The following is a 57,671-nucleotide window of genomic DNA, read 5'->3' as shown; positions in this document are numbered from 1 at the left end:
CTTCGGTAATCTATCGGTAGTCCTGCCCCAACTCGGCATCCGGCGTTAGGTCTTGGTTTTCACGTGCAAGTAGTCAGCATCAGCAGCCTCAAGGGCGGAGTCGGTAAAACCTCCGTCACCACTGGATTGGCGTCAGCGGCGCTGGCCGCGAACATACCCACCCTGGTGGTGGACCTTGATCCACACGCCGACGCGACCACTGCTCTCGGCGTCCAAAGCAACGGCCACCTGGACATCGGTCGAATGCTCAAAAACCCCCGCCGGGCCCGCCTCGCGGACAACGTCGCTGCCAGCGGCTGGGTGGCTGGCGCTGCGGCAAAGGGAACTGCCGGCCCGGTCCTCGATGTCGCAGTCGGTTCCGCGTTCACCGGTATCTACGACCGACCCGACCTGGGCAAGCGTGACCTCCGCCGGCTGTCCACGATTCTGTCGGGGGCCCAGCACTACGAGCTGATCCTGATCGACTGCCCGCCCTCGCTTAATGGACTGACCCGGATGGCATGGTCTGCCAGCGACAAAGTGGCGCTGGTGGCCGAGCCCGGCCTCTTCTCAGTCGCCGGCACCGAACGCACCATGCGTGCCATCCAGCTCTTCCGGCAGGAATTTGCGCCGGGCCTTTCACCCGCCGGCATCGTGGCCAACCGGGTCCGTACCGGGTCATCGGAGCACGCCTTCAGGCTCTCGGAAATGGAAACGATGTTCGGCGGCATGCTGCTGGAGCCACGCATTCCGGAGCAGGCCAACTGGCAGCAGATCCAGGGCGCTGCCCATCCGGTCCACAGCTGGCCCGGAGACTCGGCCAAGAATGCTGCCGCCTTGTTTGACACTCTCCTGGCAAACATCATGGGCGCCGGCCGGGCATCCCGCCGGGCGCAGCGCTAGTACTACTACTGCCGGACGCAAAAGGTGGGACGTCCTGACCGGACTCCCACCTTTTCGGCTTTCCCCGCAGGGCGGAGCTACCGGCGTCGTCAGCTGATCTTGCGTGCAGCGCGCCGTTTGCTTAACTCGTCGTCGGGAAAGGACTGCTCCGCTGCATGTTCGCTGGGCAGCGAGGCGAGGCTCCCTTCCACTTCCCGCCAGACCCGGCCGACTGCAATACCAAAAACGCCCTGGCCGCCTTGGACGAGGTCGATGACTTCGTCCGCCGACGTGCATTCGTACACGCTGGCACCGTCGCTCATCAAGGTGATCTGGGCCAGGTCTTCCACGCCACGCTCGCGCAGGTGTTCGACGGCGGAACGGATCTGCTGAAGCGAAACGCCGGTGTCGAGAAGGCGCTTGACCACCTTCAGGACCAGGATGTCCCGGAAACCATAAAGCCGTTGGGAGCCGGAACCGGCTGCACCGCGGACGGCAGGTTCCACCAGGCCCGTCCGCGCCCAGTAGTCCAGCTGACGGTAAGTAATTCCCGCCGCCTTGCAGGCAGTGGGACCCCGGTAACCGGCGTCTTCGTCCAGAACCGGAAGGTCTTCGGTAAACAGCAGCCCCTGGGCCCCGCTCACGGGCACAGCCTTGCCAGCCTTCGTAGGCTGCTTGAGCTGGCCTGAATCGCCTTTGGGACTCACCTGGATCCTCCTTGTCCTAAGCTCCCCGGGGATTCCATACAGCCACCGGCCCGCGATAAAGGCCATGCATGTAATTCCGCAGAGAACGCACTTTCCAGTGTGACTTGCGGGACCGCTGTAAGCAATGGGAACTTGATACTTCGACGTTAGGCCTGCTGCGCCCCAAGGTCAAAGATCTAGGGACCATCTACAGGGCGTGTCGAAACTTTCAGGCTCAACTTTAACCTTAACGTTATCTAACCGTCGAAGTCTTCCGGCTCAACATCGTCCAGGAATTCGCGGAAGCGCCGCAGTTCGCCTTCTTCATCCACGCTGGGTGAGGGCTCAGCGTCTTCACCCTCGTCATGCTCGGTGATCCGTACCCCCGCCTCGTCCATCACGGCGTCAGCACACCAGATTCGGCATTTCGCACGCAGTGCCACAGCGAGTGCGTCTGATGCGCGGGAACTGACAGTAGTGCCATTCTCAAACTGCAGTTGGCCATAGAAGATGTTGTCTTCCACAGCCACAATGTTGACGCTGACGACCGAATGTCCCAAGGACTCCACGACGTCCACAAGGAGGTCGTGCGTCATGGGACGCGGCGGGGTGATGCCCTGCTGCGCCAAGGCGATGGCGCTGGCTTCAGGAGTACCGATCCAAATGGGTACGTGGCGTTCTCCGTGGAGTTCACGAAGAAGCACCAATGGCTGGTTCGACGGCAGTTCGATCCGGACTCCGACTATCTCGACTTCGATCATCACAGTTCCATGCGTGAGATGTGGTCCTGCACCAGGGCACGGTGCAGGGTGAGGCACAAGTCGCTGATCTCGCGGGCCGCCTCTGCTGCCCGCGCCTGTGAGGCCGCGTCTTTACGGGAGGCCAACGGTGCCACAACGCGTTCCACCAGGCCGAACTCCCGTTCCGCGGCAGCCTGGAACGGCCGCAAGTGCCGCGGTTCCAAGCCATGGCTTTCCAGCTGGACGCATGCTTTGGCGACCTGGAGCGAATGTTCATCAAACAAGCCGCCGGTGTGGCCGATCAGACCGAAGCTCAACAGCGACTGCAGGAGCGGAACGCTGGCGCCGGATTCGGCACGCAGCTGTTCCTCGCTGAGCTTGCGGCCGCGGTTTTTGAGCTCTGCCGCAAGCTCATCCGAGACGATCCGCGGAGACACCACCACGCCTGGCGGAAGGTTTTCCGGCCGTTCGCCGCGGTCGATGGCATCCAGGTAATCCTTGATGACCTTGAGCGGGAGATACTGGTCCCGTTGCAGCGCAAGGACAAAGCGCAGGCGTTCGACATCGCCGTCAGAGTATTGCCGGTAACCCGCCGGCGTGCGCCGCGGGTTGATCAGGCCCTTTTCTTCAAGGAACCTGATCTTTGAGGCCGACATACCGGGAAAGTCATCGCTGAGCTGGGCGAGGACTTCCCCGATGTTCAGGACCTGGGGACCGCGCCGGTCCGGCTGCGCCATTGCCACGGGCAGCCCCTTGATCAGGAACGGCCTGCTGCGCGGGCAGGACTCCGGTAGAAGGTGAGACGGAATTTGCCAATCTGGACTTCGCTGCCTGAGCGCAGTTCCACCTTGTCCACGCGATCGTGGTTGACGTAGGTGCCGTTCAGGCTGCCGGTGTCCACCACTTCGAAGCTGTTCGCCGTCCGGCGGAACTCGACGTGCCTACGCGACACGGTGACGTCGTCGAGAAAGATGTCGGCATCGGGGTGCCTGCCGGCCGTGGTGACCTCGGAATCCAGCAGGAACCGGGCCCCGTTGTTCGGGCCGCTGTGGGCTACCAGCAGTGCCGAACCCGCGGGCAGCGCCTCAACAGCGGCACGTTCTTCACGGGAAAGCTGCCGCGCAATTGCCGGCTCATCCGTTACGGGCGGGAGGTGGATCGAAGTGGTCTCCGAAGCTGTTTCCGCGCCAATGCCCTCACGACCATTGGCAGGGTTCAAGTCGTGGCCAACCATGGGTTCCTCCTCTTCCGCTGCAGCACTTGCTCCTGCAATCAACACTTACTTCCGAAACCCGCAATCACGCCGCTGACGTGCGGCGATGTAAAACAAAGCCGTTCGCCGTCATTGCGTCGGGACGCGAAAAACCGGTTAGCTTCAGCCTACCTGCTGTTCGTACTCTGATGCACTGAGGAGGGAGTTTACGGCGTCCGCTTCTGCCAAACGGACTTCCAGGAGCCAGCCATCGCCGTACGAATCACTGTTGATCAGGGCCGAGTCCGTGTCCAGGGACTCGTTGCGGGCCACCACTTCCCCACTGACAGGGGCGTAAATGTCGCTGACGCTTTTGGTCGACTCGACCTCGCCGATGACCTCCCCGGCCTTGACGGCAGTGCCCGGCTCAGGCATCTGGGCGTAGACGACGTCGCCCAGGGCATCCTGTGCGAAATCGGTGATGCCGATGCGGACCACGCCCTCTGCCGTGGGCTCCGAAACCCATTCATGCTCGGCGGTGTAGTACAGGTCTTCGGGAATGTTGCTCATCAGGGGCCTTCCATAGGATCAATCAGCAATGTCACCGGGGCCATAACAACAAGCCGCCGGTGAAAGTATAGGCACATCCGCTTCCGCCTCAAGGGGTTCTGTCATGATGGTGCAATGACAGAACCTACACAGGCACAGCCGGTGAAAAAGACCAACTGGGCGGCCCGGATCATCTTTGGTGTGGTGACACTGGTAATCCTCGTCCTGGCGTACTTCATACTCGCCGCTGTCCTACCGGTCTGGTGGGCCACGACGATCGGCAACCAGGTGCAGGGTGATCTTGGGGCCGGGGTGTGGATGGGCATGTTCTATGGCTTCGTTTTCACACTCCTGCCGCTCATGATTGCCTGGCAGGCGACGCACAGGAAGGTCTCCTGGGCATGGAAGCTCGTGCTGGTCCTGCTGGCAGTCGTTATGGCGACGCCCAACCTCCTCACCGCTGCGATCCTCATCAGCAATTCCGAATCGGCCCACAACGGCCAGCGGATCCTGGGCACCGAGGCCACCTGGTTCCCGCTCTGGACCCAGATCTCAGCTGCAGCCGCGGCAGTCGCCTTTGTTGCCGGCGTCGTGCTGTGGAGGATCTGGCGGCAGCGCGGCCGTAAGGTCAAGGCGTTCAAGAAAGCCGAGGCGGAGCGTACCCTCGCCGCGAAGAACACCGAACGGGACGCGCAGCATACGACGGCGACAACGTCACCAGACAAGGCACGCGAAACTGCCGACGACCATGCCGGCGGCTCCGGTCCGCGCCACTGATCGGTAAAGAGTGTGATCCATGCCTGAACTGCCCGAAGTCGCCGCGCTGGCTTCTTACCTGAACGACCGGCTCAAGGGAGTTGGCATCAGCAAGGTTCAGGTCGCCTCCATCGCTGCCCTTAAAACAGCCGATCCGCCGTATTACGCGTTGGAAGGCCGGACGGCCACCGGGGTGAGCCGTTTTGGAAAGTTCGTCTGTATTGAGGCGGACGGACTGAACTTCGTATTCCACCTGGCCCGCGCCGGCTGGGCCAGGGTTCTCGAATCGCCGTCTCCTGCGCCGCTCAAGCTGGGCAAAGGGCCGATTGCCGCGCGGCTGCGCTTCCGCCCGGCCGACGGCGGGACCGACTGGGGCTTGGACCTCACCGAAGCCGGGACGCACAAGGGGCTCGCACTTTACGTGGTGAATGATCCCCAGGATGTTCCCGGAATTGCCGCGCTGGGGCCGGATCCGTTCGCAGACGGATTCGATCTGGACACCTTCGCCGGCATTCTGGCAGCAGGCGGCCATCAGATCAAAGGTGTGCTCCGCAACCAAAGCCTCATCGCCGGAATAGGCAATGCCTACAGCGACGAGATATTGCACGCCGCCCGGCTCTCCCCGTTCGCCGTCGCCAACAAGCTTGACGCCGTGGCAGTACGCACCTTGTACGAGGCCATCCACGATGTCCTGGGAGCAGCCATCCTCGAGGCCAGCGGCAAACCTCCCAGCCAGCTCAAGGACTCCAAACGCGGCCACATGCGCGTCCACGGCCGCGCGGGCCAGCCCTGCCCGGTATGTGGAGACACTGTGCGGGAGGTGTCCTTTGCGGACTCGGCACTGCAGTACTGCCCCACCTGCCAGACCAACGGCAAGATCCTGGCGGACCGGCGGACTTCAAAGTTCCTGAAGTAAGCCAGTGTGCGCCGGCGTCACCATCCGTCGGAGACCCCGGCCCGCATTTCTGAACCGGTGACCTTCCGGAGGAAAGCGACCTGTTCCACCATGGCCTGCCGGGCCTGTGGCGTGTCCAGGGCAAGCTGGTACTCGTGGCCCACTGATTCGGGCGTGCTTGCGGCGTCGAAGAAAAGGGTGGTCACGTCGACGCCCGCAGTGCTCAGCGCAGTCACCCATTCCTGGTTCTGCTTAAGGAGCGGATCGGCCGGCCCGGTTGAGATGAACGACGGCGGGTAGTCACCGTCCACGTGCTCTGGCAACGCGGCGTACAGGAATTGGTCGTCTTCGAGGAATGACTTTGTCCCGGAGTAGGACCACATCACCGTGCGCATGAAGAATCCAAACGACTCGTTGTCGTATTTCACCGAAGTTGGATCATAGGGGCCACTGAACAGGACCGTGCCGACCACCTGGTCGGGGGCAGCGGCGGCCGGCAGACCGGCCGCGGACGCATAGTCCGGCTGGGCGATCGCCATCGCCGTCTGGGCCGCGATGTGGGCGCCTGCAGAGTCGCCTGCGAGCACAATGCGGTCCGGGTCAACGCGGAACTCTTCGGCGTGTTCCAGGACGTGTGCAATGGCTTGATCCACCTGTTGCACCGGCCGCGGGTAGGTGGCCTCAGGTGCGTGGGTGTATTCGACGTTCACCACGGTGAACCCGTGCGAGGCCAGCACGGGGAGGTAAGTGCGCAACGGTTCCTTTTGCCCGGCGATGAACGCTCCGCCATGCACCCAGAACACCACGGGCAGTGCGGCGCCAGCATCGTCCGGGCGGAAGACGTCCAGCCGACCCTCGGTGGAGGTTTCGTCGTACACCACGTCCAGGTCTGAGTGGATGCCGTCCGGCACGTACTTCGCTGCGGCTTCGGCGTTCTCGAGGCCAGCCGGATCAGGCGCCGAACGCAGCAGCCAAACGCTGGGCCAGGGGCTCACGTTCCAGAAAATCACACCAGCAACAATGACGACGGCGAGGACGCCGGCAATCCAGGCGAGAACACGCCCCACTCTCTTCACGTCATGTGCCCTTCTGTCACGGAGATTACGGCCCGGCCGACGGATCACTGATACGGCACCAAGACTAAAGCCTGGGCCCGCTCTCCGGGAGTCAATTGCTGATGTTTGGGGCAGACTGGTGGCGTGAGCGAAAACAGGTGGGTGCTGCACGTCGACCTCGACCAGTTCATTGCGGCGGTCGAAGTGCTCCGCCGGCCGGAGCTTGCGGGCAAGCCGATCATTGTCGGCGGCCGGGGCGACCCCACGGAACGCGCTGTGGTGTCAACGGCGTCCTACGAAGCCAGGGCTTTCGGCGTCGGGTCCGGAATGCCTTTACGCATTGCCGCCCGGAAAGTGCCTGACGCTGTGATCCTTCCTGTGGACCAGGAGGCGTACCTCGCCGTGTCTGAGACGGTGATGGCTACCTTGCGCGAGCAGCCCGGCGCCACGGTTCAGGTGCTGGGTTGGGATGAAGCCTTTGTCGGAATTGCTGCGAAGGACCCGGAGGCTTACGCACGGCAACTGCAGGCCGCTGTTTTGGAGCGAACGCAGCTGCATTGCAGCGTGGGGATCGGGGACACCCTGGTGCGGGCCAAGGTAGCCACCGGTTTCGGTAAGCCGGCCGGAGTCTTCCGGCTCAATGCCGGGAACTGGCTCGAGGTCATGGGCAGCCGGCCCACCAAGGAGCTGTGGGGCGTCGGAAACAAGGTGTCCGGCCGGCTGGCCAAGCTCGGCATAACCACAGTCGCCGAGCTTGCCGCGTCCAACCCCCAGGACCTGGTCCCGGAATTCGGACCAAAAATGGGCCCCTGGTACGCGGAGCTCGGACGCGGGGACGGCGCCAGCATCGTGGACGACACCCCCTGGGTTACCCGCGGGCACAGCCGGGAGACCACCTTCCAGCAGGACCTGACCGAGCCGGCCCAGGTGGAGGACGCCGTAAAGGATCTGGCAGCGCGTGTCCTGGAGGACGTTGTGGCCGAAGGCCGGCCTGTGATCGGGCTGACCCTCAAGGTCCGGTACGCGCCGTTTGTCACCAAAACCCACGCGCGGAAGATTGCCAGGACCTTCGAGCGGAGCGAAATCCTCGCCCAGGCCCTGGACCTCACGGCCGCGATCGAAGCGGACCGTCCCATCCGGCTCCTGGGGCTGCGTGCCGAAATGGCCATGCCCGAGGACGCCCGAAAGGGACACACTCCAACGCGCGGCGGCTGGTGACGCGACAGTGCCGTTACGGCCGCTTGGCCACGGCAGGAGCGTGGGAGGCGACGTCACACAACGCCATGGCATCCGGATCCGGACAGGCAACGCCCTACCCTAGTCAGGTGACTTTGACTAAACTCCGTACCGCCGCCGCGAGCTCACTCGCCGCCGCAGGTCTGCTCATTACCCTGGCCGCCTGTTCCGCGCCGGCCACCAGCCAGCCATACGATTCTGCCGCCCCGACCACCGCGTCCTCCGCCTCCTCCGCCTCCGCCTCTGCCTCCGAGCCTTGCGCCGGCGTGCTGGTCTCTGTTGATTCCAGTGCCCTGAAGCAGGGCGGCACCGACTCCGCGCCCGTCTGCGTGCCGGTGGATGCCACCACCCCCGCGTCCAAGGTGCTGGCCGATGCCAAGGTGGAAACTGAAGGCACCACCGCCTACCCCACAGAGCTGGTATGCCGGGTCAACGGCGTCCCCGCTGCCGACGTCGACATCGCCCACAAGGGCGGCACCTACCGCGAGGAATGCAAGGACATGCCCGCGGCCTTCGCCTACTGGTCGCTCTGGGTAAAGCCCGCCGCCGGTGAATGGGGTTATGCCCAGGAAGGCCTTGCCACCTTGCAGGTTTCCCCGGGCGACAGCCTGGAACTGCTCTACACGGTTGACGGCGCGCCGGCCGCACCGACGGCGTGACCTTTCGGCCCGCGCCGTTACGCGCAGCGGCGGCTCTCGCCGTCGTCTTCATCGCGGCGCGGGTCATCTACCGCATCCTTTTCAACGGGGCGGGCGTCGGTGACACGCTCCTGTTCAACCTGCCGCCGGTACGGCTGCCCGGGCCCTTTGCCCATGTGGCGGTCCTTGGCCCGGTAACGGCAGAAGGACTGGGGCAGGCCGCACTGTCCGCCCTGCCGATTGCCGGCATGATCCTGGGCTTTGGCCTGCTCAACTCCGTGGTGGACGTGGCCCGCGGTTTTGTGGTCCTGGCCCGCGGCGGTCCCCTGCAGGGCATCGCCCGGATGCTCGTGGTGGCCTGGGCGGCGTTGCCCGCACTGTATGACGCTGTGCGTGCCGTGCGCCTGGCCTTTCGATTGCGCGGTGAACGGTTCGGACCCCGGGCGCTTGTTCCCGTGCTGGAGCGCACCCTGGAACACGCCGCCCGGGTGGCCGCGGCCTTGGAATTGCGCGGCTTTGGAAGCCGGACATCACAACAATCCGACGGCGGCCTGCGCCTCACGCACGGCAACTCAGCGCCGCTTCTGGTCCGGAATGCGCAATTCCGGATCGCCGATGCGCAAGTGCGCGTAGCAGAGTTTGCGCCGCCGCCCGGGTCAGTTTCGGTCATCACAGGCGCCACGGGGTCCGGCAAATCCACAATCCTGAGAGGACTCGCCGGGCTGCTCTCCCACGTGGACGGTGGAGAAATCGCTGGCACGGTGCGCGTTGCAGGGATGGACCGGGCCATCACGCCACCGCGCGATACCGCCCGCTTCGTCGGCGTCGTCTTACAGAATCCCCGGGCCGCGTTTGCCACCACCCGGGTCCGCGACGAAATCGGCCTCGCGCTCGAACTGCGCGGCGTGACGCCTGCGGCCAGAATGGCCCGGGTATCGGAGGTCGCAGAACGTATCGGCGTCACGGCGCTGCTGGACCGCGATGTCAGTACCCTCTCGGCTGGTGAGGCAACACTCGTGGCGATCGCTGCTGCCGTAGTGCAACATCCGGTGCTGCTCCTTGCTGACGAGCCGCTGGCCGACCTTGACACCGCAGCGCGCGAACGCGTCATCTCCGTGCTCAGCGCCCTCGCCCGGGTAGCCGGTGTTTGCGTCATCGTGGCGGAGCACCGGGCCGAAGCCCTGGTGACCGTTGCTGACGCCTGGTGGAGCATCGACGACGGCGCCCTGGTACCAAGCGCCGCGCCATCCGTTTCGGTTCCGGTGGCTGCCCATCCGGCTCCCGGACGGCCAACCGAACAGGCACCCGTGCTGACCGCAGCGAACCTCTCCGTGCACCGCAAGGGGAAGCCACTGGTGCACGACGCATCCGTGACACTGCACAGGGGTGAAGTGGTGGCACTGGTGGGGCCTAATGGCGCCGGAAAGTCATCCCTTCTGGTGGAGCTGGCCCTCGACGGCGGCCGCGTAGCCCTCGTCCCGGACGCTTCCGATGACCTCTTCACCAGGGACACCGTCGCGGCAGAGCTCCGCGCCGCAGACCGGCGGCAGGCACGCGCGTCCCGGCGCCTGGATCCACGGGCTACAGAATCGGAGCCCGCTGAAGCACGCCTCGCCCGCCTGCGCGGAGGCGTCGGGATGCCCCTTGGAGAACATCCCCGGGACCTTTCTGCCGGCGAGCGCAGGATCCTTGCCATCGCGCTGCAGACCATCGACGATCCGGAAGTGCTCCTGATCGATGAACCCACCCGCGGACTGGATCCTGCGGCGCGCACGGCAGTCTCGGCTGCGCTGCTGGCCGCAGCTGACGCGGGCACGGCCGTCCTGATCGCCACCCATGACCTCGATTTTGCGCACAGCCTGGGGGCCCGGATCCTTCCCATGCGTGACGGCATTGCACCCGCGGCTGTGCCCGAGGCTTTGGATGCAGCACCTGTCCACCAGTCACTGCCCCTGAATACTTCACGCTGGCAGGCCGCAGACGCTGTTGCACCACAACATACAGTCGGTCACGAAGACGTTTCAGTTACTAAGCCGCGCAGGATCCGACTACCCCGAACTGCGGAACTGATCGTCCTGGCGGCAGCGAACCTCCTGGCTTTGGGTGCCTTCTGCTGGCCACTGCTGGCGGCGGCGTTCCCGCAGGACGCCGCCGCAGCAGTCCCCTACGTGGCATTGGCTATCGCTCCCCTGGCCGCCGTCGCCATCGCCGTATCGCTGGACGGCTCTGTCCGCTCCGCGCACACCGTGGCGTTGCTCGGCGTCCTGGCCGCAGTCGGTTCGGCGGTGCGGGTGGCGAGTACCGGCGTCGGGGGCGTTGAAGCGGTGTTCATTCTGCTGATCCTGGCCGGCCGGGCCTATGGTGCCCAATTTGGTTTGCTGCTGGGGGCAGCCACCATCGCACTGTCCAGCGCATTGTGGGGTGGAATCGGCCCGTGGACGCCGTTCCAGATCTTCGCGTGCGCGTGGGTGGGCGCCGGGGCAGGGCTGCTCCCCCACCGGGTGCGGGGGAAGGCCGAGCTGTGGATGCTGTGCGGTTATGGCGTGGTGGCGTCCTACCTGTTCGGCCTGCTCACCAACCTGTGGTTCTGGCCGTTCGCCGTGGGTGCGGGTACGGGCATCTCCTATGTTGCGGGCGCGCCGCTGGGCACCAATCTCAGCAGCTTCCTGCTCTACTCACTATTGACCTCGACGGCGGGATGGGACACCTTGCGTGCCATCACCACGATCGTGGGCATCTGCCTGGTGGGTCGGGCCATCCTGGCCGCGTTCCGCCGGGTGAAGCCGGTATACAGCAACGGCGGGCAGGGCACTGTGGCCCTACCCGCCGTCGTCCCTGAAATGGAACGGATCAGGCGTTAGTTTTGCGTTTGAGCCAACCCCACACGGCGGTGGCTACAAACAGGATCAGGCCGAGGAAAGCCAGCCAGAGCAGGCCCTTCACAACGAACCCGAGGATCGAAAGGGCAAGCCAGATAACAAGTAGCGCAATGATGATCTTCATAGTGGAACCCTAGGCCCTGTTCCTGCCTGAACAGGCACCAGGGCCCACCACCATGGTGCAGATCACAGGCTGGCTCACACCTTGAAGTACTTCGCCTCCGGGTGGTGGAACACGAACGCGTCGGTGGATTGTTCGGGGTGCAGCATGAGTTCATCGCTGAGGACCACGCCCATCCGCTCCGGCTTCAGCAGTTCGGTCACCTTGCGGCGGTCCTCCATGTCCGGGCACGCAGGGTACCCGAGTGAGAACCGGGCGCCACGGTAGTCAAGCTTGAAGTACCCTGCCGTGTCTTCGGGCTCCTCGGCAGCGAAGCCCAGCTCCTTTCGGATGCGCGCGTGCCAGAACTCCGCGAGCGCTTCGGTGAGCTGCATGACCAGGCCGTTGAGCTCGTAGTAGTCGCGGTACTGGTTGGCGTCGAACATTTTGGAGGTGAACTCTTCGATCTTCGAACCGGCGGTGACCAGCTGTACCGGCAGGACGTCAATCTGCCCCGATTCGCGGGACTTCACAAAGTCGGCCAGGCACAGGTGCCGGTCGCGGCGCTGGCGTGGAAAATCGAAACGCAGGCGGTCGGTGCCGATCGGGCCGCCTGACCCACCGTCCGGGGCGAGCAGCCCCGGCGTGCCCAGTACGCCGTCGGGGTCTTCACCGTGGTGCAGAACCACCACCTGTTCCCCCTCGGAGACCACCGGGAAGTAGCCGAAAGCGACGGACGCATCAAGCATTCCCTCAGCGAGGATCCGGTCCAGCCAGTACCGCAGGCGCGGGCGGCCCTCGCGTTCCACCAGTTCCTCATAGGAGGCGCCGTCCTCACCGCGGCCGGGCTTGAGGCCCCACTGGCCCATGAACGTCGCCCGCTCGTCCAGGAAGGCGGCGAAGTCGTGGAGTGCAACGCCGCGCACAATGCGGGTGCCCCAGAACGGCGGCGTAGGTACAGCGTTGTCGGCGACGACGTCGGAGCGTCCGGGCATTGCCTCGGGCTCGGTCACCGTGAACTTCGCGCCTCCCTTGTGGATGCGCTTCTTCAGAGGCGGCAGGCCGACGTCGTCCGGGGATTCACCGCGGGCAACCCGCACCAGCGGTTCCATGAGCGCCAGGCCCTCGAAGGCGTCCTTGGCGTAGCGGACGACGCCGTCGAACTGCTCTGCCAGGTCCTGCTCCACGTAGGCGCGGGTCAGGGCAGCGCCGCCGAGGATGATGGGCCATTTCTTCGCCAGGCCGCGGGACTGCAGCTCCGCGAGGTTCTCCTTCATCACCACCGTGGACTTCACCAGCAGGCCGGACATGCCGATCACGTCGGCGTCGTGCTCCTCGGCTGCGGCCATGATCTCGGCGATGCCCTGCTTGATGCCGATGTTGATGACTTTGTAGCCGTTGTTGGTGAGGATGATGTCCACCAGGTTCTTGCCGATGTCATGCACGTCGCCGCGCACGGTGGCAATCACCATGGTGCCCTTGCCGGAGGAATCCGACTTCTCCATGTGCGGCTCGAGCAGGGCCACGGCGTTCTTCATCACCTCGGCGGACTGCAGCACGAACGGCAGCTGCATCTCGCCGGCGCCGAAGCGTTCGCCCACCACCTTCATGCCCTCGAGCAGGTAGTCGTTAATGATGCCGAGCGGGGTCATGCCTTCGGAGCGCGCCAGGTCCAGGTCCGCTTCGAGGCCCTTGCCCTCGCCGTCGATGATGCGCCGTTCCAGGCGCGCGCCGGTGGGCAGCGCGGCGAGTTCGGCGGCGCGCTGGTCCTTGAGGGCCGCGGTGTCGACGCCGGCGAACATGTCCAGCATGATGGCCAGGGGGTCGTACGTGGTGTTGCCGTCGGCGTCGTATTCGCGGCGGTCATAGACGAGGTCCAGTGCCACCTTGCGCTGATCCTCCGGCAGCGAAGCGAGCGGGACGATCTTGGCGGCGTCGATGATGCCGCTGGTGAGGCCCGCCTGGACGGCTTCGTGCAGGAACACCGAGTTCAGGACCATGCGTGCTGCCGGATTCAGGCCGAAGGAGACGTTGGAGACGCCGAGGGTGGTGTTGATGCCGGGGTACTTCGCGCTGATCTGGCGGATGGCCTCGATGGTTTCGATGCCGTCCCGGCGGGTTTCCTCCTGACCCGTGGCGACCGGGAAGGTCAGGCAGTCGACGATGATGTCCTCAACCCGCATGCCCCATTCGTCTATCAGGGCGTCAACGAGGCGGGAGGCGATGGCCACCTTGCCCTCCGTGGTGCGTGCCTGGCCGTGCTCATCGATGGTCAGGGCGATCACGGCGGTACCGTGTTCCTTCACCAGCGGCATGATGCGCGCGAAGCGACTGTCCGGGCCGTCGCCGTCCTCATAGTTGACGGAGTTGACCACCGGGCGGCCGCCGATGAGTTCCAGCCCGGCCTGGAGCACTGCCGGTTCGGTGGAGTCCATGACCAGCGGGAGCGTGGAGGCCGACGCGAAACGGGAGACGATCTCCTTCATGTCGGCCACGCCGTCGCGCCCCACATAGTCGATGCACACGTCCAGCAGGTTCGCGCCAACCCGGACCTGGCTACGGGCAATATCGACGCAATCGTCCCAGCGCTCTTCGAGCATCGCCTGGCGGAACGCCTTCGAACCGTTCGCGTTGGTGCGCTCACCAATGGCGAGGTAGGAGAGCTCCTGGTCGAAATTCACGTGATGGTAAAGGGACGCGACGCCGGGCTCCCGCTCGGTGGGGACGCGCTTGGTGGTTCCCCCCGTCTTTTTGGTGCGGAAGGGCGCAAGGCGTTCGACGACGGCGGCCAGGTGTTCCGGCGTCGTACCGCAACAGCCGCCCACCAGGCCCAGGCCGAATTCGCGGACGAACTGTTCGTGGGCGATGGCGAGCTCGGAGGGCGAGAGCGGATAGTGCGCGCCGTTCGGGCCAAGGACGGGCAGGCCGGCGTTGGGCATGCAGGCGATGGCCACGGAGGACTGCTTGGAGAGGTGGCGGAGGTGCTCGCTCATCTCGTCCGGGCCGGTGGCGCAGTTCAGGCCGATGGCGTCGACGCCGAGCGGCTCGAGCGCGGTGAGTGCTGCGCCGATCTCGGAACCCATCAGCATGGTGCCGGTGGTCTCCACCGTCACCTCGACGAAGATGGGGAGCCGGATGCCGCGGGTAACGATGGCCTGCTTGCAGCCGTTGACGGCGGCTTTGGTCTGCAGGAGGTCCTGGCTGGTTTCGATGAGGAAGGCGTCTGCTCCCCCGTCGATGAGGCCCTCGGCCTGCAGGGCGAAGGTCTGCTTGAGGTAGTCGTAGCTGGTGTGGCCGAGGCTGGGGAGCTTGGTGCCGGGGCCCATGGAGCCGAGGACCCAGCGCATCCGGCCGTCCGTTGCCTCTGCGGCTTCCGCGCGTTCCCGGGCAATTTTGGCGCCCTTCAGTGCCAATTCTGTGATCCGGTCATCGATGCCGTAATCGGACAGGTTGGACCAGTTGGCTCCGAAGGTATTGGTCTCGACGGCATCGATGCCCACCGCGAAGTACGCGTCATGGATCTGCGCGATGACGTCCGGGCGAGTGTCATTGAGGATCTCGTTGCAGCCCTCCAGGCCCTGGAAATCATCCTCGAGCGACAGCTCGTGTCCCTGCAGCATGGTGCCCATGGCACCGTCGGCAATGACGACTCGCTGGTTCACCGCATCCAGCAGCTCCTGGGCGCGGGCGGGGCGAGGGACAGAGTCAATATCGAGCGCAAAACGAGGCATCTAAACAGGTTACGTGTGGGGGCCATTACGTTGCGCTGTGTGTCTGAGTGCTACGGGGGCGCGCACAGACCAGCGGCAGGTGCCCGAGGTGTCATCTCCTAAGTTGTGCCGTCGTCGCTGAGGAGGAAATTTTTGGAGCCGCGTGGCGGGCGTGGGGTTACCGGCGTGCATCAACGGGACGAGGCATTCGATCGCCAACTGAGATCCGCAGTTTGTAACGAAGTTGGTGGTGGGCGCAGGCCAACGCGATGAAGCGCACGCCCTGGGTTCGTAAATCGCGACAGGGAAGAATTACCCGGCAGAACTGGCTGGTGAATATATCGGAGAGGCAAAGCTAGACAGAAGGCAGCGGCTATATCTAAGGATGGTAGGCCGCACGCACCTTGAGTACCGGCTAGTGGCCTTTCCCCCGGGCTCATGATTCTGTTGGTTGTACTTCTGGTTGCTCTGAATCACGAGTCTGCACCACTGGAGCCCGCCTGGGGGAACGTTGCAGAGTGGGCAGGTGTCGTCGTGACGTTCTTTGGTTTGTCGGAGCAATTGCAGCGCTTCGCATACAACGGACGTCAGTCGAGATCCAGGATGAACAGCGGCGAGACTCAGTGCAGAAAAAATCTACTGCTGATTTTGCAAGGCAGGTCCGAGGGAAAGCGATCGTATCGCGATAGTTGGAGCACGAGGCCAGGGTCGGAGAGAGGAACGCGAGAAGTTTGCTCGGTCAGTTGGACTTCAAGTGAGAGCCGAACATCAACGCGCTTTGCCTGGGCTTCAAAGGCCAAGTGACGGTCAACTGGCTCTGAGCGTGAGAGCATTTTTCCATGAGCAGATGGACGAATCAATCTCGAGGATAGGAGAGAACAAGTTCGGAGCACCCGGCTTGCGGCAAGAGCTCGCATGGAGAGTGACGGGAGACGGCCAGTTTCGGGCGATGACAACGAGGCACTGAAGTGGTTGATCCCAAGAGTTGGTGGTGTTGAGTTCTCCGATCCGAAAGGTATCCGCTAGCGAATTAGTGGCGATAAGGAACTGGAAGAGTTGCCTGCCGAAGACTCGTCCAAAAATATTGGCAACTAGTTGTTCCTCAGGACGGCCAACCCTTGCGTCGCGGTAAAACGGTGCCCGTTGCTCACCGGGTAAGTACCCACAACGTCGGAAGCATGCACGTCGTCAAACACAAAGACCGGCTTCCCGGCACACAATCCAATGGCCATGCAACCAAGCTCGTCTCCCTGTATTAGTTAGAAGAGGACAAGACACCGCCGTGATTGGCGAACCGTTCAGCGTGTCCCGGAGCACCGTGGGCCACTCGTCCAGTAGATGTCGGGAATGATGATCACTGCTCGAAGATGAACGTCTGTCTTGGCAGTGACAGTTCCGCCACACATCGAACAAACCCCGATACTCTAAGGTACTTATATGGCTGGCAAGCAGTTGAAGACGATGTTCCGCGCTTTCCACACTCGCGATGAGCTTGCCTTTAGGCGTGCCGCGATGGAGATCATTGAGGAAGAAAAAAGCAAACATCATCATGCGCTCGCTCGAGACCTTCAGTCCTTGCTTGCGGTGGGGGGTGCCACTGCGGATGTCGCCGCAACCGTCATCCTCCCTGAACCTCCAATGGATAGAGAGGGTGAGTGGCCACTCGCCGATCTACGGCATCCGCAAAAGCTCATTGAAGAGCTTGTACTGTCGCCCCAACTCGCTAATTCTCTGTATGGAGCCGCGGCCGAGGTGAAGCAGTGGACACTGCTCGGCTCTGCAGGGATTCCAAAGCGACAACGGTTTTTATTCACGGGCCCCCCAGGTTGCGGAAAAACCACCGCCGCTGAGGGTATCGCCGCCGAGCTCGGTTGGCCCTTCCTGCTTGTACGACTAGACGCCGTTGTATCTTCCTACCTTGGCGAAACCGCAAGCAACCTGCGCCGAATCTTTGAATACGCCGACAGAGCTCCCTTGGTGGTTTTGTTCGATGAGTTCGATGCCTTGGGCAGATCCCGCAATGATGGTTCAGAACATGGAGAGATGAAGCGAGTTGTTACTTCGTTTCTGCAGATGACCGACAGGTATTCTGGTCCAAGCCTTATTCTCGCGGCAACGAATCATGCTGACCTACTGGATTCAGCTCTATGGCGCAGGTTTGATGAAGTACTGACATTCAACTTGCCTACCGTTCACGAAATAAGGCGACTTCTGCGACTTAGACTACGCCCGGTAAAGCATCCAGGACTTGATATCGACCCTCTAGCAAGATCTCTGCGCGGGCTACCGCATGCCGCTGTGGAAAAATTTGTGTGGGATGCTCGCCGAAATGCGCTTTTATCTGGGCGTGAACATTTGAATGACGAGGACGTCAGCACTGCGCTGGAAGCAGTGAAGAATCGACCCTGGTAAGGACCGCATTGCCCGAGCATCTTAAACTTCCCAACCCACTGGAATCCAACTCACGCCGATCCAGTCCACCCGATCGGTCCCCAAGAGAAGCCCGGCACCCCAATATTCACGGCCCTTCACTCTCGGCCAGCCTCAAAGCGGCGACTCAAGGAAGAAAGCTACCGCGTAACGTCGATCCTGACTTAGTCTTCAAGGTCCGAGCCACTGGGCGACCGGTCGACAGCTCAACAGCTGCACGGGGACTGCAATTTCTAGGTGAGACCGTCGACTTTACGTACTTCTACCTTGTTAGCGACGACGGCGTTGCGCTTCAGAAAGCGATTGACCAATATTCCCGGACGGGCGACCTCCGGAGCTTGCTGGATATGTTCAACGACATTGAGCGGTACGGGCGCGAAGATCGTATGGGTCCAGGGCTCCTTGATTTGAGCTCTAGTGGGCCATTCACGGTAGACATCAAGATTTGGCCATCGGCTAGTCGGGAGGAGGCCCTCCGGAGATTTGAGGTTGTCAAGGCCGTCATCTTGAAGGGAGGCGGCCATATCCTCCTTCAGGACGTCACCCCCGCGCGTACAGTAATCCGAGTAAGCATGACTCAGACGTTGCTTAGTGAGATCCTGGAAGTAAGCGTGGTCGAGCGCGTGCGCACGCCACCGGTTCCGTTCTTAGACTTCAGCGATTGGTACCACGCGTCAGCTGATGATCTGACGCGGGAACTAATTCCAAGTGCAGCGGTCGGTGTGTTAGACGATCACCCAGCGACAGGGCATCCTCTACTCAAGGATCTCGTCACAGTTACGAACATCGCGGAAGACGGTTTTGTCTGGAGCGACCCTACTCACCACGGCACAGAGGTGGTGGGTCGCGTCCTATTTCCCCATTTGGAGGAACAACTCCGAGACGGCGTCCCGATTTCGGCACATGGTTTAGTGCATGTCGCGAGGATCATGCACACCGATCCTACGGCGCACACTCCTGGACACCCAGTTTTCGCTGGGAGCTATACGGAGGCTGACCTTGTCGAGCGTGCGATAAAGACTCTGCACACAAAGCACGGGGTACGAATTTTTAATCTAAGTATCGGCTATTCGGAACCCTTCAATGCAGTCCACGTCGAGGAACTGACTGAGACGCTGGATCGCCTTTCCCGAGATCTAGACGTAGTCATTGTCGTACCTACGGGAAATATACCTGTCTCAATTGATGGGACGCTCTCATCCGGTCACCACATCAGGGATCATTATCCTGAGTATCTGGCCCACGAAGATCATAGGTTAAGTGAGCCTGGACCTGCCGCCCTGGCAGTTACAGTTGGCTCGATTGCTCACAGTGATGCAGCGGCCGAGCTAAATCCGGCCCGCTTTAGTTGGGAGGCAATCGCCGGAGTCGGAGCAGTTTCACCGTTTAGTCGGAGCGGCCCCGGCCTTGGATCTGGGGCGTCGCGGCGCAACAAACCCGATTTCGTACATGCCGGCGGAAATTCTGTCATAAACGACACTGGGCGTGTGGTCCCCGACGAACCTGGGGCGAGTGTAATTAGCACCGCCATGGATACGAGTGGACGCCTCTTCAGGGCATGCAACGGTACTAGCTTCGCTGCCCCCGCCGTGGCGCGGGCAGCTGCGGACATTCTCCATGCATATCCCAACGCTTCCGCTAACCTCGTGCGGGCTCTGCTTGCGCTCGGGTCGCGTTTGCCGGCTGCCGCCAAGGACACCCAAAGTGATACAACTCGGACGGTTCGATACGGGATGGGGGTACCGAACTCCGAAGAGTCCATCCTGAGTACGACATCCAAAGTCACGATGCTATATGACGGATCAATGCCTACTGAGGCTGTGCGATTGCACCCCATCCCGATTCCTACGGAGTTCAGATCTGGGAAACGAGAACGTTCCATCACTGTCACACTGGCGTTCGATCCTCCTGTTAGGAGTAAGCGCCGAGAGTATCTAGCGGGTGCGATGTCATTCGGCCTGTATCGCAACTTGGACCCGGCAGAGCTTCTCGAAACTCTCCAATCCCAAGTTGACGCAAGTACGGACCTCATTCGGGACAGTCGTCACCTCAAACTGGAGCCATCTCAGCAGATTTTTACCAGCAGCACCCTAATGAAGAGATCATGGTGGCGTAAAGCTTCATTTACCGACGATGCCGATACGTTTTACGTTGCCGTGACTCATAAGGCTGCTTCCTGGGCTCGGAACACCGACGACTACCGGCAACAACGCTACGCCCTCACGGTGACCCTCACGGACAAAGAGCTGGGCTCGATCGATCTCTACACGCTTGTATCTAACCGACTCCAACTAACCGATCGCGTGCGGGTTTAGCGGTGACCGCGCCGTACATCAGCAAAAGCCTATGGCGACGATAAGAGCGCACCCGTACCAGCGCAATACCGGACGGATTATCCTGTCGAACCCTGGGTATTCTGCCCCGTATGAAACGGATTAGCGGCGCCGAAGACATCCGCCGCAGGAGCCGCTAACTGCGCCTCGTACAGCCGCGCGTAAACCCCGCCGGCAAGCAATGAGGCGTTCGTGCCCTGCTCCACGACCTGGCCGGCTTCCATCACCAGGATGAGGTCGGCGTCGCGGATGGTGGACTGGCGGTGGGTGATCACGAAGCCCGTCCGGTCCGATCGCAGTGCACTCATCGCCTTCTGCACCAGCACCTCGGTCCGGGTATCCACCGCGGACGTCGCGTCAGAGTCAGCAGAAGGCCGGGCTGGGAACGCCCTGGCGACGGTCAGCAGCTGCTTCTCCCCCGCAGACATGTTCGCGCCCTCGTCGTCCAGCACCGTGTCGTACCCATCAGGCAGTGAACGCACAACCGGTCCACGTAGGTCGCCCGAGCCGCTTCCCAGCACCTCCTCGGAGGTAGCCGAGGGCCGGCCGTACGCAATTGTCCCGGATGGTCCCGCCGAACAGCCACGCAGCCTGCAGCACCATCCCCAGCCGTAAGCGCAGCTCCCGCCGCGGCACCGAGATGACGTCGACGCAGTCGAACGTTATTCGCCCGGCGTCCGGCTCACAGAACCGCATCATCAGGTTCACCAGCATGGTCTTGCACGCCCCGGTGCGCCCCACGATTGCCTCCGTCTGCCCGGCTCCGCCACCACGAAAGCACGGAAATCAATGGCTTCTCCGCAAGTATGGGAACGAGAACTCCAGCCACCCCCGCCCGAACACCGGACCGGTAGAAGGCGCAGGCTTCTCAGGTTCCTTGTCTTCGTCCAGCAGCGAGAATACCCGCTCGACGGACGCCACCCCGGACTGCAGCACGTTCGCCACGGACCCGAGCTGCGCCAGCGGCATAGTGAACTGCCGCGAGTACTGGATGAACGCCTGGACGTCGCCCAACTGCATCGCCCCGGATGCCACCTGGAGCCCGCCCACCACGGCGATTCCCACGTACACCAGGTTTCCGATGAACGTCATGGCCGGCATGATCAGCCCGGAAATGAAACTGCGCGCCGAAGCTCGCCTGGTACAGCTCCGCGTTCTGCCGGAACCGCTCCTCCACCTCGCGCTCCCGGCCGAACACCTTCACCAGCGCATGCCCGGTGTACGTCTCCTCGATCTGCCCGTTCAGCTCCCAGTGTGCTTCGACTCCGCAGGTACAGAAACGCCAGGGATTGACCCAGGTGAAAACCCAGGACGGTGGCCCGCAAAAGAGGGCTCTCCCCCGGGCACCGTCTCATGTTCAAATAGGAGGGTTGAAGCGGCTGCCCGAGTCCGACCACGGCCTCGGCCACATGGAAGGAAGCACATGACCGACCCCCAAGAACACCCCCCGGTGCCCACCCCAGGAAGTGCCCAAGGCCTCGACAGCAAGGTTGAAGGCGGGTGTCCGGTGGCGCATGGCAGCGTTACCTCGCACGGCAGCGAGAGTGAAAACCCAGCGATCGACTCGCCGCAGCCTAAGGGGCACCGGCCGCGGACCGTCGCGGATTGGTGGCCCAACCAGCTGGACCTCTCGGTGCTTCACGCCCACCACCCGGCGGGCAACCCGCTCGGCCCCGGCTTTAGCTACCGGGAGGAATTCCAGAAGCTCGACGTCGAAGCGCTCAAGCAGGATATTACCCAGGTCCTCACCACGTCCCAGGACTGGTGGCCTGCTGACTTCGGCCACTATGGCGGCCTGATGATTCGGCTGAGCTGGCACGCCGCCGGCACCTACCGCGTCCAGGACGGCCGCGGCGGTGCAGGGGACGGCAGCCAGCGGTTCGCGCCGCTCAACAGCTGGCCGGACAACGCCAACCTCGACAAGGCCCGCCGTCTGCTGTGGCCCGTCAAGCAGAAGTACGGCCAGAAGCTCTCCTGGGCCGACCTGCTCGTCCTCGCGGGAAACGTCTCCCTCGAGTCGATGGGCTTCAAGACCTTTGGCTTCGCCTTCGGCCGCGAGGACGTGTGGGAACCCGAGGAGATTTTCTGGGGCCCGGAAGACGCCTGGCTCGGCGACGAACGCTACATCGGTGAAGGCCAGATGTCGGAGGACGTCGGCTCCACTGAGATGGGCCTGATCTACGTCAACCCCGAAGGTCCAATGGGCAACCCGGATCCCAAGCTCGCGGCAGCGTTCATCCGCGAGACGTTCAAGCGTATGGCGATGAACGACGAAGAGACCTTCGCGCTGATCGCAGGAGGCCACACGTTCGGCAAAACCCATGGCGCCGGTGACGCCGACGCGCACGTCGGCCCCGAACCGGAGGGCGCCAATCTCGAGAACCAGGGGCTGGGCTGGCTCAGCACCTACGGCAGCGGCAAGGGTGCGGACACCATCACCTCCGGCCTCGAGGTCACCTGGACGGACCGGCCCACCCAGTGGAGCAACCGCTTCCTGGAAATACTGTTCGAGTACGAGTGGGAGCAGGTCAAGAGCCCCGCCGGCGCGCACCAGTGGGTGGCTAAGGACGCCCCGGAGATCATTCCGGACGCGCATGACCCGCAGAAGAAGCACCGGCCCACCATGCTGACCACCGACCTGTCGCTGCGTTTCGACCCTGTCTATGAGGAAATCGGGCGGCGCTTCCTGAAGAACCCGGATGAATTCCAGCTCGCCTTCGCCAAGGCCTGGTACAAGCTGCTGCACCGCGACATGGGACCTGTGGGCCCACACATGCTCGGGCCTTGGGTTCCCGAAGCTCAGCTCTGGCAGGATCCGGTTCCCGCGGTGGACCACGAGTTGATTGGCGAGGAGGACATCGCTTCGCTGAAGGCATCACTTTTGGACTCGGGCCTGTCCGTCTCACAGCTGGCAACCACCGCTTGGGCTTCCGCGTCCACCTTCCGCAAGACCGACCGCCGCGGCGGGGCCAACGGCGCACGGATCCGGCTGGAGCCGCAGACCGGCTGGGAGGTCAATGAACCCGAGCAACTTTCGACGGCGTTGCAGGCGCTTGAGAGCGTGCAGCAGCAATTCAACGCTGCCCAGGCCGGAGGCAAGAAGGTCTCGCTGGCTGACCTGATCGTTCTTGGCGGCTGCGCCGCGGTGGAGAAGGCGGCGCGGGACGCCGGGTTCTCCGTCACCGTGCCGTTCCGCCCGGGCCGCACCGATGCCGCCCAGGACCAGACCGACGTCGAACAGTTCCAGTACCTGAAGCCGCGGGCTGACGGGTTCCGTAACTACGTGCGCCCCGGCGAGAAGCTACAGCCGGAGACTCTCATGCTGGACAAGGCGTACATGCTGGACCTGTCGGCGCCGGAGATGACAGCACTGGTCGGCGGCATGCGCGCCCTCGGCACCAATGTCGGGGGCTCCAATTACGGCGTCCTCACCGACAGGCCCCAGGTGCTGACCAACGACTTCTTCGTCAACCTTCTCTCCCCTGGCACCCAGTGGAAAGCGTCGGAGGCGGACGAGAACGTCTATGAGATCAGGGACGTTTCCACCGGCGAACTGAAGTGGACCGCCACCCCGGTGGACCTGGTCTTCGGCTCCAACTCCCAGCTCCGTGCGTTGGCCGAGGTCTATGCCAGCGAGGACGGCAGGGAGAAGTTCGTCAACGACTTCGTGGCTGCTTGGGTGAAGGTCATGGAGCTGGACCGCTTCGACCTGCGCTGACGGATGCTCCGGGCCGGCTGCAGGCTGGCCGGCCCGGAGTGATTCGCCGCGCGAGTCCCCCCGTTGACAGCCTCTGAGCACAAGATTGGTCGGGCTTACCGTAAAGCACCCCGCTCGTTCCTGCGTGAGCCGATAACATCCTTCGCAGCTGGTATGGCCGAGGCTGGGGAGCTTGATGCCCGGCCCCATCGGGCCGAGGACCCACCGCATACGGCCGTCGTTTTCCTCCGCCGCTTCAGCGCGTTCGGGCAATCTGGGCGCCCTTCAGTGCCAGTTCTGCGATCGGGTCATCAATGCTGTAATCGGAGAGGTTGGACCAGTTGGCGCCAGACGTATTGGTCTCGACGGCGTCGATGCCCACCGCAAAGTACGCGTCATGGATGTCCTGATGACATTGGGACGCGTGTCTTTATGGATCTCGTTGCAGCCCATCAGCCCTCCAGCCCCTGAAAATCTTCCTCGAGCGAGAGGTCGTGCCCCTGCAGCAGGGTGCCCATGACGCCGTCAGCAATGACAACCCGCTGGTTCACCGCATCCAGGAGCCCCTGGAGGCACGACGTCGGAGACTCTCCGGGCCCGTTCCCGTGCGGCTACCGTACCCAGTAGCGTAGTCCGACCGCCGTATGACTTGAATGTTGGCCGGGAGTTCAGAAGGGTGGGGCACGAGGTCGCTTCTTGCCCGCACTCAACACTTTCGGAGACTCTTTTGGACCTGCTCTTGGCGATAGGCTCGACGTGCGGCGTAATCGCCTTCCTCTTCACGGTCTGGATGCTGGCCATCGGTTCCGCCGCGGCCCGTCCCGCAGACTGGAGCGCACAGTTCCAGTTTGCGGCTTCGTTAGAAGCGCATCGCCGAGACCTTCTTCGAAGTCCACGGTCTGGGAGCGACGAGCAAGCACTCCAGGACTTCGTTGGGACGCAAATGGTCTCCGTCGACACCAAGACTCACGAGGTGATGTTTCGCGCACTGAAATCAGTTACGGATGCGACGTCCGATGACCTAATTGCTCTTCACGAACGACAGGCGCTCGTGTTAGAGCGCAGCCTTGAGAGACAATTCCGCTTGACACAGAAAATCACCCGTGCTGGAGCTGCCGCTAAAACATGGAACGTCGTCTACGCCTTGAACTGTGCGATCACGGCCTGGCAGGGGCTCCGTTGGTTCTTTCCGTTGTTCTTCGCCAAAACTAGGAGGATTGGAGAGAAATGTCTTGCTACGGCAACGTTCCTCGGAGTCTGGGCCGGCCTCCTCTGGTGGGCCTGGTCACATTTCAATAGGAACAATCCGCAAACAGACTGGCTAAGTTTCGTCGGCTTGGTGATCACGCTGAGCACCGTCCTCGGACTGGTTGTCGCAATCGGCAAACAATTCATGACTTTGCTCATTGGGATCAAAGGACCCCTCCGAACCTGGACGAAGAAGGGCGTCGCGGCTGGCACCTTCTTTGTGGTCAGCTTCGGGGCTCTTCTAGGGAGCCTGTACACAGGAAGTCTCACGGAATGGGTCTCAGCAGCCAACCAATATGTCATCGACCGAATCGATGAACTCAATCTTGGCTCGGCGCTTGGTTCAGCACTGATGATCGCGGCACTCCTTTACGTCGTTCGAAACGGCATTCAGAGGACCCGGCTCAAATTCCTGCCCCTCGAAGAACGAATCAGCGACGGTGTAGCGACAGTCCTCATCGCGGTCACGGCCTACTACGTGTTGATTTTCGCTTTGAACGCACCGAGCGAGTTCTACCGCTTCGGCACGTGGGGCTTCGGAATTGTCATGGTCTGTGGGGGGATCCTCATCTTTGCAGTGCAGCTCTTTGAGACAGTCCGGGACTTCCGGTTCCTTCGAAAAACGCAAGTGCACGTGCCGCGGAAAGGTTTTCGATGGTGGGCACTGGTGACGTGGTTCGGGCTAGTGCTCGGGGGGCTCGTTTTGTCCGTTCCTGTTGCTCCCAGCGTCAGGTCGGCGCTTGGCACGAAGCTGGTCATCATGGAGCTCACCGCCGTTGCGGGGACAGTGCTGGCCTACCTGATGTTTCTTCCGGGGATCGTCGTCACCTTCCTGTATCTCCGCAGAATTCGAACGCTCCGCAGGCAGATGAGTGCACCTCTAGTGACTCCCGAAACAGCCAGAGAAATCATCCCCGAAACGGCCAGCGAAGCCATCGCACTTGCCTACATCGCCGAGCTGGACGAAACCGATTGGGAAGAATCACGAACACAAACAACCCGGCAATGAATGGGCATCGCAATTTTGCGCATTGCAGGTGCTGTGTCCATGCGGCACCGGCCGGGTTTCCGCCGCGCTGAATCAAGTCTGTTCAGGTCATGAGTTCCTGCTTCCAGCTTCGCTAGAGCTCGAACTCTCGGTCGCTGCGAGACAAACGTCGTCGTTCATCTTAATAACCAATGCCACGATCAAACGCAGCGCAATCAGGTAGGTATCGAAATGCGCCTCATCGCCGTCGGAGTGGGCCTGCGACCCATGCAAGTACCTATTGCGTAAATTGGGTCCGTTGCTGAATCCCACCTTATTGAGAAAATAGTTGAAGTAGGCCCCTTCAGCATCGGTCAGCAGCGAGGAGCGGCGCGTTACCCAGCCCTTCTCGGCCATGCTCTCCACCTCGGCCCGCCCCGCCTCCGAAAGGTGATAATAGTTAGCCGCTTGAGTATGGAACAACGCCGTGAGGATCAGCAATCGCTCCATACTCGTGAATCGGACACGCTCGCCAGTATTCTCCAGAATGCCGAGGTTGATCAGATGGTCGATGCTCACCTTCTGGTAGTCGTGGAAGTCCGCGTAGGCGACTTGGTTCTGTAAGAGGAGCGCGGCCGCGTTTTCAGCACGCAGCCCCTCATCTATGTAGCTCAACGCCGATTGGTCAGAGAACAGAAGATGAAGGATACCGACAATCTCTTCGCCTTCTGACGGATAAATATACTTGCCATCGAGGAGACAGGGTATCTCTTTGTATCGAACCTGGTCCGATCTTATGGCGAGCAATTCTCGATCGAGTTCACCATTCTCAGCGTATAGGCCGAATTGGTTTGCAACACTTTCCATCTCAGCAAAAAGATGCCGGACTCTCTGGAGGTACGACGAACTTTCATCAGACGGAACGAACGAGAAGTTCGACATGCCAAACTCCTCGACGAGATACGTCTCGAAGAACCAGGAGATGACCTGCTCCAGGTCAACGTCGTGCGACTTCAGGAATCGCCAGTACATGAGTGTCTGAAGTTTGGAACTGGTGTCGACGTTTCCAAATGCAAAGCCGACCTTATACTCGGCATTCCCAGTAAGTCCCATCACCCGTTCCATCACATCTAAGCGGGCTGGATAGGATGGAAGCGTCAGAATTATTTGGTGATCGACGAAGTCAAACAGCTGCTGAAAGTTGTTGAGGATGCTCGGATTATCCAGGGTCGCCTCGAGCCAGCGGCTGCCGTACGTGTATCGCACGAGCGATCCATTCGACGAGTCCAACTCGAGCACGGCTGGTTCATCTTGATCGTCAGAGATGCTCACCTCGCAACCCATCTTGAACCCCTCGTTCTGTTCGAAGATCTTTGCGTTCAATTCTTCGCTGCGTCTTTTTGCACGCAACTTGAGCTTGGCATCTATGCCGGCCTGAGCATGATCGTTTGCGTTCGCAATCAGCCAGACATGGTTCAGGTTCGCCTCCTCGCTGTCGATGTAGCGCTCAAGCAAACTGCGGGCGTCCATCGAAGTGAAGCTCGGTGGAAAATGTATCCCACCTCTTGCACCCTTTTCCAAGTACTTGCGAACGATGTATTCGGCGCTGCGGCTCGAGGTGAGAAGCTCGTCCCGTATTTCAGTGTCATATGCCTGGACTAGGTTCTTGCTCGCGAGCATTTCACCGAGGTGGACACCCGCTGCCTTCAGGGCGGTAAGCGCTATCTCTGCACTGCAACGTTCGAAAGCCTTGTTACGACCGAGAAGGTCGAGGAGGTCCCGATGATATTCGTAGCCTACCTCGGCCACGACGGCGGCAAAGTTCCGGCCGTCAACCGCAGTAAAGAAGCGTGCAACAGCAGCGCGAATCTGCGGAGCCCGTGCCATGAGCCCCTCTCGTTGACTCTCCGTGCAGAGGCTCGGGAGCAATCCGTTTTCGAGGTACTGCTGTACGTTGTGGAGTTCGAGGACATCCATAATGCTCGTCAGGGCATTCTCAGGATCGAACTGAGCAGCAAGTTCGGCCACGCGCGGGGCGTGCCAGCCGGAAGCCAGGTCATTGGCTCCATAAAATCGAACTCGTCGTAACTCGTCATCGTCACTCATTGAGCGCTCTCCTCTCGCATATCAAGAACGATCCCTTCCCCACACACGTATATCGAATCAGTATGCAGCGTGGATTGGTTCTCGAGCCCTCTCCGCCGCGGCAATAGACCTCGAGCATGCGGTCGGCGCATCACAACCATGGGCTGCATCCCATCGTTGGCTATGAGAATTGGAAGCCCCGGTAAGAGCTCCGGACATTGAAGCGTCCGCCTTCCTTCCTGCGTTGCAGATATCCAGCAACGGTGTCGATGTCATTTGGCCGCATATTCAGCTCCCGGCACTTGGCCCGGACCTGCTCAGCTGTGACGGGTTCCCATCGGTCCGGTCGGTTCATCATGTCCGCTTTAAGCATGTCCTCCTCATTCCACTTCAGACCTGGGGAGTATCCCGCTGCCATGACCGCGACATGCTCCAAGATGGCGTCGACGCCGTTAGGAAGAGGTTCAGGTGCTGACACTCCTACCCTCTCTGCCGAGAGCCGCAGGGTCTGACCGTTCAACAGTTGGATTGGGTTGTTGTCGGCGATCCACTCTGCCGCCTCTGTACCGCCATGTTCCAGCACGACAAGGGCGTCGGGCCTAGCACCCCATAGGTCATTGAGACGCTGACGGTCAGGCCACCCAAAGATCACTCTCCGATTCTCGAGGTACCCCGTCGAGAAACCGCGCCAAGTGAGATGAGTGACGCTCGGACGCGCAATCAAGCGTTTGAGGCTATCGCCGGAAAAGTGTTTCTGCGGTGTGACGACAACGACCGGACCACCCTGCTGTATAAGAAGCCACTGGATCGCACGCACGTTCTGAAGTTCACGCGAATCATCCTCGCTGATTCGGGAAATTGCGACTGGGTAATGTTGATTGTCATGTGGCATCTGGATGCTCCTTCAATCTGGGCTGGTGCTCTGACGGTATATGCAACCACCGACATTCATGCCTACGCACCTAGTAGATCGGGAAGCGTAAATGATTCAGCGCTCAATACACGCCGCTGCTGCTGTCTCACACACCAGGGAAGCGCTGACTTTGGGCGGGTCGAATCCCGGCTGGCTAGGGATTTCGGCGATGTGCTGCACAACTACTGCCTCCAGCCAGATCCGGCTCAAGGTATGACAGACCTTCGAGTAAAGTCCGGAGTCAAGGAAATAACCACATACGACGATAGCCGCGACACGAAGTGTGTCGCGGCTATCGTATTGGTCGGGCTGACAGGATTTGAACCTGCGACCCCTTGACCCCCAGTCAAGTGCGCTACCAAGCTGCGCTACAGCCCGCTGGTCCCGCCGTTCTCCGCTGCAATAAATACCAGTGTTTCCACGGAATTCATCTCAGCAGTCCGGCCGAACCACCTTGAAAAGCTTACACGATTCCGGCAGGTGCCGATGACCAAATGGCCGGCGTTTCCGGCTTCTCTTTTCCCGTCACGCATGCTGACGTCAATGGGCGTGCCCTCGAAGCCGAACGCTTCAGCCAGGCGGACCTGATCTACCGTAGCAACGCTCACCCTGACGGAATCAACTTCAACGCCTGGCACAAGTAACCGACGGCACTCCCGTACAGGTATTGCTCAAAATGGAGGCGGGTCGGATGTATTGCCCAATTCAAGATGATCACCAGGCCTCCATCTTCGGCTCGCGTCGGCGCCGGTGATGGAAGTTGGTGGCGTCGGCGCGTGGTCCGTGTAACTCCGGCCGGTGGGGCTGGTCCATTCCAGCGTCCCTCCCCCGGTTTGCTTGATCTTCCACCGTGAATGGTGCTTGAGCATGTGGTGACGTCTGCAGAGCCCGGCGAGGTTGCCCGTTTCCGTAGCACCGCCCAGGGCAGCATCGTGCGTGTGGTCCAGGTCCAGCTCCCGGGCTTTGATACCGCAGCCAGGGAAACGGCAGCGAGAGTCCCGGGCAGTAAGCAGTCGTTTGAGGTCCTCGCTAGGCCGGTAACGGTCAACAGCAAGCACGGCACCCGTGACCGGATCCGTCAGCACCCGGTTCCAGGCAGTCGCCTGCCCAGCCAGTGCACGCGCAGTCGCAGGGTCGATCGGGTGTTTCCCCTCCACCTCAGCGGGGACCCGCCCGGAACCGATAGAAGCAGGCCCGGCAGAACCACCAACCAAGGTAGCCACGGGAATAGTCACATCCACCCGCCCCTGGATAGCCGCCAGGAACCCGTCAGGTGTGTCATGGCCCAGCGGCGCCCCACACAGCAACAAATCAGACAGCAGATCGGCACGGAGCTGGTCCATATTCCGATGCGCTCCAGGGTCAGAAGCAGGAGCCCCAGAAGAAGCGTGTGCCCGCGCCATCTGCGTAAGCCGGTCGTGGATGCCATAGGCCACAGCCGCGGGCAGAACCGCAGCCAGCTCGGCCATACCGTCCGGCAAGGGAGCCACTCGCACATGGCGGTCCACCGCAGCGCGTTCGTGCCGGCCAGCCAGCAACGTGGGCTGGGCCTTCTCAACTTCGCGGACAGCCAATCGCCGCACCCGGCCGGGCGCCTGCTGCTCGGCACAAGCCACCACCACAGACTCGTACCTGGACAAAGCCGCGGGGCAAGCAAGCACAGTCCCGGCATCCTGGATCACGCGAACGTGCGCCTGGCTGATCCGCCCCTCAGCAAAGGCCTGGAACGTCACAGGGAACCGCTCCAGCAGTTCAACTGCCTCGCCCATCTGCCGCTGCACCGAGCGGTCGTTCGCACGGGTGGCGGTGGCGATCTCCGCCGTCACGGCGCGTTGCGCCAGCTCCGCCGAGCGCGAATCCCAGCCGGCAGCCGCGAACCCCGGCCGCGCGCCGCCGTCGTTCATGACATCCGCCAGCCGCGACGTCATAGCCAGCGTGTACGTCCGCATCGCCTGCAAATTGGCGATGACGTGCTCCAGAGACTCGAGCGTGGAGACCATCCCATCCAGCACCACCAGAGGATCGGCCACCGCAGAATGAAGCGGCGTCCCCTCGCTCAAGCTGCTGGTGATCTCCATGAATCCATCACATCACCGACCACTGACATTTTTAGCGCGCCAAAAGACAGAAGAAACGGGACCCCACAAAAACGGCGCGCCTCCCCTCAAAGGGAAGGCGCGCCGTCGTCAATCAGTACGGTCAGAAAACCCGGAACCTACTTCTTCCGGCTCCGCTTCTCGCGCACGCGCATGCTGACTTCAATGGGCGTGCCCTCGAAGCCGAACGTTTCGCGCAGGCGGCGGGTGATGAAGCGGCGGTAGCCCGGATCCAGGAACCCGGTGGTGAACAGCACGAACTTCGGCGGCCGGCTGGAGGCCTGCGTGCCGAACAGGATGCGGGGCTGCTTGCCGCCACGCACGGGGTGCGGGTGCGCTGCTACCAGCTCACCCAGGAAGGCGTTGAGCCGGCCGGTGGCGATCCGCTTGTCCCAGCTCTCCAGCGCAATGTCCAGCGCCGGAACCAGCCGGTCCTTGTGCCAGCCGGTCTTCGCGGAGATGTTCACGCGCGGCGCCCAGGCAACGTGTGCCAGGTCCCGCTCGATCTCAGTCTCCAGGTAGCTACGGCGTTCCTCGTCCAGCAGGTCCCACTTGTTGAAGGCCAGCACCAGGGCGCGGCCGGATTCGATCGCCAGCTGCAGGATGCGAACGTCCTGCTCGCTGAGGACTTCATCCACTGCCAGAAGTACGACGGCGACCTCCGCCTTTTCCAGCGCGGCCTGCGTCCGGAGGGAGGCGTAGAAGTCGGCGCCCTGTGCCATGTGCTGGCGGCGGCGGATGCCTGCGGTGTCCACGAAGCGCCAGGTGCGGTCGCCCAATTCAATGAACTCATCAACCGGGTCCCGGGTGGTGCCTGCGGTGTTGTCCACCACAACGCGCTCCGTACCGGCCAGCTTGTTCAGCAGTGACGACTTGCCCACGTTGGGGCGGCCGATCAGCGCGATGCGGCGCGGGCCGCCGGAGCGTTCCACGCCTTCGATGGTGGAGTACTCCGGAAGCGTGTCGATGACGTGGTCCAGGAGGTCAGCCACGCCGCGGCCGTGCAGTGCCGAGACCGGGTACGGCTCGCCAAAGCCAAGGCCCCAGAGCGAGGCGGACTCCGCTTCCTGGGCGAAGTCGTCCACCTTGTTGGCCACCATGATGACCGGCTTCTTGGACTTGCGGAGCATCTTCATGACGCCCTCGTCAGTGGCGGTGGCGCCAACGGCGGAGTCAACAACGAACAATACGGCGTCGGCAAGCTCCACGGCCATCTCGGCCTGCTCGGCAACCCGGGCGTGGATGCCGCGGGCATCGTGCTCCCAGCCGCCGGTATCCACCACCGTGAAGTTTTGGCCATTCCAGCTGGCCGAGTACATGACTCGGTCACGGGTGACGCCGGGGGTATCCTCCACCACGGCTTCACGGCGGCCCAGGATACGGTTCACCAGCGTGGACTTGCCAACGTTCGGCCGGCCGATGATGGCCAGAACCGGATCGAGCTTGACCGGGCCGTCGAGGTCCTCGTCGTCGTAGTCACCGCGCAGCAGCGCGGCGTCTTCGTCGTCCAGATCGTAATCTTCGAGCCCGGCGCGGAGGGACTGGGCACGAACTTCGGCCTCGTCGTCGTCAATCGCGGCCAGCCGCTCAGCCACCTGGTCCGTGCCGGTGGGCGTGTAGTCTTCTTCGCCGGAACCTGACGGGCCGGAGTTGGGAGTCGAATCGCTCATTGCACTTTCCTTAGATGGTCATCTGCCGGCGTCCCGGCTACTGCTGTGGTGGTTTCGCGGTGCTTCGCCGCAGGCAAAGAATCGGGCAAAGACTGCCCGCTGTGCGCAATTGCTTGCTCGACCGTGCCGGCCAGCGCAGCGCGGATTTCCGCAGCCACCCTGTCCATTGAAGCACGGCCGGATTCCCCGTCATGGCGTCCTACGCCAATGGCAGGGCCGAAATAAAGATGGAAACGGCGCCCCGGTTTAGGCACTGAATCGAGGTGGTCCGTACCGGTCCTGGTGCCAAGAATTGCCACCGGAACCACAACTGCCCGCGAGTTCAGCGCCAGCCAGGCTACGCCGTTATTGATGGCCGCGGCGCTGCCTCCGCCGCGCGTTCCTTCGGGAAGGATTCCTACGCAGCGGCCGGCGTCGAGCACGTCCTTGCTGAGCTGCAGCGCGGCCCGGTCACCGGAACGGTCTACGGGCAGCTGCCCGGCGGCCCTGAGGACCAGCCCCAGGAATCCCTTGAACATCTCCTTCTTGACCAGGATGTGCATCCGCCGCGGAGCCGCCCCGAAGAGCACGGGTCCGTCCAGGAAGCTGATGTGGTTTGCGGCAAAGATCACCGGCCCGTTGACGGGTACGTTCTCACGTCCTGTCACCGTGGTCCGGTACACCACGTGGTCCAGAATCCAGCCGACTACCCGACTCCAACCCATGGTGAGCGGGGACGGGATCCGGCGCTCAATCACGGTTAAGGACCTTACTGACAATCACCAGTGCCGCCTGCACGGTTTCCTCGAAGTCCAGATCCGAGGAATCCAGCGTCACCACACCATCGGCTGCCTGGGTGAAATTCACGACGGCGGAGTCCCGGGCATCGCGGCGCGTCACCTGGGCTGCCAGTTCGGCGGCAGTCTGGGTACCGCCAAGCTGGGCGCCGCGCCGGCGCAGGCGGGCTTCCTCGCTGGCGGTCAGGAGCATCCGCACCTCGGCCCCCGGGGCTACGACGGTAGTGATGTCGCGGCCTTCAACGACGATGCGCCGGTGGTGCTCGTCAATGATGGCGCGCTGCCGGCGGATCAGCTCGGTCCGGGCACCAAGGGTAGTGGCAACGGCGCTGACGGCAGAGGAGATGGCCGGTTCGCGGATGAGATCCGTAACGTCCACGCCGTCCACCCGCACATATTCCTCGCGAGGGCTTGTGCTCATGTCCAACACCAGGTCTCGCGAGGCCTGTTCAACGGCAGCGGCGTCGTGAAGATCGATCCCGGTGTCCAGGCAGTGCCAGGTCAGGGCCCGGTACATGGCGCCGGTATCCAGATAGGCCACCCGGAGGCGCCGGGCCACTTCCTTGCTCACGCTGGATTTGCCGGAACCGGACGGTCCGTCGATGGCGATAACCAGCGAGCGTCCTACCCGGAGGGCAGGCATGGTGTCGATCAGTTCCTGTGTCATCACTGCAATACCCGCCATCCACGGTCGTTCAAAGCTTCGATCAGGTGGTCATGCTTGTTGGGCAGCACGGAGATTTCCACCATGCCAACGTTTTGTCCGGACGAGTGGTCCAGCCGCAAATCCTCAAGGTTCACGCCGATCTCGCCGATTTCGGTCAGCAACTGCGCGATCTGGCCGGGACGGTCATCCACCAGCACAGTCAGCCAGGAATACGCCTGGGGCGGGCCCCCGTGCTTGCCCGGAATCCGGACCTGGCCGGCGTTGCCTTCGCTGATGAGCTGGGCCAAATCCAGCCTTGCCCCGGGAGCGGTGGGATCTTCAAGCGTGCCGATGAGGCGGTTCAGGTCCTCGCGGACGCCGTAAAGGATCTCCACAACCTTCGCCGCGTTGCTGCCGAGGATCTGTACCCACAGCGACGGATCGCTGGCTGCGATCCTGGTGACATCCCGCAGCCCGTTGCCGGCCAGCGACAACGCATGCAGCGGAGTCCCCTGCAGCCGGCTGGCCAGAAGCGAGGACATCACCTGGGGCAGGTGGGACACCAGCGCCACGGCTTCGTCATGCTCAACAGCTGTGAACTGCGAGACCACGGCACCCAGGTCCGTGGCCAGTGCCCTGGCCGTCCCCAAGGCTTCGGCCGACGTTTCATCGGCCGGGCACAGGACCCACGGCATCGAGGTGAAAAGCTCACCGCGGGCCGCCACGGGACCGGACTTTTCACGGCCGGCCATGGGATGGGTCCCCACGTAACGGCTGAGATCCGCTCCCCTGCCGCGAAGGTCAGCCTGGATGGCCGCCTTCACGCTGGCGATATCCACCACCACGGCATCCGGGTAGCTTTTCAGGGCATGCTGAACGACGTCGGCAGTAACGTCCGGCGGTGCGCCCACCACTACGAGTTCAGGCGCACTGCCGGCAAGCTCACCCGCAGGACGTCCGGCGCCAATATCGACGGCGACGGCCTGGTTGGTGGGCGAAGGATCAGAGAGGTAAACCGGAACGCCGCGGCCGCGAAGCCCCAGGCCAATGCTGGTGCCGAGCAGCCCCGTACCGATCACCAGGACCGGGCCCTTTAACTGGCCCGGGCCCTGGGCACGGAACGCGGACATTCCTCAGAGCCCCACTGACGCCATCAGGTGGCCGACTTCCTGCCTGCCCAGGTTGCGGATGCTGCCCTGGCGCTGGTCGCCCAGGCCGATGGGACCGATCTTGACCCGGACCAAGCGGAGGACCGGGAATCCGACAGATTCGAACATTCGGCGGACGATCCGGTTCTTGCCGGAGTGCAGGACCACTTCGATCAGCACGTGGCCCGGAGTGGAGTCCACCAGCTTGAAGGAGTCCACGGTGGCAATGCCGTCTTCGAGCTCCACACCGGAGCGGAGCTGTGCTCCCACACCCTGCGGGAACGGACCCTTGACCTGGACCAGGTACGTCTTAGGTACCTCGTAGGAAGGGTGCGTGAGGCGGTTGGCGAGTTCGCCGTCGTTAGTCAGCAGGAGCAGACCTTCGGTGGCGACGTCCAAGCGGCCTACGTGGAAGAGACGCTCGCCGTGGGTGTTGCGCACAAAATCGCTGATGCACGGCCTGCCCTCGGGATCCTCCATGGTGGACACAACGCCCTTGGGCTTGTTGAAGACCATGTAGACGAGGCTCTCATCCAGCTGGATGCGAATGCCATCAACGTGGATCACGGCAGCGGTGGGATCCACGCGCATGCCGAGTTCGGTGACGACCTGGCCGTCAACCTCCACCCGGCCTTCAGCGATCATTTCCTCGCAGACGCGGCGTGATGCTACGCCGGCCTGGGCCATGACCTTCTGCAGGCGGACGCCGTCCTCATCATGGAGATCAGACTGCGGCACGGGACCCTGGGGTCCGCGCTTGCGGCTGGGCTTGCGCACCGGGCCAAGGTTCTGGCCGAACCGCTCGCCACCAAAGGCGCGCGTGCCAAACGTCTTGGCCGAGGCGGTACGCGGCTTAGGTGCGCCCGGAGTACCCGGAGCCTTGCCGGCACCCGGCTTCCCGGCACCTGCCTTGCGCACAGTGGAGCGGCCAGTGGCCGGCTTCCGGTTCGCCTGTTCAGCAGCCTCGGTCGGCTGCTCATCCGGATCGATAAAGCGTTCTTCGCGGGGCTTTGGCGCCCGCTGCGGGCGGCCTGAGCCGCCGAATCCTGCTCCGAATCCTTGGCCGGATCCTTGACTGCGTCCCGAGGCGCTGTTTCCCGAGCCGCGGCCTGCGCCGCCCTGCTGGGGGTTTCGAGAGTTTTGTCCGGAACCATTACGTCCCGAACCATTACGTGGTGAACCCTGGCGTCCCGCCTGTGTCATGACCCGTCCTTCGTTGATGATGCCTGGCAAAGGCTGTCCGGAAACAACCCTAGCCAGCCGCGCAGAATTCGTCTGCACGGTTGGTGAGTAAATTCGCAGGCAGGATTCCCCGCCTACATGGTTCCGGCGTCGTAAAACTCGTCGATTCCTTCCAACCCCGGCAAATGGGGCGAAAGGTGCGGCAAATCGGCAACCGAACCGATTCCCATTCTTTCAAGAAAATAGGAGGTGGTCCGGTACAGGACCGCACCGGACTCAGGATCATTTCCCGAATCTTCGATCAGTCCGCGCTGGGTCAGCGTCCGCACGACGGAGTCAACATTGACACCACGAATCGCAGACACCCTGGCCCTCGATACCGGTTGCCGGTAGGCAATCACCGCCAGTGTCTCCAGTGCCGCCTGTGTCAGCCTTGCTGTTTGCCCTTCAAGGACAAAACGGCCAACGACGTCGGAGAATTCGGCGCGTGAATACAGTCGCCAACCGCCGGCTATGTTCCGCAATTCGAAACCCCGGGGGCCGGTTCCTGATCCGGCGGAGCCTGATTCCCTGGTGTTACGGGGGCCACCGCCGTCGGAATCCGTATCCGGGGCTTTAACAGTATAGCCGTCATACTCCCCCTGCAGTTCCGCCAGCAGTTCCTCCACCACCGGAATGGTCAGCTGCAGGCCCGCGGCAAGTTCCGCCGCGGTGGCCGGCTGGTCCAGGACCATCAGCACCGCCTCCAGGGCAGCCTTCCGGCCGCCGGGCAGATCCTCCAGCTGATCCACGGCCTCTTCCGTCATGGCTGCTCCTCAAACTCTTCACTCAGGTTGCCGCTGCTCCACTCATCCGGCCCGGCGCTCCAGCGCACCGTCAGCTCGCCGAGCGGCTGGATCTGGTCAAACGCCACAGCCTTGTCCCGATACATTTCCAGCAAGGCCAGGAACCGGGCCACCACCACCAGGGTGGACTCGGCGTCGGCGATCAGGGTCCGGAAGGACAGCGCGCCGGACTGCTGGAGCAGCAGGCCCAGGATCTCGGCCTGCTCGCGGACGCTGACGTTGCCGCCGTGGAGGTGTGCGATGCCGACCTCGGTGGGCGCAGGCTCCTTGGGTTCCAGCGCCTTCCGGGCCAGGTCCGCAAATTGTTCGGGCGTGTGCCGCCACACAAGCTCCGGCAGCATCGCCGCGAATTGCTCCTCGAGAGCAACCTGCCGCGGGTACCGGGCGGCCTCCTCTTCCAGGGTCCGGGCCATCATGGCCGCGATTTCCTTGAAGGCCTTGTATTGCAGGAGCCGCGCGAACAGCAGGTCCCTGGCTTCGAGGAGGGCTATGTCCTCCTCGTTTTCCACCTCACCGGCCGGAAGCAGCCTGGCGGCCTTGAGGTCCAGCAGGGTTGCCGCGATGACCAGGAACTCGCTGGCCTCATCCAGCGCCCACTCCTCGCCCAGCTTCTGGAAGCGGCGGATGTACTGGATGAATTCATCAGTCACGGTGGCGATGGCCACTTCCGTGATGTCCAGCTCATGCTTGGCGATCAGGCCGAGGAGTAAATCGAAGGGGCCGGTGAAGTTTGCCAGCCGGACTTCGAAACCGGCTTTGGTTCCAGCCACTGCCCCTACGGCGCGCCGCCGCGCGAGATGAGTTCCTTGGCCAGGCGGCGGTAGGCGTCGGCACCGATGTGGTTGCCCGCGTAGCTGGTGATGGGTTCGGCGGCGACGGTTGCGTCGGCGAACTTGATGGACCGCTTGATGACTGTCTCGAAGACCTTATCCCCGAAGGCTTCCACCAGGCGGGTGATGACCTCGCGGCTGTGCAGGGTGCGGGCGTCGTACATGGTAGCCAGGACCCCGTCCACCTGAAGGCGCGGGTTGAGCCGGTCCTGGACTTTATCGATGGTCTCCACCAGCAGGGCAACGGCCCGGAGCGCAAAGAATTCGCAGATCAGCGGGATGATCACGCCGTGGGCTGCGGTCAGCGCATTGACCGTGAGCAGGCCAAGGGAGGGCTGGCAGTCGATGAGGACGACGTCGTAATCATCTTCAACCTTCTTCAAGGCACGGTCCAGGACCTGCTCGCGGGCTACCTCGTTGACCAGCTGCACCTCGGCCGCGGAGAGGTCGATGTTGGCGGGCAACAGGTCCACATTCTCGACGCCGGTCTGCTGAATGGCGTCCCGGATGTCCACCTTGCGGTCCATCAGGACGTTGTAGACGGTCAGATCCAGCTCATGCGGGTTGGCGCCGAGTCCGGCAGAGAGGGCGCCCTGGGGATCGAAGTCAACCAGCAGGACGCGCCGGCCGTACTCAGCAAGGGCAGCAGCGAGATTAATCGTGGACGTGGTTTTACCCACTCCACCCTTCTGGTTGACCATGGCAATCACCCTGGCCGGACCGTGCGAAGCCAGAGGCGCGGGCTCGGGGAACTCCCTGTAGGGGCGTCCGGTGGGGCCCATAACGGACTCTTCCAGATCGGTTTCCGTGCCTTCCAGAGTTGCTGAACCCTGTTCGCTGCTCACGTATCTATCCACACTTTCGATGACGGCGATTATCTTGCTGGCTGAGTGCCGCTGGATGTCCAGCGCCGATCCTGCTTTCAACCAAGGCTACAGCGCCCGACACGGTATTCGGGGGAACTTGACTTGGCCGGACTTTTGAGCCTTTACCCTCTAGTAGAGGTCGAAGGTTACTTCCCCAGGAACGGCAGAACCGCCCATGCACGGGACCTGTGCACGGGCGGTTCTACTGGTTCAATTGGAGGGATTTGCCCCCGGTGAGTCTGCTAGACGCCTACCCGGACGGGTTCGTCGGTCGAGGTGGAAGTGGCCTGCGCAGGAGCGGGTTCGCCGTGGCCGGCAATCATGGTCTGCTCGTCGAAAGGAATCTCGCCGGACAGCACCCGGGTGACCTGTCCGCCGTCGATCTCCTTGACCCAGGTGCCCACCAGCACGGTGGCCACGGCATTGCCCGTGAAGTTGGTGAGGGCGCGGGCCTCTGACATGAACCGGTCGATGCCGACGATCATGCCTACACCGCCCAGGAGTTCGGGCTTGTGGGCCTGCAGGCCGGCAGCCAGGGTGGCGAGGCCTGCACCGGTAACACCGGCAGCACCCTTGGACGCAATGATCATAAAGATCAGCAGCGACAGTTGGGCACCGAGATCCAGCGGGGTACCCATGGCGTTGGCCACAAAGAGGGAAGCCATGGTCAGGTAGATCGCCGTGCCATCCAGGTTGAAGGAGTAACCGGTAGGCACGGTAACGCCGACTACAGGCTTGGAGACGCCCAGGTGCTCCATCTTGGCAATGAGCCGGGGCAGTGCGGCCTCCGAGGATGAGGTGGAGAAGATGAGCAGGTATTCGCGGCCCAGGTACTTCATCAGCTTGAAGATGTTGACGCCGGAGACAACCTTGAGCAATCCGCCCAGAATGATGACGATGAACAGGGCGCAGGTGATGTAGAAGGCGGCCATCAGGGTGAACATGCTGACGATGGCCTGGAAGCCGGTGGCTCCGACGACGGCTGCGATGGCACCGAAGGCACCAACCGGGGCGAGCCACATGATCATGATGAGGATCCGGAAGACCAGGACCTGTCCATGGCTGATGGCCTTGAGGATGGGAGCACCCTGCGGCCCCATCTTCTGCAGGGCGAAGCCTACGAGGAGTGCCGCGAAGAGTGTGGGCAGGACCGGAATGTCCCCGGGGATGATGCCGAGGAGGAAGGCGACGGTGCTGTCCACTTCCGCCTTCTTGGAGGGATCATAGGGAGCAAGCTTGAGGCCCTCGCCCGGGTGGATCAGGTTGCCCACCACCAGGCCGATGCCGAGCGCGAACGTGGACATGATGATGAAGTAGCCCAGCGCCAGTCCGCCAACCTTGCCCACGGTTGCCGCCTTGGCGATGGAGCCGATACCCAGGACGATGGTGCAGAAGATGATCGGCGCGATCATCATCTTGATGAGCTTGATGAACCCGTCGCCCAGGGGCTTGAGGGATTTTCCTACCTCGGGGAACATCAGGCCGATGACGGCGCCGAGGATAACGGCGGCGATGACGGCGATGTAAAGGTAGTGGGATTTGTCAATGCCTTTGCGTGCTGCTTTGGCAGGCGCGGCTGACTCTCCTCGTTGAGAAGCCATGGTGTGTCTCCTTATGGATAGTCTGGTGGACGCTGCCGCACAGTCTCTGGGCGCATCACGTCGGTCCGATGTGATATCCATCATTGGGCACGACGTGACACGGCTCACTGTTGCGTTCATATTGGTCATGGGAGGTACTGATGATCCACCGCTGGAGCATCGCCCGTCGCTTGTTTGTGGCCAACCTGCTCGTTGTCCTCGTGTTCACGGTTGTGGTGGGTGCAGCCACGTTCGTGGACGCCCGCGACCACGCCTACCGGGAGGCAGGGCGCCGGATGGCGGGCGTGGCAGCCGCTGTAGCCGCGAATCCACTGGTGCTCCAACAGGCCACCGATTCGCCGGATCCGTCGGCAGCGCTACAGCCATACGCCCTCAAGGTGATGGCAGGGGCAGGAGCTGATTTCGTCACCATCATGGCTCCGGACCGCACCCGGTGGACCCATCCCCGGGAGGAGGAACTGGGCAAGCCCTATATTGGTTCCATTGATGCGGCCCTTGAAGGCCAGGTGTTTACCGAGGTCACGGCAGGAACCCTGGGCCCGTCCGTGCGCACAATCGCCCCCGTGACGGATGCCGCCGGAAACATAAGGGCCCTCGTGGCAGCCGGCATCACGGTGCGCACAGTGGATGTTGCCCTCTCCAGCCGGCTGCCGGCGTTGCTGGCAATCAGTCTGGCGCTCCTCATTGGCGGGTCGCTGGCCGCCTGGCTCCTGGGCCGCTATCTGAACCGGGTCACCCGTGGATGGGGGCCTGAACAACTTGCCCAGCTCTTTGCCTACTACGAATCCGTGCTGCATTCGGTCCGGGAGGGGCTCATCCTCGTTGACACCCGGGGCAGGGTGGTGATGTACAACGACCAGGCGGCCGAACTGCTGGGACTCCCGCCCCATAATTCGGGCGGCAATCCAGTCCACCCCCAGCCACTTGCCGAGCTGCCGCTGGCCGCCAGCCTCAGAGAACTTTTTGAATCCGGGCGTGTAGCCCACGACGAAATCCACCTCACCGGCCCGCGGATCGTGGTGGTCAACCAGGGCCCGGCTGTTGGGCCCGACTCCCCCGGCGGACGCCGCCCGGCCGCTTATGGCACGGTCGCAACCCTCCGCGACCGGACCGAGATCGAGTCATTGGGCAGCGAACTGGAAACCATGAGGACGCTCTCCGACGCCCTCCGGGCCCAGACCCACGAGCATGCCAACCGGCTTCACACCATGGTGTCCCTGCTTGAGCTGGGCCGCACCCGGGAAGCCCTGGAGTTTGCCACCCAAGACCTGGAACTCAGCCAACAACTCACCGACGAAATGCTTAGCTCAGTAGACGAACCCGTCCTCAGCGCGCTGATCATGGGCAAGGCGTCCGAAGCCAACGAACGAGGCGTGAAACTGACCCTGCACACTGAAGGAACAGCCTCCGTTTCCGGCCTGGCGGTACAGGACCTGGTGACCATCCTTGGCAACCTGCTGGACAACGCCATTGATTCCGCCGCCGAAGGTCCACTCCCCCGGAGGGTGGAGCTCACCGTGGAATCTGACGACGAAGGCCTGGACCTTGGTGTCCACGATTCGGGCCCCGCCATCGATCCCCGGGAAGTGGACAACATCCTGAGGCACGGCTACAGCACCAAGTCCGTGCCGACGTCGGGCACCAAGGGAACGGGCGGCCGCGGGATTGGCCTGGCCCTGGTCCGGCAGGCCGTCCAGCGGCTGGGCGGCACGCTGACCATCAACGGGGTCCGCGGCATTAAGTTCCAGGTCTTCCTGCCGGCCCGTGCAGGCCGAACCCAACCTCAACGGCAGCAACAGGAGAACCAGCATGGGTGACATCCGCGTCCTCGTCGTTGAGGACGAAGCCGTCGCCGCGGCGGCCCATGCTGCCTACATCGGCCGGCTTGAGGGCTTTATGCTGGCAGGCACGGCACCGGACGGACAATCCGCTTTGCGCCTGTTGACCGAGTTCTCCACGGCAGGCTCACCGGTGGACCTGGTGTTGCTGGATATGAACCTGCCGGACCTCCATGGCCTGGACATCGCCCGGCGGATGCGCTCGGCCGGGCTCTTCGCGGACATCATTGCCATCACAGCTGTCCGCGAACTGAACATCGTGCGCAGCGCCGTTTCCATTGGCGTTGTGCAGTACCTCATCAAGCCGTTCACCTTCGCTGCCTTCGCCGACAAACTCACCAGCTACCGGGCCTTCCGCGAGCAACTTGCAGGATCCATGACCGGCGCATCCAGGGGCGGGGCCTCACAAAGCGACGTTGACCAGGCCTTCGCAAGCCTCCGGGCCCCCACCGACCTGCCTCTGCCCAAGGGCCTTTCCCAGTCCACCCTGGAGGCCGTCAGCAATTACCTCAAGCAGCAGGGGGCGCCGGTCTCGGCCAGCGAGGTCATGGGGCCGCTGGGTATGTCACGGGTGACTGCGCGCCGGTACCTGGAGTACCTGGCCGATGCCGGTATTGCCACCAGAGCGCCGCGCTACGGCACGCCGGGACGCCCGGAGAACGAATACGGCTGGAATCGGCCCACAGCACAGTAGAGGCACCGATGTATACACAGGTAGCTAATCAATAAACTTTTACCCGCTGAGGGACCAGCTGTGTATACACTGAAGGCATGCGAGCCAGTGACCGCGCCTACAATGTCCTCCGCGAGGACATCATTGAGTGGCGTTTGCGGCCGGGCACCGTCCTGGCAGAAGTCGAACAGTCCGAACGGCTCGGCGTCTCACGCACTCCCCTGCGGGAGGCACTGAGCCGGCTCAGCGCTGAAGGATTGACGACGGCTGCCGGTGGCCGCGGCGTCGTGGTCACCGATATTTCACTGGAGGACATCGACGAACTCTTTGAGCTCCGCGAAACACTGGAGTGCAAGGCGGCAGCCCTGGCCGCCCAGCGCGGCGACAGCGCCGTCTTCGAGCAACTCCGCAAGCAGCTCCTTGAGGCGCCGTCCTTGCTGGGTGAAGGCGATCCGGGCCGGCACAGCTACTACACCCTGGTGGCCGGACTTGATGCTGCCATTGACGACGCCATTGGCAACGCGTATCTGGTCCAGGCGATGCGGAGCCTGCGGGTACACCTGGTCCGGGTCCGCCGGCTGGCCGCTGATGATCCTAAGCGCTTGCTGCACGCCGCTGCGGAACACGCCGCGATCGCCGACGCCATCGCCCTGAAAAATCCGGCGTTGGCCCAGGCTGCCACCACTTTGCACCTCCACCGAAGCCTCAGCCACGTCAAAGCCACCCATTTGCCTCACTAAGAAGGAATTCCCATGGTTAAGCTCCACCACGTCCGCGTTTACAAGAGCGAAGAAAAGCTCCCCCGCGAAGAGCAACTGGCCCACAAGATCGCCGCCGTCGCCGTCGACGATGTTGCTGTTACGCCGGAGGTCACCGAAATGGTGATCAACCGCATCATCGACAACGCCTCCGTTGCAATCGCTTCGCTAAACCGCGGCCCCATCGTCGCCGCCCGCGCCCAGGCACAGGCCCACGGCCCCAGCACCGGCGGCGCGGGCGCCAAGGTGTTCGGCATCGGCGAGCGCGTCTCGCCCGAATGGGCAGCGTGGGCGAACGGCGTGGCCGTCCGTGAACTGGATTACCACGACACCTTCCTGGCGGCAGATTACTCGCACCCGGGAGACAACATCCCGCCCATCCTGGCCGTTGCCCAGCACCGCGGCTCCAGCGGAGCGGAACTGATCCGCGGCATTGCCACCGGCTACGAGATCCAGGTGAACCTGGTCAAGGCGATTTGCCTCCACAAACACAAGATCGACCATGTTGCCCACCTTGGCCCCTCAGCTGCTGCCGGCATCGGCACCCTCCTGGGCCTCGACGTCGAGACCATCTTCCAGGCGGTAGGGCAGGCGCTGCACACCACCACGGCCACCAGGCAGTCCCGGAAGGGTGAGATCTCCACCTGGAAGGCCCACGCCCCCGCCTTTGCCGGCAAGATGGCCGTTGAGTCAGTGGACCGTGCCATGCGCGGCCAGACCTCCCCGGTGCCGATCTACGAAGGCGAGGATGGTGTGATCGCCTGGCTCCTGGATGGTCCGGATGCCTCCTACGAAGTTCCGCTGCCCGGTCCTGGCGAAGCCAAGCGGGCCATTATGGACACGTACACCAAAGAGCATTCCGCCGAGTACCAGGCCCAGGCCTGGATCGACCTGGCCCGCAAGCTCCACCGTGAGCATCCCGAGGCCACCGACCCGGCCAATGTGGCGTCCGTCCTGATCAAGACCAGCCACCACACGCACTACGTCATCGGCTCCGGCGCCAACGACCCGCAGAAATACGATCCCACTGCCAGCCGCGAAACGCTGGACCACTCCATCCCCTATATCTTTACAGTGGCCCTGCAGGACGGTTCCTGGCACCACGTGGATTCCTACTCCCCCGGGCGCGCCCGCCGCGCCGACACCGTGGAACTCTGGCACAAGGTCACTACCGAAGAGGACGCCGAGTGGACGCGCCGCTACCACTCGCTGGACATCAGCGAAAAGGCGTTCGGCGGTTCCGTACACATCACCCTGACCGACGGAACGGTCATCACGGACCAGATTGCCGTCGCCGACGCTCACCCGTTGGGGGCCCGGCCCTTCGCCCGGGAACAGTACGTCAACAAGTTCCGCACTTTGGCTGCGGGGCTGGTGGACGAGGTTGAGATCAACAGGTTCCTCGCCGCCGTCGAACGCCTCCCGGAGCTGGCCGCCGGGGAACTGGACCAGCTGAACATCACTGCCGCGGACGGCGTGATCGATCCCGCCGCCGGGCCGAAGGGGCTGTTCTAAATGTTGTACTCGACCACCACACCGGAGCAGAAGCGCATCAAACTCCGGGAGCTCCTCGCCTCCGGCACCATCGCGCAGTTCCCCGGTGCCTTCAACCCCCTCTCCGCCCGGCTCATCGAAGAAAAGGGCTTTTCCGGCGTGTACATATCCGGCGCCGTCCTGGCCAACGACCTGGGCCTGCCGGACATTGGACTGACCACACTCACCGAAGTAGCCCAGCGTGCAGGGCAGATCGCCCGGATGACGGAGCTGCCCGCCCTCGTTGACGCCGACACCGGATTCGGCGAACCGATGAACGTGGCCCGAAGCATTCAGGAACTCGAGAATGCCGGATTGGCCGGCTGCCACATTGAGGACCAGTTCAATCCCAAGCGCTGCGGGCACCTGGACGGCAAAAACGTGGTGGACGACGACACTGCCGTGAAACGTATCCGGGCCGCAGCAGATGCCCGGCGGGATCCGAACTTCCTCATTATGGCCCGCACAGATATCCGTGCCGTGGAAGGCCTCCACGCGGCGCAGGAGCGTGCCCGTGCCCTGGTGGATGCCGGCGCGGACGCGATCTTCCCGGAAGCGATGAAGGACCTGTCAGAGTTCAAAGCCATCCGTGACGCCGTGGATGTGCCGATCCTGGCCAACATGACCGAGTTCGGCAAGAGCGATCTCTTTACAGTGGACCAGTTGCAGGACGTCGGGGTGAACCTGGTGATTTACCCGGTAACCCTGCTCCGTAGTGCTATGGGCGCAGCCGAGCGTACGCTGGATTCCATCAAGGCAGACGGCACCCAGCAAGCCCAGGTGCCGGCAATGCTGACCCGGACACGGCTCTACGAACTGGTTGACTACGAGGCCTATAACCGCTTCGACAGCGGGATTTTCAACTTCCGCATTCCGGGAAAGTACTAGCAGCGTTATCACCACCCCTCCACAATCAGGAACGAAGGAGTTTCACAATGGCTGATGAAGAGATCCGCAAAGGCCTTGCCGGTGTGATAGCTGACTACACAGCTGTATCCAAGGTCAATCCCGAAACCAACTCGCTGCTCTACCGCGGCTACCCCGTCCAGGAGCTGGCAGCCAGCTGCAGCTTTGAGGAGGTGGCGTACCTCCTTTGGCACGGCGAGCTTCCCACGGACGCCGAACTGGCAGACTTCACTGCCCGCGAGCGCGGGGCCCGGGCATTGGATCCGGTGCTCAAGCAGGTTATTGACGCACTTCCAACGACGTCACACCCCATGGACGTCTGCCGCACAGCAGCCTCGGTCCTGGGCGCCCGCCACGCGTTGGCCGAGGATTCCTCGGTGGAAGCAAACCTGACAAAGGCCATTGACCTTTTCGCCGCAATGCCGGCTGTCGTAGCCTACGACCAGCGTCGCCGCCACGGACAAGAACCCGTTGCTGCCCGCGATGATCTGGACTACTCCGCCAACTTTCTGTGGATGACGTTCGGGGAAGAAGCCGTGCCGGAAGTGGTGGAGGCCTTCAACGTCTCCATGATCCTTTACGCCGAGCACTCCTTTAATGCCTCCACCTTCACGGCAAGGGTGGTGACATCCACCCTCTCGGACCTCCATTCTGCGGTGACGGCAGCCATCGGCGCACTCAAGGGCCCACTGCACGGTGGCGCCAATGAAGCGGTGATGCACACCTTCGACGAGATCGGCATCAGGTCCAGCGAATCACGCGAAGAAGCCGCCGCACGTGCTAAGGCATGGATGGAGGCAGCGCTTGAAGCCAAGAAGAAGGTGATGGGCTTCGGGCACCGCGTCTACAAACACGGGGATTCACGGGTACCCACCATGAAGGCCGCATTGGACAAGATGATCGCCTATTACGGACGGCCGGAACTGTTGGGTCTGTACGACGGCCTCGAGGCGGCCATGGACGAGGCGAAAGCCATCAAGCCAAACCTTGACTACCCGGCCGGTCCCACCTATCACCTGATGGGCTTCGATACGCCCACGTTCACACCGCTGTTCGTGGCCAGCCGTATCACGGGCTGGACCGCCCACATCATGGAGCAACAGGCGTCCAACTCGCTGATCCGGCCGTTGAGTGCCTACAACGGGCCCGACGAGCGGCACCTAGACCGGTAGGACTACAAAAAGATACATGCTCAGCGCTGGGTGAAGGAGCGGACCGTTTCGTTGTCGTCGTTCAGGGTCACGGTGACGTCCAACAGTTGCCCGCCCAGTGCCAGGGGTAGCCAGCGGCCCGCATCCTGCCACATGTCCGCCAAAGGCAAGGCGCCGACGTCGAACCATTCCGGGCGGATCTCACCGCTTTCCCTGGGTTCGCCGCTCCAGCGGCGGGCCACGAAAAGTCTGGTGGACATGTTCCATTCTGGCCTGGCCGGGAAATCGAAGAGCACCAGCCCGGCATCTTCAAGGTCGCGCTCCAGGACCACCACGCCGGATTCTTCGAACACCTCGCGGCAGGCTGCCTGTGCATCACTTTCTCCGGGCTCCACGTGCCCGCCCAGCCCTACGATCTTGCCGCTCCCAAAGCCGGTCTTTTTCATGCCCAGGAGTACCTGCCCGGACTCAGGGCTGCCGCGCAGCAGGAAGCAGAGGGTGACAGCTGCCATGCCTACCCCAACGCCCGCGGGTGGGCGGCGGCATAGATTTCACGCAGGGTGTCCGCGGTGACCAGGGTGTAGACCTGCGTGGTGGTCACCGACGCGTGGCCCAGCAGTTCCTGGACCACGCGGACATCTGCTCCGCCTTCCAGGAGGTGGGTGGCGAAAGAGTGGCGAAGTGTGTGCGGGGAGACATCCTTGGTGATGTTCGCCTTCTCCGCCGCAGCCTTCAGGATGGTCCAGGCACTCTGCCGACTGATCCGCCCGCCGCGGGCGTTGAGGAACAGGGCGGGGGTGCCTTTCCCCTTGGCGGCCAGTTGCGGGCGGCCGCGTACCAGATAGGCTTCCAAGGCCCGTGCCCCATAGGATCCCAAGGGCACCAGCCGCTCCTTGGATCCCTTGCCGAACAGCCGGACCACGGCAGGACCGGGTTCATCGCCAGCCAGGCTGAGATCGTCGATATCGAGCCCCACACCTTCACTGATACGGGCACCGGTGGAATAAAGGAATTCCAGCAGCGCCCGGTCGCGCAGGCCTGTGGGAGTATCCACGCCGCATGCTTCCAGGATGCGTGTGACTTCGGAAACGCTGATGGCTTTGGGCAGCCGTTTTCCAGGCATGGGCGGATGGACGTCGCTGGCCGGGTCGGTTGGAGTCAGTCCTTCCAGCGCCCAGAACTTGTGAAGCCCACGGACGGCGACCACAGTCCTTGCCGCGGAGCGCACCCCCAGGGCTGTTCCGCCGTCGGAACCGTCGGAAAGCGCCTGGACAAAACCCGTGACGTGGTGCCGGGTGATGTGGGCCGGTTCAGTACAGCCTTCCGCCTGCAGATAGGCAGCATAGCGGGCAAGATCGCGGCGGTACGCGGACAGGGTATTAGCGGCCAGGCCCCGTTCCACGCCCATGTGTTGGAGGTAGTCCCCCACCGCGTCTTGTACGGCAGTCCGCACTGCCGCCGGTGCCACACCCGTCATCAGCGCTGCTTAGGGTGTGCAGGCCAAGGGGCATCGGCCGGGCGCAGGTCCCGGTAACCATTGGAGCGTGCGGCGGCCGCCGCAAGGATTCCGACGACGGCGGACGGGTTATGCAGCTGCCCCGCCAGCACGGCCGCGACGGCGTCGTCGAGGTTTATCCAGTGGAACTCGATCTCCGCTTCCTCCTCCGTCCGCTCATGGCGTTCATGATGAGGAATGTCCGTAAGGTCCCGGGCCAGGTAGATACGGATGGCCTCGCTGGACGAGCCTGGCGAGTTGAAAAAATCCGCCAGCACGTGCCAGGTGCCGGCAGCGATGTCCGCTTCCTCAGCCAGTTCACGGGCAGCACCCACGACGAAGTTTTCGCCTTCAATGTCCAGCAGGCCGGCAGGAATCTCCCAGAGGTCCATGCCCACCGGGTGGCGGTACTGCCTCAGCAGCAGGATCTGACCGGCGTCGTTCATGGGCAGTACAGCCACAGCGCCGGGGTGGTCGATGAAATCGCGGGTCAGCACCGCGGAGTCCTCGCTGAGCTGGAAGTCCTCGCTCACGACGTCCCAGATCCGGCCCTCGTAGACCTTCCGGGAAGACACCAGACGGCGCGGACTCGGCGCATCCAAAACCAGCCGTTCAGAAGAAGCGGTTTCAGAATTACCGGGCATCGCGCCGTCCTTTATTGTGGTGTCTACTTGGCAGCAGCCGCGCGGGACTTCCCCGCGGCAGCCGGCTCAATTGCCGGCGTGGCCGGCACCTTCTGATGGTCCAGGGCGGCCTTGACCAGCCCGGTGAAGAGCGGATGGGGGCGCGTGGGGCGCGAGCTCAGTTCCGGGTGGGCCTGGGTGGCCACATAGTACGGGTGGACCTCCCGCGGCAGCTCAACGTACTCCACCAGCTTGCCGTCGGGCGACGTGCCGGAGAAGACCAGGCCCTCCGCGGCAATCTGGTCACGGTACTTGTTGTTGACCTCGTAGCGGTGGCGGTGACGCTCGCTGGCCGTGGTGGTGCCGTAGGTTTCCGCGACGACCGATCCGGCGTCCAGCTTGGCTTCGTAGAGCCCCAGACGCATGGTGCCGCCGAGGTCTCCCTTGCCTTCAACGATGTCCAGCTGCTCTTCCATCGTGGCGATCACCGGGTACTTGGAATCCGGCTCGAACTCGGAAGAGGACGCGCCTTCCAGGCCCACCACGTTACGGGCGTATTCGATGACCATGCACTGCAGGCCCAGGCACAGGCCCAGTACCGGAAGCTTGCTTTCACGCGCAAATTTCAGTGCGCCAAGCTTGCCTTCAAGGCCGCGGATACCGAATCCGCCGGGAACACAGATAGCGTCGACGCCAGCGAGGGACTTCACGGCGCCTTCATGGGTTTCGCACTCGTCTGACGGGACCCAGCGGATGCCGACTTTGGTGTCGTTGGCGAAACCGCCGGCGCGCAGGGCCTCGGTCACGGACAGGTAGGCGTCCGGGAGGTCGATGTACTTGCCGACCAAAGCGATTTCCACGTGGTGCTTGGGGTTGTGGACTGCTTCGAGGAGCTTGTCCCAGCTGGTCCAGTCAACGTCCTTGAACGGCAGGTCCAGGGCGCGGACGATGTAGGAGTCCAGGCCCTGGGAGTGCAGGGTTTTGGGGATGTCGTAGATGCTCGGGGCATCGGCCGCATTTACGACGGCGTCGACATCGACGTCACACATCCGGCCGATCTTTTCGCGCATGGCGTCCGGCACTTCGCGGTCCGAGCGGATGACGATCGCCTCGGGCTGGATGCCGATGGAGCGCAGTGCAGCTACGGAGTGCTGGGTGGGCTTGGTTTTCAGTTCCTGGGAGGGGCCGATGTACGGCACCAGGGAAACGTGGAGAAAGAAAACGTTGCCGCGGCCGATGTCCTGGCGGACCTGGCGGGCAGACTCGAGGAATGGCTGGGACTCGATGTCCCCCACCGTTCCGCCGATCTCGGTGATGATGACGTCCGGCGCGTTCTTTGCCTCGGCCGGCAGCCGCATCCGCCGCTTGATTTCATCGGTGATGTGCGGGATGACCTGGACGGTGTCGCCGAGGTATTCACCTCGCCGTTCCTTGGCGATGACAGTCGAGTACACCTGGCCGGTGGTGACGTTCGCGGATCCTTCAAGGTTTTCGTCGAGGAAGCGCTCGTAATGCCCAATGTCCAGGTCAGTCTCGGCACCGTCGTCGGTAACGAAGACTTCACCGTGCTGGAAGGGGTTCATCGTGCCCGGATCCACGTTCAGGTAGGGATCGAGCTTTTGCATAGTTACAGACAAGCCGCGTGCCCGCAGGAGGTGGCCGAGGCTTGAAGCCGTCAGTCCCTTACCGAGCGAGGACGCCACACCACCGGTGACGAAGATGTGTTTGGTCGTCTTGGAGGAGCCCGGGAACCGGGAATTTACACGGGAATTTGATCGCTGCACCACGGAATTCGAGCTTATCATCAATTGAGCCTTCCACTGGCCGTGCGGGAGATTTCCCAAATGATTCAGTGTGCCGGGCGCGAGGGCTAGGATCAAGGGGTGACCACGCCTCGAGTGCCAAACCCGGCCCCGGACGCTGACAAGGAACCTCTACCGGCGTTTCGTTCCTTGGCGTTTTGGGACATCCCCGAACCGGACTATGCGGATGTGATTGTCCGGCCAGTGCCTGCCGAAGCGCAGGCCGTGCCATCCGACCCGGAACTCTGGGCGGAGACCATTTTTTCTTTGCGGACCATGCCTCGGTGGGTTCTCGCGCTCCTGGGGCTCCGCGAGGCCGTGGTGGGGTTGGTCGGCATCAAGCGGGCCGTCCCGGACACCTTTGATGTTGTCCGGGTCCAAGGCGATGAAGCGCTGCTCAGTACCGACGAAAACCATCTGGATTTCCGCTGCGGTGTGGCTTTCGACGCCGGAACCCGACTTCTGCGCGTCACCACGGTCGTGCGCCTGAAAGGTTGGCGGGGCCGCCTCTACTTCCTTCCGGTACGCCTGCTCCACCCCCTGGTGGTGAACGCCATGATGGCGCGCGCCATCCGCGCCCTGACGACTGTGTAGCACTCAAGCCCGTTGCGGCAGCAGTTTCGCGTCGTCCAGCAGCTCCTGCGCATGGGCCTGCGCCGATTCAGAATCCTCCTGCCCAGCCAGCATCCTGGCCAGCTCCCTGACCCGTTCAACGCCATTAAGCAGCCGGACGTCACTGGACGTGAACCCGGTGGCGGTGTCGCCGTCGGCTCCCCTGACGGAAGTCTTGGTGACGGTAATGTGCTGGTCCGCGAACGCTGCGACCTGCGGGAGGTGGGTAACCACCAGGACCTGCACGTGCTGTGCCAGCATGGCCAGCCTGCGGCCGATTTCGACGGCGGCACGTCCGCCAACGCCGGCGTCAACCTCGTCGAAAACGAAGGTGGGTACGGGATCCACGGCAGCCAGCACCACTTCGATCGCGAGCATCACCCGGGACAGCTCACCCCCGGAAGCGCCCTTACCCAACGGCCTTGCCGGTGCACCTGAGTGCGGCTGGAGGAGGAAGGTGATCTCGTCGGCACCATGGGGTCCAAGCTGTGCGGCGGCGTCAAGGTTGATGACGAGCGTAGCGTCGGCCATCGCCAGGGCCTTCAGCTCCGCGCTTACCCGGGAGGCGAGGTCCTTGGCTGCCTTGGCCCGGATTTTGCTGATGGCTGCCGACTGCTTCTGCAATTCGGCTTCCATGCGGACCACTTCGGCTTCCAGGGACTCGATCCTGGTGGAATCGTCCTGCAGCTCATCGAAACGGACGCGGGCATTTTCCGCCCAGATCAGCACTTCATCGATGCTCGGCGCGTACTTGCGGACCAGCTTGGCGAGGGCGGCCCGGCGGTCCTCGATTTCGGCAAGGCGCTCCGGCCCTTCTGAATCCAGTCCGGCCTGGTAGCTGGCGAGTTCAGTTGCGATGTCGTTGAGCAGGAAGCCGACTTCCGCCAGCCGGCCAGCCGCCGAACCCAGCTCGGCATCGTGTTCGGCCACGTGTTCCAGGGTCCGTTTAGCTGCGTCCACCAGGGTGGTGGCGTCGCCTGCATCGCCAAAGTCCTCCGCGATCAATGCCTGATGTGCAGTGTTGGCAGCGATTCTGAGCTCTTCCACATTGGCCAGCTTCACGGCTTCGGCCTTGAGGGACTCGTCCTCCCCCGGCTGCGGATCCACCTCGTCGATCTCGGCGAGGGCGATCTCCAGTGACTCCGCCTCGCGAAGCCTGTCCCGGGCCGCGCTACGCAGGGTGTCCAGCTCCGTCTGGCTGGACTTCCATTGGCCGTACAGGGCCTGGTAGGCGGACAACGGGCCGCTCAAGGCCTCGCCGGCGAACTTGTCCAGGGCGCCGCGCTGGGCAACTGCGCCCTTCAGCCGGATCTGGTCTGACTGGCCGTGGACCACCACCAGCGTCTCGCCGATCTCGGCCAGGACGCCTACGGGCGCTGCCCGCCCGCCCAGGAAGGCGCGGCTGCGGCCATCGGCGCCAAGGCGCCTGGCGAGAATCAGCTCGGCGCCGCCGTCGAACTCTTCCACCTCGGCGCCGGCATCCACTGCCCGCACCACGGCGGGGTGCCCGGCGTCGAGCTTCACCACGGCCTCAGCATTGGCGCTCTTGGCGCCACTCCGGACGGCGCCGGCGTCCGCCCTGGCCCCCAGGAGGAGACCGACGGCGGTTACCACCATGGTTTTGCCGGCACCGGTCTCGCCGGTAACCACGCTCAGGCCAGGGCCAAGCGGGAGGGTGGCATCGGTAATAACGCCGAGATCACGGATTCGCAGTTCTTCAAGCATGGGTCACTGTGCTTTCGGAGGGTCAGTTTCTGCTGGCAGGTCAGTGTGGGGCGTTGGCAGCGGCGGCATGGGCCTGGGCGTCCGGATGACCGGAACAGGCCCGGTGTGGACAGCCTCAGTCTGGGCTACCGGTCCGCGCCAGCCGTGGATAGGCAGTTCAAATTTGCGGACCAGGCGGCCGGAGAACGGCGTCTGGTGGGTGCGGGCCAGCCGGACGGGTGTGTTCGACTTAGTGACCTCTACGCGCGAGCCCGGCGGCAGGTCCACAGAGCGGCGGCCGTCGCACCACAGGACGCCCCACGCGTCCGTGCGGTTCAGCACTTCCACTGCCAATCGGGAGCGGGGCGAAACGACCAGCGGTTTGGCAAAAAGGGCATGCGCGCTGATGGGAACTATGACGAGGGCCTCCACCTCGGGCCAGACTACGGGCCCGCCAGCAGAGAAGGCGTAGGCGGTTGACCCGGTGGGCGTGGCCAGGACCACGCCGTCACAGCCGAAGGAGGTCAGCGGGCGTTCATCGACTTCCGTGACCACCTCCAGCATCCGTTCCCTGTTGCCCTTCTCGATGGCAGCCTCGTTCAGCGCCCAGGTGTGCCAGATTTTGCTGCCCCGCACCCAGACCTGTACGTCGATGGTCATACGTTCTTCAACCGTGTATTCGCGGCGCGCAATCCACTCAACAGTTTGCGCCAGGTCCGCCCGCTCGCTCTCCGCCAGGAAGCCCACATGGCCCAGGTTCACGCCAAGCAACGGAACATCCACTTCGCGGACCAGTTCGGCTGCGCGGAGGATGGTGCCATCGCCGCCGAGGACCATCACCAGCTCGACGTCAGGCAGCTGGACATGATCGTGGAGGACTTCAACCGGTTGTTCAAGCTGGCCGAAAAAGCGCACCATGTCATCCAGTTCGGAATCCTGCATCACGGGCACAATCCCGAAGGCATGCAGCTGCACACAGGCCTCCCACGCGGCCTTCAAGGATTCCTCCCGGCCGGTATGGGCAAGGATCAGTACTCGCCTGCTCATCGCTTCGCTCTCTTGTGGGTTGTCGGTGGAATCAGGACTGCTTTCGGAGCTGTTGCTTTCAGGACTGCTGCCAGACCTGTCCAAGCAGAGTGGCAATGGCCGCCTCCCGCTCCTCGATCTTAGGCACCCCGTGAGACATCCGGCGCTTTATCCACAGGAAGAATTCGACGTTTCCGTCCTGGCCGGGCAGCGGACTGGCTGCCAGTGCCTTCAACTCGAGTCCGGCGTCGAGTGCTGCATTGGCCACCTTCTCCACCGCCATCCGGCGTTCGCGTTCCGACGTGACCACGCCGGTCCGCCCCAGGCGGTCCTTGCCTATCTCGAACTGCGGCTTGACCATCAGCACCAGGTCTCCCCCGGGTTCGGTGCTCAGCCCAAGCGGAAGCATCACCAACGTCAGTGAGATAAAGGACAGGTCCGCGACTGTAAGTGCGGCCGGCCCGCCGATGTCCTCGGCGTTCATATACCGGACATTGAGGCCTTCATGGACGGCGACGCGGGGATCTTCCCGGAGCTGGGGCACCAGCTGGCCATGCCCGACGTCGACAGCCACCACGTGGGCTGCACCGCGCCGGAGCAGTACCTCAGTGAAGCCCCCGGTTGAGGCCCCGGCATCCAGGCAGCGCTTGCCGGCCACTTCGATGCTCGAAAAGGTGTCCAGCGCGCCGGCCAGTTTGTGGCCGGCGCGGCTGACGTAGGAATCGGTCTCATCAGCGGCAACTGTGATGCTTCGCTCATCATCGACCTGCAGGGACGGCTTGGAGAGGACCTGGCCGTGCGAGCTCACCTTGCCCTCCGCGATGAGGGCTGCCGCGTGAGTCCGGGAACGGGCGAGTCCCCGGCCCACCAGCGCCTGATCCAGACGGGCCACGTCAGCGCCCGCCCGGACGGGGTGCGTTGTCCGTTGTTGTCGTGCCCGGGTTGCCGGGAGCGTCATCGTTCAACGCTGAAAGCAAGGCGTCATGGATGGCAACAAACCGCTCAGGGTGATCGGCCACGGGGAGGTCCGGGATGTCCTGGACCAACTCGACGGCCCTGGCTACAACCTGATCCTGGCCGACTGCTGGATTTTGCCCTTGAATGTCCAGGTCCGGCCAGGCGGGTTCAGCCTCGACGGCAGGATGGAACAGGTAAGTCATTGCTCCAGTCTAGTGACTATGCCGTGGCCAACCGGTCATTGACGGGAGCCGTCCAGGCGACCTTGGGCACGGCCTGTTCGGCGGAATGGGGGTTTGCTGCCCACCATGCACCGCAGGCGGCACGCCAGGAGTCAAGGTCCTCGGTGGAGCCTGCGATGGTGACTGTGCCGTCGCTGACACTGGCGGATGCGGCACCACAACGGAACAACCCGTCGTCGTCCGTTACGTCCGGATAAGGACGGTAGAGATCGGTGAGGTTCCTCAGCAGGTAGGTCGGCCGTTCGGCAGTTTTCGCGGCGAGAATGGATTCGCGCGTGTCGACGCCGGTCAGGACCGCTGCCGTGGCGAAGCCCGCCCGGTTGCCGCCCAGGATGTCTGTGTCCAGTCGGTCGCCCACCACCAGCGGGCGTTTGGCGGCGAGCCGCTGGGCGGCAGTGTGGAACAGCGGCGCCTCGGGCTTGCCCGCCACGGTGGGAGTGACGCCGGTTGCTGCAGCGACAGCGGCCACCAGGGTTCCGTTACCCGGTGCAATCCCCCGCGCCTGGGGAATGGACATATCGGTGTTGGTCGCCACCCACGCTGCCCCTGCAGAAATGACGTAAGCAGCCTCCGCCAGGTCCTTCCAGCCGATGTCCGGATTGAAGCCCTGCACTACGGCCACCGGATCCTCTGCCTGGCTGTGCACCGGACAAAGGCCAACGAGTTCAACTTCATGGGCAAGCGCAGCACTGCCAGTGACCAGCACCGGCGAACCTGGAGGCAGCATGGAGGCCAGCAATGCTGCGGCAGCCTGCGAGGAGCTGACCACCTGATGGTCTTCGGCTGGCGCCCCAAGCTCCCGCAGGTGGGCAGCTACCTGGGCCGGGGACCTGGAGGCGTTATTGGTGACATACCCGAGGCCTATTCCATACCCGGCCAGGCCCTGCAACGAATCGATCGCTCCGGGTATGGCATGCGGCCCGGCGTAGACAACACCGTCAAGGTCCGCGAGGACGGCATCAAAACCTGAAATCAGCGCGCCTGCCATCCGGGTTAGTCTTCCTTGTCCTGGAGGTCTGCGTTTTCGCCTTCTTCGAGTTCGTCCCGTTCCAAAGAATCTTCGTCCGACTCCAGGTCGTAGGATTCGAACGCGTCCGCATCGGCGTCATCGGCATGGTCGCCGAGTTCATGCCGTGCTTCGTGGGCCTTGGGGGCCTCGGCTCCCACCTGAACCTGGGCAGGCGCCGGAGCTGCAACGGCCGCAGCGGGCGCGGGGTTAGAAGTCGCGGACGGCACCGCAGCCAGGCGGCGGCGGCGTTCCTTCTCTTCGCGTTCCTCTTCCTCCTGGTCCCAACCGAGGTCCATGATTTCCGGCTCCTCGTCGACATCGACGCCAAGGGCGTTTTCTGCAACGGCTGCCTGCTTCTCCCAGCGCACGGCTTCCTCTGCCCGGCCGGCGGCAGTCAGCGCGTTGGCATAGGCGCGGAAGAGACGGGGACTGTACGAGAACGCACGGTTGATGTCCAGCTGCGGAATTTCCAGCTCGGCGACGGCGGCGTCCAGCTGCCCGAGATCCGAGCGTGCACCGGATGCCACAATGGCGAGTTCAACCTTGCCCGGAGCATCCAGGTCCTTGGCCTCTTCGGAGCGGGCCACATCCAGGGCACGGTCCGGGCGGCCCAGCCCACGTTCGCAGTCGGCCATCACGGGAAGGTGCACATTGGAGCCGCTGATCCGGCGGTAGGTACGGAACTCGCGAAGCGCTTCACCGTAGTGTCCGG

The 57,671-nt window shown here is 63.1% G+C and carries 50 protein-coding genes, 1 tRNA gene and 3 pseudogenes (1 of these 54 only partly in view); 19 read left to right on the top strand and 35 right to left on the bottom strand.

Going from position 1 to position 57,671, the window contains the following annotated elements:
* Positions 1-63 precede the first annotated feature (63 nt).
* A complete protein-coding gene (locus ACWA13_RS07730) occupies positions 64-882 on the top strand; it encodes a ParA family protein (RefSeq protein ID WP_463937550.1) in 819 nt (272 codons plus the stop codon).
* Between the two features lie 89 nt (positions 883-971).
* On the opposite strand, the gene ACWA13_RS07725 is transcribed toward ACWA13_RS07730, so the two are convergent.
* The 5 genes from ACWA13_RS07725 to gcvH all read right to left on the bottom strand — a co-directional run bounded on the left by ACWA13_RS07725 (position 972) and on the right by gcvH (position 4,049).
* Positions 972-1,568 (bottom strand): MerR family transcriptional regulator, encoded by a 597-nt coding sequence (locus ACWA13_RS07725; protein ID WP_463937549.1) that lies wholly within the window; start codon positions 1,566-1,568, stop codon positions 972-974.
* Positions 1,569-1,804: 236 nt separating this feature from the next.
* On the bottom strand, positions 1,805-2,308 hold the full coding sequence (locus ACWA13_RS07720; protein ID WP_463937548.1) for a bifunctional nuclease family protein: 504 nt from the start codon (positions 2,306-2,308) through the stop codon (positions 1,805-1,807).
* Positions 2,308-3,024: a transcriptional regulator FtsR gene (gene ftsR, locus ACWA13_RS07715; protein WP_463937870.1), complete on the bottom strand. Its 717-nt coding sequence runs from the start codon at positions 3,022-3,024 to the stop codon at positions 2,308-2,310. Before ftsR ends, ACWA13_RS07720 begins: the two co-directional genes overlap by 1 nt.
* Before the next feature lie 20 nt (positions 3,025-3,044).
* Positions 3,045-3,521, bottom strand: a complete 477-nt coding sequence (locus tag ACWA13_RS07710) for an FHA domain-containing protein (protein WP_463937547.1) — start codon at positions 3,519-3,521, stop codon at positions 3,045-3,047.
* 141 nt (positions 3,522-3,662) lie between these two features.
* Positions 3,663-4,049 carry a glycine cleavage system protein GcvH gene (gcvH, locus tag ACWA13_RS07705; RefSeq protein ID WP_463937546.1) on the bottom strand — a complete coding sequence of 129 codons (387 nt, stop codon included), beginning with the start codon at positions 4,047-4,049 and terminating at the stop codon, positions 3,663-3,665.
* Positions 4,050-4,163: 114 nt separating this feature from the next.
* Between gcvH and ACWA13_RS07700 the strand changes: the two genes are divergently transcribed.
* Entirely contained in the window at positions 4,164-4,805 is a 642-nt protein-coding gene (locus ACWA13_RS07700; RefSeq protein WP_463937545.1) for a hypothetical protein, read from the top strand.
* A gap of 19 nt (positions 4,806-4,824) precedes the next feature.
* Positions 4,825-5,700 carry an Fpg/Nei family DNA glycosylase gene (locus ACWA13_RS07695; RefSeq protein WP_463937544.1) on the top strand — a complete coding sequence of 292 codons (876 nt, stop codon included), beginning with the start codon at positions 4,825-4,827 and terminating at the stop codon, positions 5,698-5,700.
* A 17-nt stretch (positions 5,701-5,717) separates the two neighbouring features.
* On the opposite strand, the gene ACWA13_RS07690 is transcribed toward ACWA13_RS07695, so the two are convergent.
* On the bottom strand, positions 5,718-6,755 hold the full coding sequence (locus tag ACWA13_RS07690) for an alpha/beta hydrolase (RefSeq protein WP_463937543.1): 1,038 nt from the start codon (positions 6,753-6,755) through the stop codon (positions 5,718-5,720).
* A gap of 123 nt (positions 6,756-6,878) precedes the next feature.
* Between ACWA13_RS07690 and ACWA13_RS07685 the strand changes: the two genes are divergently transcribed.
* From ACWA13_RS07685 to ACWA13_RS07675, 3 genes are all read left to right on the top strand, one after another.
* Positions 6,879-7,952, top strand: coding sequence for a DNA polymerase IV (locus ACWA13_RS07685; protein ID WP_463937542.1), 1,074 nt, complete (start codon positions 6,879-6,881; stop codon positions 7,950-7,952).
* 107 nt (positions 7,953-8,059) lie between these two features.
* Complete coding sequence (locus ACWA13_RS07680) at positions 8,060-8,629, top strand: hypothetical protein (protein ID WP_463937541.1); 570 nt, start codon at positions 8,060-8,062, stop codon at positions 8,627-8,629.
* Positions 8,626-11,469, top strand: coding sequence for an ATP-binding cassette domain-containing protein (locus ACWA13_RS07675; protein ID WP_463937540.1), 2,844 nt, complete (start codon positions 8,626-8,628; stop codon positions 11,467-11,469). The genes ACWA13_RS07680 and ACWA13_RS07675 overlap by 4 nt, the downstream gene beginning before the upstream one ends.
* On the opposite strand, the gene ACWA13_RS07670 is transcribed toward ACWA13_RS07675, so the two are convergent.
* The 3 genes from ACWA13_RS07670 to ACWA13_RS07660 all read right to left on the bottom strand — a co-directional run bounded on the left by ACWA13_RS07670 (position 11,459) and on the right by ACWA13_RS07660 (position 16,529).
* Complete coding sequence (locus ACWA13_RS07670; protein WP_463937539.1) at positions 11,459-11,611, bottom strand: hypothetical protein; 153 nt, start codon at positions 11,609-11,611, stop codon at positions 11,459-11,461. The two genes, ACWA13_RS07675 and ACWA13_RS07670, sit on opposite strands and share 11 nt — an antisense overlap.
* Positions 11,612-11,685: 74 nt before the next feature.
* The gene (gene metH, locus ACWA13_RS07665; RefSeq protein WP_463937538.1) at positions 11,686-15,318 is read right to left on the bottom strand and encodes a methionine synthase; all 3,633 of its coding nucleotides are present in this window, start codon (positions 15,316-15,318) and stop codon (positions 11,686-11,688) included.
* Positions 15,319-16,388: 1,070 nt separating this feature from the next.
* A complete protein-coding gene (locus ACWA13_RS07660) occupies positions 16,389-16,529 on the bottom strand; it encodes a hypothetical protein (protein ID WP_463937537.1) in 141 nt (46 codons plus the stop codon).
* Positions 16,530-16,734: 205 nt separating this feature from the next.
* Between ACWA13_RS07660 and ACWA13_RS07655 the strand changes: the two genes are divergently transcribed.
* Positions 16,735-17,709 (top strand): AAA family ATPase, encoded by a 975-nt coding sequence (locus ACWA13_RS07655; protein WP_463937536.1) that lies wholly within the window; start codon positions 16,735-16,737, stop codon positions 17,707-17,709.
* A 251-nt stretch (positions 17,710-17,960) separates the two neighbouring features.
* Here ACWA13_RS07655 and ACWA13_RS07650 read toward each other — a convergent pair whose 3' ends face one another.
* Positions 17,961-18,251: a hypothetical protein gene (locus tag ACWA13_RS07650; RefSeq protein WP_463938015.1), complete on the bottom strand. Its 291-nt coding sequence runs from the start codon at positions 18,249-18,251 to the stop codon at positions 17,961-17,963.
* Between the two features lie 48 nt (positions 18,252-18,299).
* Between ACWA13_RS07650 and ACWA13_RS07645 the strand changes: the two are divergent.
* Together ACWA13_RS07645 and ACWA13_RS07640 are read left to right on the top strand one after the other, a co-directional pair.
* A pseudogene (locus ACWA13_RS07645) lies at positions 18,300-19,388 on the top strand (S8 family serine peptidase); the annotation flags it as partial.
* Between the two features lie 495 nt (positions 19,389-19,883).
* Entirely contained in the window at positions 19,884-20,042 is a 159-nt protein-coding gene (locus tag ACWA13_RS07640; protein WP_463938014.1) for a hypothetical protein, read from the top strand.
* Between the two features lie 77 nt (positions 20,043-20,119).
* Here the strand turns inward: ACWA13_RS07640 and ACWA13_RS07635 are convergent.
* A pseudogene (locus ACWA13_RS07635) lies at positions 20,120-21,309 on the bottom strand (ABC transporter ATP-binding protein); the annotation flags it as partial.
* 174 nt (positions 21,310-21,483) lie between these two features.
* Between ACWA13_RS07635 and katG the strand changes: the two are divergent.
* The gene (gene katG, locus ACWA13_RS07630) at positions 21,484-23,778 is read left to right on the top strand and encodes a catalase/peroxidase HPI (protein WP_463937535.1); all 2,295 of its coding nucleotides are present in this window, start codon (positions 21,484-21,486) and stop codon (positions 23,776-23,778) included.
* 147 nt (positions 23,779-23,925) lie between these two features.
* Here katG and ACWA13_RS07625 read toward each other — a convergent pair.
* Positions 23,926-24,317: pseudogene (locus tag ACWA13_RS07625) on the bottom strand (homocysteine S-methyltransferase family protein); the annotation flags it as partial.
* 167 nt (positions 24,318-24,484) lie between these two features.
* Between ACWA13_RS07625 and ACWA13_RS07620 the strand changes: the two are divergent.
* Positions 24,485-26,014 carry a hypothetical protein gene (locus ACWA13_RS07620; protein ID WP_463937534.1) on the top strand — a complete coding sequence of 510 codons (1,530 nt, stop codon included), beginning with the start codon at positions 24,485-24,487 and terminating at the stop codon, positions 26,012-26,014.
* 87 nt (positions 26,015-26,101) lie between these two features.
* Here the strand turns inward: ACWA13_RS07620 and ACWA13_RS07615 are convergent, their stop codons facing one another.
* From ACWA13_RS07615 to ACWA13_RS07605, 3 genes are all read right to left on the bottom strand, one after another.
* On the bottom strand, positions 26,102-28,078 hold the full coding sequence (locus ACWA13_RS07615) for a hypothetical protein (RefSeq protein ID WP_463937533.1): 1,977 nt from the start codon (positions 28,076-28,078) through the stop codon (positions 26,102-26,104).
* Positions 28,079-28,238: 160 nt separating this feature from the next.
* The gene (locus tag ACWA13_RS07610) at positions 28,239-28,949 is read right to left on the bottom strand and encodes a hypothetical protein (RefSeq protein ID WP_463937532.1); all 711 of its coding nucleotides are present in this window, start codon (positions 28,947-28,949) and stop codon (positions 28,239-28,241) included.
* Between the two features lie 322 nt (positions 28,950-29,271).
* A tRNA-Pro gene (locus ACWA13_RS07605) sits at positions 29,272-29,348 on the bottom strand.
* Positions 29,349-29,464: 116 nt separating this feature from the next.
* Here ACWA13_RS07605 and ACWA13_RS07600 point away from each other — a divergent pair.
* Positions 29,465-29,614, top strand: a complete 150-nt coding sequence (locus tag ACWA13_RS07600; RefSeq protein WP_463937531.1) for a hypothetical protein — start codon at positions 29,465-29,467, stop codon at positions 29,612-29,614.
* Between the two features lie 27 nt (positions 29,615-29,641).
* Here ACWA13_RS07600 and ACWA13_RS07595 read toward each other — a convergent pair whose 3' ends face one another.
* From ACWA13_RS07595 to ACWA13_RS07550, 10 genes are all read right to left on the bottom strand, one after another.
* Positions 29,642-31,048 carry an HNH endonuclease signature motif containing protein gene (locus ACWA13_RS07595; protein WP_463937530.1) on the bottom strand — a complete coding sequence of 469 codons (1,407 nt, stop codon included), beginning with the start codon at positions 31,046-31,048 and terminating at the stop codon, positions 29,642-29,644.
* 137 nt (positions 31,049-31,185) lie between these two features.
* Entirely contained in the window at positions 31,186-32,736 is a 1,551-nt protein-coding gene (der, locus tag ACWA13_RS07590; protein WP_463937529.1) for a ribosome biogenesis GTPase Der, read from the bottom strand.
* Positions 32,733-33,440: a lysophospholipid acyltransferase family protein gene (locus tag ACWA13_RS07585; protein WP_463937869.1), complete on the bottom strand. Its 708-nt coding sequence runs from the start codon at positions 33,438-33,440 to the stop codon at positions 32,733-32,735. Before ACWA13_RS07585 ends, der begins: the two co-directional genes overlap by 4 nt.
* A 25-nt stretch (positions 33,441-33,465) precedes the next feature.
* Entirely contained in the window at positions 33,466-34,179 is a 714-nt protein-coding gene (gene cmk, locus ACWA13_RS07580) for a (d)CMP kinase (RefSeq protein WP_463937528.1), read from the bottom strand.
* Entirely contained in the window at positions 34,179-35,288 is a 1,110-nt protein-coding gene (locus tag ACWA13_RS07575) for a prephenate dehydrogenase (protein WP_463937527.1), read from the bottom strand. The genes cmk and ACWA13_RS07575 overlap by 1 nt, the downstream gene beginning before the upstream one ends.
* Positions 35,289-35,291: 3 nt before the next feature.
* Positions 35,292-36,509 carry a pseudouridine synthase gene (locus ACWA13_RS07570; RefSeq protein WP_463937526.1) on the bottom strand — a complete coding sequence of 406 codons (1,218 nt, stop codon included), beginning with the start codon at positions 36,507-36,509 and terminating at the stop codon, positions 35,292-35,294.
* A gap of 113 nt (positions 36,510-36,622) precedes the next feature.
* Positions 36,623-37,294, bottom strand: coding sequence for an SMC-Scp complex subunit ScpB (gene scpB / locus ACWA13_RS07565; RefSeq protein ID WP_463937525.1), 672 nt, complete (start codon positions 37,292-37,294; stop codon positions 36,623-36,625).
* Positions 37,291-38,103, bottom strand: coding sequence for a segregation and condensation protein A (locus tag ACWA13_RS07560; protein WP_463937524.1), 813 nt, complete (start codon positions 38,101-38,103; stop codon positions 37,291-37,293). Before ACWA13_RS07560 ends, scpB begins: the two co-directional genes overlap by 4 nt.
* Positions 38,104-38,108: 5 nt before the next feature.
* Positions 38,109-39,008 (bottom strand): ParA family protein, encoded by a 900-nt coding sequence (locus tag ACWA13_RS07555; RefSeq protein ID WP_463937523.1) that lies wholly within the window; start codon positions 39,006-39,008, stop codon positions 38,109-38,111.
* A 263-nt stretch (positions 39,009-39,271) separates the two neighbouring features.
* Positions 39,272-40,630, bottom strand: a complete 1,359-nt coding sequence (locus ACWA13_RS07550) for a cation:dicarboxylate symporter family transporter (RefSeq protein WP_463937522.1) — start codon at positions 40,628-40,630, stop codon at positions 39,272-39,274.
* 140 nt (positions 40,631-40,770) lie between these two features.
* Between ACWA13_RS07550 and ACWA13_RS07545 the strand changes: the two genes are divergently transcribed.
* From ACWA13_RS07545 to ACWA13_RS07520, 6 genes are all read left to right on the top strand, one after another.
* Entirely contained in the window at positions 40,771-42,447 is a 1,677-nt protein-coding gene (locus ACWA13_RS07545) for a sensor histidine kinase (RefSeq protein ID WP_463937521.1), read from the top strand.
* Positions 42,440-43,162 carry a response regulator gene (locus ACWA13_RS07540; protein ID WP_463937520.1) on the top strand — a complete coding sequence of 241 codons (723 nt, stop codon included), beginning with the start codon at positions 42,440-42,442 and terminating at the stop codon, positions 43,160-43,162. Before ACWA13_RS07545 ends, ACWA13_RS07540 begins: the two co-directional genes overlap by 8 nt.
* Positions 43,163-43,239: 77 nt before the next feature.
* Positions 43,240-43,881: a GntR family transcriptional regulator gene (locus tag ACWA13_RS07535; protein ID WP_463937519.1), complete on the top strand. Its 642-nt coding sequence runs from the start codon at positions 43,240-43,242 to the stop codon at positions 43,879-43,881.
* A 12-nt stretch (positions 43,882-43,893) separates the two neighbouring features.
* Positions 43,894-45,414 carry an MmgE/PrpD family protein gene (locus tag ACWA13_RS07530; RefSeq protein ID WP_463937518.1) on the top strand — a complete coding sequence of 507 codons (1,521 nt, stop codon included), beginning with the start codon at positions 43,894-43,896 and terminating at the stop codon, positions 45,412-45,414.
* Positions 45,415-46,320, top strand: a complete 906-nt coding sequence (gene prpB, locus ACWA13_RS07525) for a methylisocitrate lyase (RefSeq protein ID WP_463937517.1) — start codon at positions 45,415-45,417, stop codon at positions 46,318-46,320.
* Between the two features lie 47 nt (positions 46,321-46,367).
* Positions 46,368-47,510 (top strand): bifunctional 2-methylcitrate synthase/citrate synthase, encoded by a 1,143-nt coding sequence (locus ACWA13_RS07520; RefSeq protein ID WP_463937516.1) that lies wholly within the window; start codon positions 46,368-46,370, stop codon positions 47,508-47,510.
* Between the two features lie 20 nt (positions 47,511-47,530).
* Here the strand turns inward: ACWA13_RS07520 and ACWA13_RS07515 are convergent, their stop codons facing one another.
* Genes ACWA13_RS07515 through ACWA13_RS07500 form a run of 4 tightly spaced genes read right to left on the bottom strand, consistent with a single transcriptional unit; the run spans position 47,531 to position 51,412 of the window.
* A complete protein-coding gene (locus ACWA13_RS07515) occupies positions 47,531-48,001 on the bottom strand; it encodes an 8-oxo-dGTP diphosphatase (RefSeq protein ID WP_463937515.1) in 471 nt (156 codons plus the stop codon).
* A gap of 2 nt (positions 48,002-48,003) precedes the next feature.
* Entirely contained in the window at positions 48,004-48,966 is a 963-nt protein-coding gene (gene xerD / locus ACWA13_RS07510; protein ID WP_463937514.1) for a site-specific tyrosine recombinase XerD, read from the bottom strand.
* Positions 48,966-49,628 (bottom strand): NUDIX domain-containing protein, encoded by a 663-nt coding sequence (locus ACWA13_RS07505; protein WP_463937513.1) that lies wholly within the window; start codon positions 49,626-49,628, stop codon positions 48,966-48,968. Before ACWA13_RS07505 ends, xerD begins: the two co-directional genes overlap by 1 nt.
* Before the next feature lie 23 nt (positions 49,629-49,651).
* Positions 49,652-51,412 carry a CTP synthase gene (locus tag ACWA13_RS07500; protein ID WP_463937512.1) on the bottom strand — a complete coding sequence of 587 codons (1,761 nt, stop codon included), beginning with the start codon at positions 51,410-51,412 and terminating at the stop codon, positions 49,652-49,654.
* 78 nt (positions 51,413-51,490) lie between these two features.
* On the opposite strand from ACWA13_RS07500, the gene ACWA13_RS07495 reads away from it, so the two are divergent.
* Complete coding sequence (locus ACWA13_RS07495) at positions 51,491-52,003, top strand: DUF2867 domain-containing protein (protein WP_463937511.1); 513 nt, start codon at positions 51,491-51,493, stop codon at positions 52,001-52,003.
* A gap of 3 nt (positions 52,004-52,006) precedes the next feature.
* Here the strand turns inward: ACWA13_RS07495 and recN are convergent, their stop codons facing one another.
* The 6 genes in view from recN to ACWA13_RS07465 are tightly spaced (at most 58 nt apart) and all read right to left on the bottom strand, a layout consistent with a single transcriptional unit that may run on beyond the window.
* Positions 52,007-53,746 (bottom strand): DNA repair protein RecN, encoded by a 1,740-nt coding sequence (recN, locus tag ACWA13_RS07490; RefSeq protein WP_463937510.1) that lies wholly within the window; start codon positions 53,744-53,746, stop codon positions 52,007-52,009.
* Between the two features lie 3 nt (positions 53,747-53,749).
* Positions 53,750-54,772, bottom strand: coding sequence for an NAD kinase (locus ACWA13_RS07485; protein ID WP_463937509.1), 1,023 nt, complete (start codon positions 54,770-54,772; stop codon positions 53,750-53,752).
* 58 nt (positions 54,773-54,830) lie between these two features.
* Complete coding sequence (locus ACWA13_RS07480; protein ID WP_463937508.1) at positions 54,831-55,643, bottom strand: TlyA family RNA methyltransferase; 813 nt, start codon at positions 55,641-55,643, stop codon at positions 54,831-54,833.
* Between the two features lies 1 nt (position 55,644).
* Positions 55,645-55,911: a hypothetical protein gene (locus ACWA13_RS07475; protein ID WP_463937507.1), complete on the bottom strand. Its 267-nt coding sequence runs from the start codon at positions 55,909-55,911 to the stop codon at positions 55,645-55,647.
* A gap of 16 nt (positions 55,912-55,927) precedes the next feature.
* Positions 55,928-56,938 carry an HAD-IIA family hydrolase gene (locus ACWA13_RS07470; RefSeq protein ID WP_463937506.1) on the bottom strand — a complete coding sequence of 337 codons (1,011 nt, stop codon included), beginning with the start codon at positions 56,936-56,938 and terminating at the stop codon, positions 55,928-55,930.
* A gap of 5 nt (positions 56,939-56,943) precedes the next feature.
* Positions 56,944-57,671: the final stretch of a hypothetical protein gene (locus ACWA13_RS07465; protein ID WP_463937505.1), read on the bottom strand. It continues 961 nt past the right edge of the window; 728 of the gene's 1,689 nt are visible here — the last part of the coding sequence; the start codon falls outside the window, past its right edge; its stop codon occupies positions 56,944-56,946.

This window comes from Pseudarthrobacter sp. TRD_SC_9 (assembly GCF_055361265.1).
This window is presented reverse-complemented; position numbering and strand designations above follow the sequence as displayed.

Bases quoted from the DNA above. Each gene is read 5' to 3' on its own strand.
- ACWA13_RS07575 (WP_463937527.1), bottom strand. From the start codon at position 35,288: ATGTCCGCGTTCCGTGCCCAGGGCCCGGGCCAGTTAAAGGGCCCGGTC.
- ACWA13_RS07660 (WP_463937537.1), bottom strand. From the start codon at position 16,529: ATGGCCATTGGATTGTGTGCCGGGAAGCCGGTCTTTGTGTTTGACGAC.
- ACWA13_RS07615 (WP_463937533.1), bottom strand. From the start codon at position 28,078: ATGAGTGACGATGACGAGTTACGACGAGTTCGATTTTATGGAGCCAAT.
- ACWA13_RS07720 (WP_463937548.1), bottom strand. From the start codon at position 2,308: ATGATCGAAGTCGAGATAGTCGGAGTCCGGATCGAACTGCCGTCGAAC.
- ACWA13_RS07695 (WP_463937544.1), top strand. From the start codon at position 4,825: ATGCCTGAACTGCCCGAAGTCGCCGCGCTGGCTTCTTACCTGAACGAC.
- ACWA13_RS07600 (WP_463937531.1), top strand. From the start codon at position 29,465: ATGGCCGGCGTTTCCGGCTTCTCTTTTCCCGTCACGCATGCTGACGTC.
- ACWA13_RS07530 (WP_463937518.1), top strand. From the start codon at position 43,894: ATGGTTAAGCTCCACCACGTCCGCGTTTACAAGAGCGAAGAAAAGCTC.
- ACWA13_RS07545 (WP_463937521.1), top strand. From the start codon at position 40,771: ATGATCCACCGCTGGAGCATCGCCCGTCGCTTGTTTGTGGCCAACCTG.
- ACWA13_RS07540 (WP_463937520.1), top strand. From the start codon at position 42,440: ATGGGTGACATCCGCGTCCTCGTCGTTGAGGACGAAGCCGTCGCCGCG.
- ACWA13_RS07710 (WP_463937547.1), bottom strand. From the start codon at position 3,521: ATGGTTGGCCACGACTTGAACCCTGCCAATGGTCGTGAGGGCATTGGC.
- ACWA13_RS07535 (WP_463937519.1), top strand. From the start codon at position 43,240: ATGCGAGCCAGTGACCGCGCCTACAATGTCCTCCGCGAGGACATCATT.
- der (WP_463937529.1), bottom strand. From the start codon at position 32,736: ATGAGCGATTCGACTCCCAACTCCGGCCCGTCAGGTTCCGGCGAAGAA.
- ACWA13_RS07655 (WP_463937536.1), top strand. From the start codon at position 16,735: ATGGCTGGCAAGCAGTTGAAGACGATGTTCCGCGCTTTCCACACTCGC.
- ACWA13_RS07570 (WP_463937526.1), bottom strand. From the start codon at position 36,509: ATGACACAGGCGGGACGCCAGGGTTCACCACGTAATGGTTCGGGACGT.
- ftsR (WP_463937870.1), bottom strand. From the start codon at position 3,024: ATGGCGCAGCCGGACCGGCGCGGTCCCCAGGTCCTGAACATCGGGGAA.
- ACWA13_RS07585 (WP_463937869.1), bottom strand. From the start codon at position 33,440: ATGGGTTGGAGTCGGGTAGTCGGCTGGATTCTGGACCACGTGGTGTAC.
- katG (WP_463937535.1), top strand. From the start codon at position 21,484: ATGACCGACCCCCAAGAACACCCCCCGGTGCCCACCCCAGGAAGTGCC.
- ACWA13_RS07700 (WP_463937545.1), top strand. From the start codon at position 4,164: ATGACAGAACCTACACAGGCACAGCCGGTGAAAAAGACCAACTGGGCG.
- ACWA13_RS07550 (WP_463937522.1), bottom strand. From the start codon at position 40,630: ATGGCTTCTCAACGAGGAGAGTCAGCCGCGCCTGCCAAAGCAGCACGC.
- ACWA13_RS07475 (WP_463937507.1), bottom strand. From the start codon at position 55,911: ATGACTTACCTGTTCCATCCTGCCGTCGAGGCTGAACCCGCCTGGCCG.
- ACWA13_RS07595 (WP_463937530.1), bottom strand. From the start codon at position 31,048: ATGGAGATCACCAGCAGCTTGAGCGAGGGGACGCCGCTTCATTCTGCG.
- metH (WP_463937538.1), bottom strand. From the start codon at position 15,318: ATGCCTCGTTTTGCGCTCGATATTGACTCTGTCCCTCGCCCCGCCCGC.
- xerD (WP_463937514.1), bottom strand. From the start codon at position 48,966: ATGACGGGTGTGGCACCGGCGGCAGTGCGGACTGCCGTACAAGACGCG.
- scpB (WP_463937525.1), bottom strand. From the start codon at position 37,294: ATGACGGAAGAGGCCGTGGATCAGCTGGAGGATCTGCCCGGCGGCCGG.
- ACWA13_RS07520 (WP_463937516.1), top strand. From the start codon at position 46,368: ATGGCTGATGAAGAGATCCGCAAAGGCCTTGCCGGTGTGATAGCTGAC.
- cmk (WP_463937528.1), bottom strand. From the start codon at position 34,179: ATGACACAGGAACTGATCGACACCATGCCTGCCCTCCGGGTAGGACGC.
- ACWA13_RS07670 (WP_463937539.1), bottom strand. From the start codon at position 11,611: ATGAAGATCATCATTGCGCTACTTGTTATCTGGCTTGCCCTTTCGATC.
- prpB (WP_463937517.1), top strand. From the start codon at position 45,415: ATGTTGTACTCGACCACCACACCGGAGCAGAAGCGCATCAAACTCCGG.
- ACWA13_RS07470 (WP_463937506.1), bottom strand. From the start codon at position 56,938: ATGGCAGGCGCGCTGATTTCAGGTTTTGATGCCGTCCTCGCGGACCTT.
- ACWA13_RS07515 (WP_463937515.1), bottom strand. From the start codon at position 48,001: ATGGCAGCTGTCACCCTCTGCTTCCTGCTGCGCGGCAGCCCTGAGTCC.
- ACWA13_RS07505 (WP_463937513.1), bottom strand. From the start codon at position 49,628: ATGCCCGGTAATTCTGAAACCGCTTCTTCTGAACGGCTGGTTTTGGAT.
- ACWA13_RS07650 (WP_463938015.1), bottom strand. From the start codon at position 18,251: ATGGCCGCCTCCCTTCAAGATGACGGCCTTGACAACCTCAAATCTCCG.
- ACWA13_RS07610 (WP_463937532.1), bottom strand. From the start codon at position 28,949: ATGCCACATGACAATCAACATTACCCAGTCGCAATTTCCCGAATCAGC.
- recN (WP_463937510.1), bottom strand. From the start codon at position 53,746: ATGCTTGAAGAACTGCGAATCCGTGATCTCGGCGTTATTACCGATGCC.
- ACWA13_RS07485 (WP_463937509.1), bottom strand. From the start codon at position 54,772: ATGAGCAGGCGAGTACTGATCCTTGCCCATACCGGCCGGGAGGAATCC.
- gcvH (WP_463937546.1), bottom strand. From the start codon at position 4,049: ATGAGCAACATTCCCGAAGACCTGTACTACACCGCCGAGCATGAATGG.
- ACWA13_RS07500 (WP_463937512.1), bottom strand. From the start codon at position 51,412: ATGATAAGCTCGAATTCCGTGGTGCAGCGATCAAATTCCCGTGTAAAT.